Annotated in this window: 56 protein-coding genes and 5 tRNA genes (2 of these 61 only partly in view); 36 read left to right on the forward strand and 25 right to left on the reverse strand. The window is 70.7% G+C overall.

The window, feature by feature from the left end; all coding sequences use genetic code 11:
* The 3 genes from IEY69_RS11135 to IEY69_RS11145 all read left to right on the forward strand — a co-directional run.
* On the forward strand, positions 1-54 hold the 3' end of the coding sequence (locus IEY69_RS11135; protein WP_189073224.1) for a DUF3084 domain-containing protein. It extends 1,566 nt beyond the left edge of the window; only the last 54 of its 1,620 coding nucleotides appear in the window; the start codon falls outside the window, past its left edge; it ends in the stop codon at positions 52-54.
* A gap of 117 nt (positions 55-171) precedes the next feature.
* Positions 172-1,365 carry an ABC transporter substrate-binding protein gene (locus IEY69_RS11140; RefSeq protein ID WP_189073225.1) on the forward strand — a complete coding sequence of 398 codons (1,194 nt, stop codon included), beginning with the start codon at positions 172-174 and terminating at the stop codon, positions 1,363-1,365.
* A 137-nt stretch (positions 1,366-1,502) separates the two neighbouring features.
* Positions 1,503-1,658 (forward strand): hypothetical protein, encoded by a 156-nt coding sequence (locus tag IEY69_RS11145; protein ID WP_189073226.1) that lies wholly within the window; start codon positions 1,503-1,505, stop codon positions 1,656-1,658.
* Between the two features lie 267 nt (positions 1,659-1,925).
* On the opposite strand, the gene IEY69_RS11150 is transcribed toward IEY69_RS11145, so the two are convergent.
* From IEY69_RS11150 to pxpA, 3 genes are all read right to left on the reverse strand, one after another.
* The gene (locus IEY69_RS11150) at positions 1,926-2,585 is read right to left on the reverse strand and encodes a potassium channel family protein (protein ID WP_189073227.1); all 660 of its coding nucleotides are present in this window, start codon (positions 2,583-2,585) and stop codon (positions 1,926-1,928) included.
* Between the two features lie 81 nt (positions 2,586-2,666).
* Positions 2,667-3,794 carry a diguanylate cyclase domain-containing protein gene (locus IEY69_RS11155; RefSeq protein ID WP_189073228.1) on the reverse strand — a complete coding sequence of 376 codons (1,128 nt, stop codon included), beginning with the start codon at positions 3,792-3,794 and terminating at the stop codon, positions 2,667-2,669.
* Between the two features lie 107 nt (positions 3,795-3,901).
* Entirely contained in the window at positions 3,902-4,648 is a 747-nt protein-coding gene (pxpA, locus tag IEY69_RS11160; protein WP_189073229.1) for a 5-oxoprolinase subunit PxpA, read from the reverse strand.
* Positions 4,649-4,689: 41 nt separating this feature from the next.
* Between pxpA and IEY69_RS11165 the strand changes: the two genes are divergently transcribed.
* Positions 4,690-6,129, forward strand: coding sequence for a S41 family peptidase (locus IEY69_RS11165; RefSeq protein ID WP_189073230.1), 1,440 nt, complete (start codon positions 4,690-4,692; stop codon positions 6,127-6,129).
* A 46-nt stretch (positions 6,130-6,175) separates the two neighbouring features.
* Here IEY69_RS11165 and IEY69_RS11170 read toward each other — a convergent pair whose 3' ends face one another.
* Together IEY69_RS11170 and IEY69_RS11175 are read right to left on the reverse strand one after the other, a co-directional pair.
* Positions 6,176-7,147 carry a 5-oxoprolinase subunit C family protein gene (locus IEY69_RS11170; protein ID WP_229783879.1) on the reverse strand — a complete coding sequence of 324 codons (972 nt, stop codon included), beginning with the start codon at positions 7,145-7,147 and terminating at the stop codon, positions 6,176-6,178.
* Positions 7,144-7,776 (reverse strand): 5-oxoprolinase subunit B family protein, encoded by a 633-nt coding sequence (locus IEY69_RS11175; RefSeq protein WP_189073231.1) that lies wholly within the window; start codon positions 7,774-7,776, stop codon positions 7,144-7,146. The genes IEY69_RS11170 and IEY69_RS11175 overlap by 4 nt, the downstream gene beginning before the upstream one ends.
* A 111-nt stretch (positions 7,777-7,887) precedes the next feature.
* Between IEY69_RS11175 and IEY69_RS11180 the strand changes: the two genes are divergently transcribed.
* The 5 genes from IEY69_RS11180 to IEY69_RS11200 all read left to right on the forward strand — a co-directional run bounded on the left by IEY69_RS11180 (position 7,888) and on the right by IEY69_RS11200 (position 9,771).
* Positions 7,888-9,159, forward strand: a complete 1,272-nt coding sequence (locus tag IEY69_RS11180) for a nitrilase-related carbon-nitrogen hydrolase (protein ID WP_189073232.1) — start codon at positions 7,888-7,890, stop codon at positions 9,157-9,159.
* An 80-nt stretch (positions 9,160-9,239) separates the two neighbouring features.
* A tRNA-Ser gene (locus tag IEY69_RS11185) sits at positions 9,240-9,327 on the forward strand.
* Positions 9,328-9,345: 18 nt separating this feature from the next.
* Positions 9,346-9,433 (forward strand) — tRNA-Ser (locus tag IEY69_RS11190).
* A gap of 39 nt (positions 9,434-9,472) precedes the next feature.
* Positions 9,473-9,549 (forward strand) — tRNA-Arg (locus IEY69_RS11195).
* 145 nt (positions 9,550-9,694) lie between these two features.
* Positions 9,695-9,771, forward strand: a tRNA-Arg gene (locus IEY69_RS11200).
* Positions 9,772-9,815: 44 nt separating this feature from the next.
* Here IEY69_RS11200 and IEY69_RS11205 read toward each other — a convergent pair.
* Together IEY69_RS11205 and IEY69_RS11210 are read right to left on the reverse strand one after the other, a co-directional pair.
* Complete coding sequence (locus IEY69_RS11205) at positions 9,816-9,986, reverse strand: hypothetical protein (protein ID WP_189073233.1); 171 nt, start codon at positions 9,984-9,986, stop codon at positions 9,816-9,818.
* 76 nt (positions 9,987-10,062) lie between these two features.
* Entirely contained in the window at positions 10,063-11,256 is a 1,194-nt protein-coding gene (locus IEY69_RS11210) for a S8 family serine peptidase (RefSeq protein WP_189073234.1), read from the reverse strand.
* Positions 11,257-11,367: 111 nt separating this feature from the next.
* Here IEY69_RS11210 and IEY69_RS11215 point away from each other — a divergent pair, with 111 nt between their 5' ends.
* On the forward strand, positions 11,368-12,171 hold the full coding sequence (locus IEY69_RS11215) for an SDR family NAD(P)-dependent oxidoreductase (protein ID WP_189073235.1): 804 nt from the start codon (positions 11,368-11,370) through the stop codon (positions 12,169-12,171).
* A gap of 9 nt (positions 12,172-12,180) precedes the next feature.
* Here IEY69_RS11215 and IEY69_RS11220 read toward each other — a convergent pair whose 3' ends face one another.
* The 4 genes from IEY69_RS11220 to IEY69_RS11235 form a co-directional block, all read right to left on the reverse strand.
* Positions 12,181-13,209: a DUF4357 domain-containing protein gene (locus IEY69_RS11220; RefSeq protein ID WP_189073236.1), complete on the reverse strand. Its 1,029-nt coding sequence runs from the start codon at positions 13,207-13,209 to the stop codon at positions 12,181-12,183.
* A gap of 91 nt (positions 13,210-13,300) precedes the next feature.
* The gene (locus IEY69_RS11225) at positions 13,301-13,891 is read right to left on the reverse strand and encodes a DUF4384 domain-containing protein (RefSeq protein WP_189073237.1); all 591 of its coding nucleotides are present in this window, start codon (positions 13,889-13,891) and stop codon (positions 13,301-13,303) included.
* Between the two features lie 258 nt (positions 13,892-14,149).
* Positions 14,150-14,223: transfer RNA gene (locus IEY69_RS11230), tRNA-Gln, on the reverse strand.
* Positions 14,224-14,436: 213 nt separating this feature from the next.
* Positions 14,437-17,106 carry a DEAD/DEAH box helicase gene (locus IEY69_RS11235; RefSeq protein WP_189073238.1) on the reverse strand — a complete coding sequence of 890 codons (2,670 nt, stop codon included), beginning with the start codon at positions 17,104-17,106 and terminating at the stop codon, positions 14,437-14,439.
* Between the two features lie 87 nt (positions 17,107-17,193).
* Between IEY69_RS11235 and IEY69_RS11240 the strand changes: the two genes are divergently transcribed.
* Positions 17,194-18,342 carry a sensor histidine kinase gene (locus IEY69_RS11240; RefSeq protein WP_189073239.1) on the forward strand — a complete coding sequence of 383 codons (1,149 nt, stop codon included), beginning with the start codon at positions 17,194-17,196 and terminating at the stop codon, positions 18,340-18,342.
* Between the two features lie 30 nt (positions 18,343-18,372).
* Here IEY69_RS11240 and IEY69_RS11245 read toward each other — a convergent pair whose 3' ends face one another.
* Entirely contained in the window at positions 18,373-19,029 is a 657-nt protein-coding gene (locus tag IEY69_RS11245) for a DUF4279 domain-containing protein (RefSeq protein ID WP_189073240.1), read from the reverse strand.
* Here IEY69_RS11245 and IEY69_RS11250 point away from each other — a divergent pair.
* The 15 genes from IEY69_RS11250 to IEY69_RS11320 all read left to right on the forward strand — a co-directional run bounded on the left by IEY69_RS11250 (position 19,024) and on the right by IEY69_RS11320 (position 34,344).
* The gene (locus IEY69_RS11250) at positions 19,024-19,227 is read left to right on the forward strand and encodes a hypothetical protein (protein WP_189073241.1); all 204 of its coding nucleotides are present in this window, start codon (positions 19,024-19,026) and stop codon (positions 19,225-19,227) included. The two genes, IEY69_RS11245 and IEY69_RS11250, sit on opposite strands and share 6 nt — an antisense overlap.
* 313 nt (positions 19,228-19,540) lie before the next feature.
* Positions 19,541-19,876 (forward strand): NADH-quinone oxidoreductase subunit A, encoded by a 336-nt coding sequence (locus tag IEY69_RS11255; protein ID WP_058975141.1) that lies wholly within the window; start codon positions 19,541-19,543, stop codon positions 19,874-19,876.
* Positions 19,877-19,973: 97 nt separating this feature from the next.
* Positions 19,974-20,510: a NuoB/complex I 20 kDa subunit family protein gene (locus IEY69_RS11260; RefSeq protein WP_046843307.1), complete on the forward strand. Its 537-nt coding sequence runs from the start codon at positions 19,974-19,976 to the stop codon at positions 20,508-20,510.
* Positions 20,498-21,211 carry an NADH-quinone oxidoreductase subunit C gene (locus IEY69_RS11265; RefSeq protein ID WP_268243865.1) on the forward strand — a complete coding sequence of 238 codons (714 nt, stop codon included), beginning with the start codon at positions 20,498-20,500 and terminating at the stop codon, positions 21,209-21,211. Before IEY69_RS11260 ends, IEY69_RS11265 begins: the two co-directional genes overlap by 13 nt.
* Positions 21,212-21,366: 155 nt before the next feature.
* On the forward strand, positions 21,367-22,536 hold the full coding sequence (gene nuoD, locus IEY69_RS11270) for an NADH dehydrogenase (quinone) subunit D (protein ID WP_229783900.1): 1,170 nt from the start codon (positions 21,367-21,369) through the stop codon (positions 22,534-22,536).
* A 42-nt stretch (positions 22,537-22,578) separates the two neighbouring features.
* Positions 22,579-23,202, forward strand: coding sequence for an NADH-quinone oxidoreductase subunit NuoE (gene nuoE / locus IEY69_RS11275; protein ID WP_189073242.1), 624 nt, complete (start codon positions 22,579-22,581; stop codon positions 23,200-23,202).
* Positions 23,199-24,542 (forward strand): NADH-quinone oxidoreductase subunit NuoF, encoded by a 1,344-nt coding sequence (nuoF, locus tag IEY69_RS11280; RefSeq protein ID WP_189073243.1) that lies wholly within the window; start codon positions 23,199-23,201, stop codon positions 24,540-24,542. Before nuoE ends, nuoF begins: the two co-directional genes overlap by 4 nt.
* Positions 24,543-24,579: 37 nt before the next feature.
* Entirely contained in the window at positions 24,580-26,751 is a 2,172-nt protein-coding gene (gene nuoG / locus IEY69_RS11285; protein WP_189073244.1) for an NADH-quinone oxidoreductase subunit NuoG, read from the forward strand.
* Positions 26,751-27,908 carry an NADH-quinone oxidoreductase subunit NuoH gene (nuoH, locus tag IEY69_RS11290; protein WP_189073245.1) on the forward strand — a complete coding sequence of 386 codons (1,158 nt, stop codon included), beginning with the start codon at positions 26,751-26,753 and terminating at the stop codon, positions 27,906-27,908. Before nuoG ends, nuoH begins: the two co-directional genes overlap by 1 nt.
* A 33-nt stretch (positions 27,909-27,941) precedes the next feature.
* Positions 27,942-28,478 (forward strand): NADH-quinone oxidoreductase subunit NuoI, encoded by a 537-nt coding sequence (gene nuoI, locus IEY69_RS11295; protein ID WP_189073246.1) that lies wholly within the window; start codon positions 27,942-27,944, stop codon positions 28,476-28,478.
* 115 nt (positions 28,479-28,593) lie between these two features.
* Positions 28,594-29,214 carry an NADH-quinone oxidoreductase subunit J gene (locus tag IEY69_RS11300; protein WP_189073247.1) on the forward strand — a complete coding sequence of 207 codons (621 nt, stop codon included), beginning with the start codon at positions 28,594-28,596 and terminating at the stop codon, positions 29,212-29,214.
* Positions 29,214-29,516: an NADH-quinone oxidoreductase subunit NuoK gene (gene nuoK, locus IEY69_RS11305; RefSeq protein ID WP_046843300.1), complete on the forward strand. Its 303-nt coding sequence runs from the start codon at positions 29,214-29,216 to the stop codon at positions 29,514-29,516. Before IEY69_RS11300 ends, nuoK begins: the two co-directional genes overlap by 1 nt.
* A 10-nt stretch (positions 29,517-29,526) precedes the next feature.
* Entirely contained in the window at positions 29,527-31,452 is a 1,926-nt protein-coding gene (nuoL, locus tag IEY69_RS11310; protein WP_268243866.1) for an NADH-quinone oxidoreductase subunit L, read from the forward strand.
* Positions 31,449-32,894, forward strand: a complete 1,446-nt coding sequence (locus IEY69_RS11315; RefSeq protein WP_189073248.1) for an NADH-quinone oxidoreductase subunit M — start codon at positions 31,449-31,451, stop codon at positions 32,892-32,894. Before nuoL ends, IEY69_RS11315 begins: the two co-directional genes overlap by 4 nt.
* A gap of 1 nt (position 32,895) precedes the next feature.
* A complete protein-coding gene (locus IEY69_RS11320; protein WP_189073249.1) occupies positions 32,896-34,344 on the forward strand; it encodes an NADH-quinone oxidoreductase subunit N in 1,449 nt (482 codons plus the stop codon).
* A 62-nt stretch (positions 34,345-34,406) separates the two neighbouring features.
* Here IEY69_RS11320 and IEY69_RS11325 read toward each other — a convergent pair whose 3' ends face one another.
* From IEY69_RS11325 to IEY69_RS11340, 4 genes are all read right to left on the reverse strand, one after another.
* A complete protein-coding gene (locus IEY69_RS11325) occupies positions 34,407-34,970 on the reverse strand; it encodes a cysteine hydrolase family protein (protein ID WP_189073250.1) in 564 nt (187 codons plus the stop codon).
* 19 nt (positions 34,971-34,989) lie between these two features.
* Positions 34,990-35,184, reverse strand: a complete 195-nt coding sequence (locus tag IEY69_RS11330) for a hypothetical protein (RefSeq protein WP_189073251.1) — start codon at positions 35,182-35,184, stop codon at positions 34,990-34,992.
* 227 nt (positions 35,185-35,411) lie between these two features.
* A complete protein-coding gene (locus IEY69_RS11335) occupies positions 35,412-35,750 on the reverse strand; it encodes an ArsR/SmtB family transcription factor (protein ID WP_189073252.1) in 339 nt (112 codons plus the stop codon).
* Positions 35,751-36,111: 361 nt separating this feature from the next.
* Positions 36,112-37,566 (reverse strand): GGDEF domain-containing protein, encoded by a 1,455-nt coding sequence (locus IEY69_RS11340; RefSeq protein ID WP_189073253.1) that lies wholly within the window; start codon positions 37,564-37,566, stop codon positions 36,112-36,114.
* Between the two features lie 168 nt (positions 37,567-37,734).
* Between IEY69_RS11340 and IEY69_RS11345 the strand changes: the two genes are divergently transcribed.
* The 3 genes from IEY69_RS11345 to IEY69_RS11355 all read left to right on the forward strand — a co-directional run bounded on the left by IEY69_RS11345 (position 37,735) and on the right by IEY69_RS11355 (position 40,606).
* Positions 37,735-39,627, forward strand: a complete 1,893-nt coding sequence (locus tag IEY69_RS11345; RefSeq protein WP_189073254.1) for an ABC-F family ATP-binding cassette domain-containing protein — start codon at positions 37,735-37,737, stop codon at positions 39,625-39,627.
* A 93-nt stretch (positions 39,628-39,720) separates the two neighbouring features.
* Complete coding sequence (locus tag IEY69_RS11350) at positions 39,721-40,227, forward strand: hypothetical protein (protein WP_189073255.1); 507 nt, start codon at positions 39,721-39,723, stop codon at positions 40,225-40,227.
* A 196-nt stretch (positions 40,228-40,423) separates the two neighbouring features.
* On the forward strand, positions 40,424-40,606 hold the full coding sequence (locus IEY69_RS11355) for a DUF1540 domain-containing protein (protein ID WP_189073256.1): 183 nt from the start codon (positions 40,424-40,426) through the stop codon (positions 40,604-40,606).
* A gap of 49 nt (positions 40,607-40,655) precedes the next feature.
* On the opposite strand, the gene IEY69_RS11360 is transcribed toward IEY69_RS11355, so the two are convergent.
* Positions 40,656-41,300 (reverse strand): nucleoside/nucleotide kinase family protein, encoded by a 645-nt coding sequence (locus tag IEY69_RS11360; protein WP_189073257.1) that lies wholly within the window; start codon positions 41,298-41,300, stop codon positions 40,656-40,658.
* A 29-nt stretch (positions 41,301-41,329) separates the two neighbouring features.
* Complete coding sequence (locus tag IEY69_RS11365; RefSeq protein WP_189073258.1) at positions 41,330-42,550, reverse strand: toxic anion resistance protein; 1,221 nt, start codon at positions 42,548-42,550, stop codon at positions 41,330-41,332.
* 88 nt (positions 42,551-42,638) lie between these two features.
* Between IEY69_RS11365 and IEY69_RS11370 the strand changes: the two genes are divergently transcribed.
* On the forward strand, positions 42,639-43,175 hold the full coding sequence (locus tag IEY69_RS11370; protein ID WP_189073259.1) for a GNAT family N-acetyltransferase: 537 nt from the start codon (positions 42,639-42,641) through the stop codon (positions 43,173-43,175).
* Between the two features lie 52 nt (positions 43,176-43,227).
* Here IEY69_RS11370 and IEY69_RS11375 read toward each other — a convergent pair whose 3' ends face one another.
* Positions 43,228-43,797 (reverse strand): FlgD immunoglobulin-like domain containing protein, encoded by a 570-nt coding sequence (locus IEY69_RS11375; RefSeq protein WP_189073260.1) that lies wholly within the window; start codon positions 43,795-43,797, stop codon positions 43,228-43,230.
* A gap of 109 nt (positions 43,798-43,906) precedes the next feature.
* Between IEY69_RS11375 and IEY69_RS11380 the strand changes: the two genes are divergently transcribed.
* The 5 genes from IEY69_RS11380 (at position 43,907) to rplT (ending at position 46,351) form a co-directional block, all read left to right on the forward strand.
* Positions 43,907-44,359, forward strand: coding sequence for a DinB family protein (locus IEY69_RS11380; protein ID WP_229783881.1), 453 nt, complete (start codon positions 43,907-43,909; stop codon positions 44,357-44,359).
* Positions 44,360-44,364: 5 nt separating this feature from the next.
* On the forward strand, positions 44,365-44,646 hold the full coding sequence (locus tag IEY69_RS11385) for a hypothetical protein (RefSeq protein ID WP_189073262.1): 282 nt from the start codon (positions 44,365-44,367) through the stop codon (positions 44,644-44,646).
* A gap of 183 nt (positions 44,647-44,829) precedes the next feature.
* Positions 44,830-45,636: a GNAT family N-acetyltransferase gene (locus IEY69_RS11390; RefSeq protein WP_189073263.1), complete on the forward strand. Its 807-nt coding sequence runs from the start codon at positions 44,830-44,832 to the stop codon at positions 45,634-45,636.
* 155 nt (positions 45,637-45,791) lie between these two features.
* Positions 45,792-45,992: a 50S ribosomal protein L35 gene (gene rpmI, locus IEY69_RS11395; protein WP_046843284.1), complete on the forward strand. Its 201-nt coding sequence runs from the start codon at positions 45,792-45,794 to the stop codon at positions 45,990-45,992.
* A 5-nt stretch (positions 45,993-45,997) separates the two neighbouring features.
* Positions 45,998-46,351: a 50S ribosomal protein L20 gene (rplT, locus tag IEY69_RS11400; protein ID WP_189068455.1), complete on the forward strand. Its 354-nt coding sequence runs from the start codon at positions 45,998-46,000 to the stop codon at positions 46,349-46,351.
* Between the two features lie 106 nt (positions 46,352-46,457).
* On the opposite strand, the gene IEY69_RS11405 is transcribed toward rplT, so the two are convergent.
* Together IEY69_RS11405 and moaA are read right to left on the reverse strand one after the other, a co-directional pair.
* Entirely contained in the window at positions 46,458-47,150 is a 693-nt protein-coding gene (locus IEY69_RS11405; protein ID WP_189073264.1) for a GntR family transcriptional regulator, read from the reverse strand.
* Between the two features lie 152 nt (positions 47,151-47,302).
* Positions 47,303-48,307: a GTP 3',8-cyclase MoaA gene (gene moaA / locus IEY69_RS11410; protein ID WP_189073265.1), complete on the reverse strand. Its 1,005-nt coding sequence runs from the start codon at positions 48,305-48,307 to the stop codon at positions 47,303-47,305.
* 216 nt (positions 48,308-48,523) lie between these two features.
* Here moaA and IEY69_RS11415 point away from each other — a divergent pair, with 216 nt between their 5' ends.
* Positions 48,524-49,726: an MFS transporter gene (locus IEY69_RS11415; RefSeq protein ID WP_189073266.1), complete on the forward strand. Its 1,203-nt coding sequence runs from the start codon at positions 48,524-48,526 to the stop codon at positions 49,724-49,726.
* Here IEY69_RS11415 and IEY69_RS21955 read toward each other — a convergent pair.
* The 4 genes from IEY69_RS21955 to IEY69_RS11435 form a co-directional block, all read right to left on the reverse strand.
* Positions 49,723-51,516, reverse strand: a complete 1,794-nt coding sequence (locus IEY69_RS21955; RefSeq protein WP_189073267.1) for a GGDEF domain-containing protein — start codon at positions 51,514-51,516, stop codon at positions 49,723-49,725. The genes IEY69_RS11415 and IEY69_RS21955 overlap by 4 nt on opposite strands.
* 97 nt (positions 51,517-51,613) lie before the next feature.
* Entirely contained in the window at positions 51,614-53,377 is a 1,764-nt protein-coding gene (locus tag IEY69_RS11425; protein WP_189073268.1) for a tetratricopeptide repeat-containing diguanylate cyclase, read from the reverse strand.
* 171 nt (positions 53,378-53,548) lie between these two features.
* Positions 53,549-54,067 carry a GNAT family N-acetyltransferase gene (locus IEY69_RS11430; protein ID WP_189073269.1) on the reverse strand — a complete coding sequence of 173 codons (519 nt, stop codon included), beginning with the start codon at positions 54,065-54,067 and terminating at the stop codon, positions 53,549-53,551.
* A 4-nt stretch (positions 54,068-54,071) separates the two neighbouring features.
* Positions 54,072-54,509: the 3' portion of a helix-turn-helix domain-containing protein gene (locus IEY69_RS11435; RefSeq protein WP_189073270.1), read on the reverse strand. 174 nt of this gene lie beyond the right edge of the window; the window shows 438 of its 612 coding nt (coding positions 175-612); its start codon lies off the right edge, out of view — the gene reads right to left on this strand; the stop codon is at positions 54,072-54,074.

Raw genomic sequence — 54,509 nt, forward strand, 5'->3', positions numbered from 1 at the left:
CGCGCCGACGTACGCCCCGGCAGCCGCGTGGACCTGTACCCCGTGCTGCCCTGACAACCGAATTCAGAGGCGCGGAGGGTGTCCGCCACCATCTCTGAATCGAGCGGACTCGCGCAGTTGCGCTGCCCGGCTGAAGAATCCCGTCAGACCTGCCCGCTATCCTGAGCCCTGATGCGCGCCCTGCCCCTGACCCTGCTCCTCGCCTTATCGACCGCCTGGGCCGCGCCCGTCCGCGTGGAGTTCTGGCACGCCATGGGCGGCGTACAGGGGACCGTGCAGGCCTACGCGCGGGACTTCAACGCCAGCCAGACCGCGTACGAGATCGTGCCCGTCAGCCAGGGCAACTACCGCGAACTGCTGCCCAAACTGCAGGCCGCGCTGCGCAGCGGGTCGGCCCCGGCGCTCGTGCAGCTGGAATTCACGCAGTTCCCCGCCCTGGCCAGCGCCGGGCAGCTGACCGACCTGAGCGGCCGCGTGGACGACCTGCCCGACGCCCTGCGCGGCGACATCTACCCGGCCGTGTGGAAGACCGGGCAGCTGGGCGGCTGCACGTACGGCCTGCCGTGGAACGTCAGCGTGCCGGTCCTGATGTACAACGCCGGGCTGCTGAAGAAGGCGGGCCTGAGCGCCCCGGACACCTGGACGCAGCTGGAGGGAGCGAGCCGCGCCCTGGCCACCGGCGGCCGCCGCCCGCTGGTCGCCGCTGCCGACGCCTGGACCTTCGAGGCGAACGTCCTGTCGCGCGGCGGCACGCTGACCAGCGGCGACCGCCCGCGCCTGGACAGCCCGGACGCCGTGGACGCCCTGACGCAGCTGGCCCGCATGAGCGCCGCCGGTCAGGCCCAGCCCCGCACGCTGAACGAGGCGACCCGCGCCGCGTTCGACTTCGCGCGCGGGCAGAACGTGTTCGTGCTGGCCAGCGTCGCCAACTGGACCGACGCGCGCAAGCTGCCGTTCTTCAACCTGGGCATCGCGCCGTTCCCCTGCGAGAAGGAGGGCGCCTGCACCGTCCCCCTGGGCGGCGCGACCCTGACCGTCCCGAAGGGCACACCCGCTGCCGAGCAGGCGGGCGCCGTCGCGTTCTGGCAGTACCTGATGCAGCCCGCCCGGCTGGCCGACTGGGTGAAGACCACCGCGTACGTCCCCCCGCGCCGCGCCGCCGCGCCCCTGCTGGACGACTGGTACGCGAAGAACCCGCAGATCCGGGCCGCACACGCCCAGATCGCCCGGGCTGTGCCGCGCCCCACCACGCCCGAGTACGCCGCGTGGACCGCGCTGATCGAGGACGCCATCACGCAGGCCACCACCGGCAAACTGGGCGCGAAGGCCGCGCTGGACGCCGCCCAGACCCGCGCCGAACGCTGACGGAACACAGCAGCGGAATTCGGAGGTGTCGCGGGCGTCCCTCCACACCTCTGGATTGAGGGGACCCGCAGGGCGTCCCTTTCAACCGCTGTGCCGCCTCCGGGATGACCGTGAAGCCCGGCAGTATCCTGACGGGCATGGGTTCCCTGTACCTGATCGGCACGCTGGCCTTCGCGGCGCTGCTGCTGCTGTTCCTGCTGCGCCCCGGCGCGGCTCGCCCTATGGTCGTGTGGGGGATCAGTGCGCTGCTGCCCCTGCTGGCCGCGATGGTCGTGGCGCTGAACCAGCGCTGACCAGGGCAGTGGCCAGCAAGAGCAAGGTCCGTTCTGACAGCAGAGTTCAGAGGGATTGAAGGGCTTCTTCAGTATCTCTGAATCGAGCGGACTCGAAGAGCTGCGCCGCAGAGCGAGCACCTGAGAAGGACAGCGGTTGGACGTGGAGCCCTGGGGCGTGCCCTTGGCCCCTGGGTGGAACTGGACACCGCTGGGCACGGACGAGCAGGGCGAAGAATGGAGGCATCAGGACTATGGTTTGCAGATGCCGACATCAGGTAAGCGGCGTTATTCGCCCAGGAAGCGGCGCAGGTCGTCGATGTTGTGACTCGTGCCGATCACGACCAGCTTGTCGTGCGGGCGCAGCTCGTCCTCCGCGCGGGGCGTCACCTCGATCTTCCCGGACCGGCTGATCGCGATCACCTGCACGTTGAAGCGCCCCGTGAGGTTCAGGTCCCGCAGGGAACCCTTCAGGCGCTCGTTCGCCTCGATCTCCACGATGGCGTAGTCGCCGCCCAGGTCCAGGGTGTCCACGATGTTCGGCGTGGCGATCTGCCGTGCCAGGCGCACGCCCATGTCATGCTCGGGCCGGATCACGAGGTCCGCGCCGATGCGTTCCAGCACCCGGCGGGCCATCTCGTCGATGGCCTTGCTGACCACGTACGGCGCGCCGAGACTCTTGGCGTTCATGGTCGCCAGGATGTTCGCCTGCACGTCCGTGCCGATCGCGACGACCACCACGTCGAAATCCCCGACGCCCAGCGCCCGCAGCGCCCGCTCGTCACTGGCGTCCACGATCGCGGCGTGCGTCACGAGGTTCATGACCCGCTCGACGTTCTCCTCGTTCTGATCGATCGCGACGACCTCATGACCCATCTCGTAGAGGGTGGTGGCCACGGCCGTACCGAAGCGGCCCAGGCCGATCACCAGACACTGTTTGCTTTTCATCGGAGGTCCTTTCTGCCACACGCGACGCGTACAGGGCAAGCGCTCCCGATTGTGCCGCAAAAGACGACCCCTGTGGGACGCTCAGGCGGGCAGTGCGCCCAGCAGGCCCGGCTCAGCCGCCGGTTCCGGCCGGACCGGACCCAGCAGCACGCGGTTGGCGCCGTCCCGCTGCACGGCCGCCAGGGTGTCCTCGGCGGCGCGCAGCAGACCCAGCGCGTCCAGCTGACCGTCCGCGTACACCAGGCCGATCGTCACGGTGGGGTTCACGCCGTCCAGCGGGCGCGACGCCACCCTCACCCGCAGCCGCTCGCAGGCCGCGCGGGCCGAGCGGGCGTCCGGGGCGCGCATGACCAGCGCCATCTGATCGTCGCCCAGGCAGCCCAGCAGATCCTGATCTCGCACGGTGTTCATCAGCGTGCGCGTCACGTGCGCGGTCAGGCGCGCCGCGAAGGCGTCCGGCAGATCGGCCGGCCGGTCCACGCTGATCGCCGCGACCACCAGATGCTCCGGCAGGCGGCGGTGCGCGGCGATCAGCTGCTGTTCCAGCAGGTGCCGCTCCGGCAGGCCGGTCAGGGCGTCGCGGCCCGGCTGGTCCTCGCCCAGCACGGCGCGGCGCACGTCTCCGGTCAGGCGGAGCGCGGCGCTGCGCTGACCGACCAGCATCACGCCGCCCGCGATCAGCATCTGCAGCAGGGTGCCCATGACGTTCCCCTGCACGCTCGCGGGGTCCTGCGCGAACCGGACCAGCATCAGGGCGCCCAGTCCGCTCAGCGCCGCGAGGTTCAGCGGCGCGCTGGCCCGCACGCCCAGCGTCCACAGGTGCGACGCGAGCATCACGGCCATCCAGGGGGCCAGGCCCATCAGCATGCGCAGGCCGGTATCGTCCGGCAGGGCGAACAGCACGTACCCGATCTTGCCCAGCAGATAGATCCACCCGCCGATCAGGCCCATCACCTGCACCTGCACCAGCGGCAGGCGCGTGAAGGTCAGGACCGCCAGCAGGGTGCCCACCAGGAGCGCCATGCCGGGCAGCGCCACCTGCTCGAACGGATCACTCTGGTGGTACACGGCGGCCAGCAGCGTGGCCGCCAGGATACCGCCCAGCACCCGCTGGTTCAGCATCCGACGGTCCAGCGTGGTGCGGAACACCCCGCCACGCGCCTCGCGTGCGGATGGACTGAGGGAACTGGGGCGGAAGTCCGGCATCATCGCTCGACCGATTGCACCACAGGCACTCTCACCAACTCCTGACAGAGGCGCGCCGGGGCGTGGAGCCCGGAGGGCATGCCCCCGGGGGTCCGCGCGTCGCCGCCGGGTCAGGGCGCGCCGACGCGCAGCCCCCCGGTCTCCAGCGCGGCCCGCAGCGCCGCGGCCAGTTCGGCGGCCTCGGCGCCGTCGCCGTGCAGGCACAGCGTCCGGGCGGGCACGGCGACCTCCTCGCCGGTCACGGCGGTCGTCACGCCCTCTCGGGCGATCCGCACGCCCTGCGTGACCGCCGCGTCGAAGGGCAGCAGCGCGCCCGCCTGCCCGCGCGGCCACAGGCTCCCGTCGGGCGCGTAGCCCCGGTCGGCGAACCCCTCGCCGATCTCGTGCAGTCCGGCGGCGCGGGCCTCGCGCAGCATCACGCTGCCCGGCCCGGCCAGCCCGAAGTACAGCGGCAGGCCACTCCCGGCCGCGGCCTGCGCGACGGCGCGGGCGAGCGCCTCGTCGCGGACGGCCATGTTGTACAGCATGCCGTGCGGTTTGACGTGCCGCAGCGGCACGCCCTCGCGCGCCGCGACGGTCTTCAGGTGCTCGATCTGTTCACGCACGAACGCGCGGACCTCGTCCGGTGGGAAGTGCAGTTCGCGCCGCCCGAAGCCCTCGCGGTCCGGGAAACCCGGATGCGCGCCCGCCGCCACCCCGAACCGCGCGGCGAGCCGCAGCGAATCGCGCATACTGCTCACGTCCCCGGCGTGGCCGCCGCAGGCGATGTTCGCGCTGCTCACGGCGGCCATGATGGTCTCCTCGTGCGTGCTGCCCTCCCCCAGGTCGGCGTTCAGGTCGATGCTCGGCAGGGTCATACCGGCCAGTGTACCCACCGGGCGCGCGGCACAATACAGGCGTGACCCGCGCCCACCTCCTGCTGCTGCCCCTGCTGCTGGCGGCCTGCACCCCGACCCCCACCCCGCAGGACGACGACGTGCCCACCGTCGCGCGCCCCACCCGCCCCGCGGAAGCGCCGTGCGTCCTGGCGCCCGCGTGGCTGTCCTCGCTGGGCGGACCGGCCGGGCTGATGGGCGTGAACCTGCGGCCCGCGCCGCTCCGCACCCAGCTGAGCCCCGCCCCCACCCTGTTCGATCAGCTGCTTGACGTGCGCGAGGCCATCAACCTGAACTACTGGGGCGAGTCGCGGGTGGACCTGCAGGCGCTGCACGAGCAGGCCGAAACGGGCGCCCGCACGACTTTCGGGAACCTGCGCGCCGCCGACCTGACCGCGCAGACCGACGCGTTCATGAACGACTACGTGGACGGCGTGCGTGACGGCCACACCTACTTCCTGGACGCCGCCGGGTACCGGGCGTCCCTGGACACCCGCAACGCCGCGCCCACGCCCACGCCCCGCATGGGCATCCGCTGGGCGGCGGTGCCGGGCGAGGACGGCGCGGTGCTGCTCGACGCGTTCCCCGGCTGGCCCGCCGCGCAGGCCGGACTGCGGCGCGGCGACACGCTGCTGGCCGTGGGTGGGCAGCCCCTGACCCGCCAGCCGGGCGACAGTGACGAGGCGCACGCCGCGCGCATGAACGCCCTTCTGGGTCAGGCCAGCGCCGCCGGGGCGCCCGTGACCGTCACGTACCGCCGCGCGCAGGCGGGCACCGAGACCACGCAGGCCACCACGGTCACGCCCCGCGTCCTCAGCAGCGCGCCGATGCCTTACGCGCAGACCGTCGCGCCCGGCACGGTGCTGCTGCGCCTGCCGACCTTCGCCACGTCCGGCGTGGCCGAACAGGTCCACGCCCTGCTGTCCGGCGCCCGGCAGAGCGGCGCGACCCACGCGATTCTCGACCTGCGCGGCAACGGCGGCGGCCTGCTGTCCGAGGCGATCGGCGTGGCGGGCGCCCTGGTCGGCGACCGCGCCGGGGAGACCATCGAGACGCTGAGCGGGCAGGACCTCACCTTCGCTTACCGGGGCGGGCAGGTGCTCGCGGGCGTGAACTGCGCCCCGACCAGCCCGGTCCTGACCGTGACCACCCCCACCCGCTGGACCGGGCGACTGACCATTCTCGTGAACGCGGGGTCCGCCAGCGCCTCCGAGATCGTCGCGCAGCTCGCCGCGCACTCGGGCGCGACCCTGACCGGCGAGCGCACCTATGGCGTCGGGAACACCGTCACCGTCATCGGCGGGGTCAGCGGCGGCCGGGGCCTGAGCGTCACCATCGGCGTCGCGAACGACCTGCGCGGCCAGCCCCTCACGCCCGACGTGACCCCCACACCCACCACCCCGGACGACCTGCGTGCCCTCGCCCACGGGCACGACCTGCCCCTGGAAGCCGCGCTGAAGTAAAGAAGGTAGTGAGGAGGGGGAAGTGGGACAGATGCCGTTCCACTCCCTACTTCCCCCTCTCCACTGCCTGTCTCAGCATCCACTCCGCCTGCCGCAGCGCCCGTTCCTGCGTGAGGTGCGCGGCGTGGGCGTCCTCGCGGGTCACCTCGCGCAGGGTCAGGGTGTCGCCGGGGCGCAGCTGACCCAGGCGAGGCAGGTCCGCCGTGATCACGACCAGGGGCGTCGGGTATCCGCCGTGCGTGCCCGCGTCGGGCAGCAGCAGGATCGGGCGGCCGTCGGGTGGCAGTTGCAGCAGGCCCGGCACGTTCGGCACGCTGGGCCGCGCCGGGTCACGCGGGGCCGCGACGGACTCGGTCAGGCGGGCGCCCATGCGGTCCGCCTGCGCGCTGACCGTGAAGGGCCGTGCCAGCAGCGAATCGCGCAGGTCGGGCGTCAGGTCGCCCGTGCCGAGCACCCGCACCTCGTGCTGCGGCCCGGTGGGCGTGCGGAGGTCCGGCGCGATGAACGCCCGCCGCGCGGCCTGCGCGGGCAGGGGAGACCACGTCAGGTGATCGCCGGGCCGCAGCGCCCGCCCCTGCACCCCGCCGAACCCCGCGCGCAGGTCCGTGGCGCGACTGCCGAACACTTCATGACCGTTGAGGCCGCCGCGCACCGCCAGGAACGCCCGCAGGCCCCGCGCGGTCCCGCCGACCGTCAGGGTCTGCCCGGCCTGCACCGGAACGGCCCGCCACAGCGGCAGCGGCGTGCCATCCAGCGTCGCGTCGAACGGCGGGCCGCACAGACTGACGAGCGCCTCCTCGTGAAAGAGGATCGTCGGGCCGCCCAGCGTGACCTCCAGGCCCGCCGCGCCCGCCGCGTTCCCCACCAGGGCGTTCGCGAGTCGCCGCGCGACCGGGTCCGCCGCGCCGCCCGCCGGGACGCCCAGCGCCCGCACGCGCCGCCCGGCGTCCTGCACGCTGCTCTGCACGCCGGGCCGGAGCACGGTCGCCCCGACGGCGCCGCCCCGCGAGGGGCTCACGCGCGGGCCTCGAAGCGCACGCGGTCCCCGGCCCGCCACGGGACCGGGGCCGCGCGGGACAGGTCGAAGAAGTTCATGGGCGTGCGGCCCACCAGCCGCCAGCCGCCCGGCGTCTCACGCGGGTACACGCCCGCCCAGGGGCCGCCCAGCGCCACGCTGCCCGGCGGGACCCGCTCGCGCGGGGCGTCCAGGCGCGGCATGCGCAGCGGCCCGGGCAGGCCGGTCAGGAACGCGAAGCCCGGCGTGAAGCCCAGGAACGCCACCTCCAGCTGCGCCGCGCACAGCGCCGCCACGAACCCCGCGCGGTCCAGGTTCGCGTGCGCCGCGCACCAGTCCAGGTCCGGACCGTCGAAGGTCACGGGCACCACCAGCGTCCGCCCCGATCCGCCCGGCGCCGGGGTCAGGGTCGTCAGCCGCGCCGCTACCGCCTCCTGCACCGCCCCGTCCCCCGTGGGGGCGTCCAGCAGCAGGGTCAGCAGGTCCAGCGCGGGCACCGCCTCCAGCACGCCGCTCAGCGGCTGGGCGCGCAGGCTGGCGTACAGTTCGCGTGCCAGGGGCGTGCGGACGTTCAGCGCGGCGTCCCCCAGCCACTCGAAGGTCGGCAGGTCCGGGCCGGAGGGTGTGGGCATGCCCCAGCATACGGACCCGCGCGAGGCCGCGCCGGACCGCTGTGCAGCTCTCCCTGGCCCCTCACGGATTCGCGGCCCCCGCCCCCTGCCTCACCCGCTACGCTGCGGGGCATGACCGCCCCCACTCCGCAGACCCCGAGGCACGTCCGCGTGGTCGCCGTGCAACCCCACTGGAGTGCGCGCGACTTCACGACCGCGGACGCGTTCCGCCGCTGGATGCGCGCCCAGCTGGACATGGCCCGCCCGCACCTGAAGCCGGGCGGCGTGAACCTCGTCGTGCTGACCGAACTGAACGGCCTGCCGCTCGTGCTGCGCGGCGGCGGATGGGCGCTGCGCCTGCGGACCTTCGAGCGGGTCGCGCTGGCGCTGTTCCTCGCGCGGCTGCCGCGCGCCCTGCCGGTCCTGCTGCGCGAGCGGGTATCACCCATCCGCGCGCTGCAACTGGCGGGCATCGACGCGAACACCGAACTGTACCTGCACACCTGCCGCGAGCTGGCCCGCGAGTATGGCGTGTATCTCTGCTGCGGCAGCGCGCCCATGCCCCGCTATACGCGCCACGGGGCAGTGCTGCGCCGCGCATCCGGCATCCTGACGAACCAGACCGTCCTGCTCGACCCGAGCGGCGACCTGATCGGCGTGACCGACAAGGTGCACCTCACCCCCGCCGAGGAGGCTGGAGGGGTCGACCTCACCCCCGGCGACCTCAATGAACTGCGGGTGTTCCCCACGCCCGCCGGGGACCTGGGCGTTGCCATCAGCCTCGACGCGTTCCGCCCGGACGTCATCGGGTCGCTGGCCGCGCAGGGCTGCACCGTCCTGCTGCAACCCGACGCGAACGGCGCCCCCTGGACCAGCAAGGAGGGCCTCCCACCCGACCCCGCCCACCTGCGCGACCAGCCCGTCGCGTGGCTGGAGAGCAGCTGGCAGGTCACCTCGCATCGCCAGATCCCGTACGCCGTGAACCCCATGGTCGTCGGGAACCTCCTGGACCTGACCTTCGACGGGCAGAGCGCCATCACCGGCCCCGCCGAGGAGGCCCCCGGCCAGCGCAGCTACGTTCTGACCGACCCACGCCCCGGCTTCCTGGCCCTGACGCCCTGGGTCACGGACGGCCCACCGGACGCGCTGCGGCAGGCCGGACAGGACCGCGCCGCGCACAGCGGCCACCCCACGGAAAACCACTACCGCGAGGACACCCTGCACGCCGACCTGACCCTCCCACCCGCCACGCGCCCGGCCCCGCCCCGCACCGCGCACGAGGACGCCCTGCACGCCCTGCTGCGCAGCGAGGCCCGCGCGCCCCGCCCCAGCCCCTGGGCACTGGCCGCGCTGCCCCTGCTGGCCCTGCCTCTCCTCGCACTGCTCCGCCGCCGCCGCCCCTGACCGGCATTTGACAGGACGCGCCCCCCCTCTTATACTTCCCCTCGCGCCTGAGTTCAGCGACGGCGCGCCCCGCCAAGCAGGGGGGGTTGGCCGAGTGGTTGAAGGCAACGGTCTTGAAAACCGTAGTAGGGCAACCTACCGGGGGTTCGAATCCCTCACCCCTCGCCAAAACATGACAACCGGACTGGAGAGGTGGGTGAGTGGCTGAAACCGCACCCCTGCTAAGGGTGTATACCGCAAGGTATCGAGGGTTCGAATCCCTCCCTCTTCGCCACCATTCAACGCGCCACACGTTGAATGCAGCTAACAGGATGTGCCCGTAGCTCAGCTGGATAGAGCGTCTGACTACGGATCAGAAGGCCAGGGGTTCGAATCCCTTCGGGCACACCACCAAAGAATCCCCGCCCCGCGCGGGGATTTGCTGTTTCATCCCCCGGGTGCATTCCCGCCCACCTCCTTTCACGGCCACTTGCAATATCCGCCCGGACCCTGTAATCTCTTTCGGCTGAGCAACAAGCTCCGCACCACACCGGATGTGCCCGTAGCTCAGCTGGATAGAGCGTCTGACTACGGATCAGAAGGCCAGGGGTTCGAATCCCTTCGGGCACACCACACAGCAAAGCCCCCGCCACGCGCGGGGGTTTCTGCTTTCACCTTTACTTGCCGTTCTTCGTGAGGCGGTACAGGGTGATGCCGTTGCTGACGAGCAGGACGACGCACAGCAGGGCCATGGGCCACTCCTGCTTGGTGGCGAAACGGATGGTCAGGATGCCCCACCCGATCACCAGGGCGGTCACGAGCCAGATGCGCCACGCGGGCGCGTTCATCGCAGGAACCTCATGACACACAGGGTAGGGGGTGGGTGGGGGGCCGGTGGTCCCGCAGCCCTTCTCACTGCCCGTTTCACTTCCCGAGGCTGGACGCCAGGGCGCGTTTCAGGGCTGCCTCGGCGTTCAGGGTGCCGGCGCCGCAGGTGCGTTCGGGTTGCGGGTCGCAGCGGCGGCCGGGGAAGGGCGTGGCGCTGCCCGTCAGGTACAGCTTCAGCAGGGACGGGCTGAGTCGGGGGCGCGCGCCGAGCAGCAGGCTGGCGACGCCGGTCGCGTGCGGCGCGGCGAAACTGGTGCCGTTCGGGGTGCGCTGACCGGCGGGGCCGCTGACGCTCAGGCTGAGGATGCCGCGCGCCGTATCGCCGCCGGGCGCGGCCAGCGCGACGCTGCGGCCCCAGTTGGCGTACCCGGGCCGCTGACCGTCCTCGGTGACGCTGGTGACCGTCAGGACGTTGCGGCACCCGGCGGGTGAATACCCGCTGGCGTCCTTCCCGTCGTTCGCGGCGCCCGCGATCACCAGGGCGCCCCGGGCGGTGACGGCGTCCACGGCCGCCTGTACGCGCGCGTCGCAACCCGTCAGGGGAATGAAGTCCGCGTACAGGCTGAGGTTCAACAGCTTCGCCGGGTTGGGGTTGACGGGCGTGCCCGGCACGGGAATCCCGGCGGCCCACTTCAGGCCGTCCACGAGGTCGGGGACGGTGATGGTCCCGTCGGTGTCGGCCACGCGAACGTGCACGATCTTCACCCCGGGGTTGATGCCTGCCATGCCGCGCCCGTCGTGCGCCGCGCCGATCAGGTTCGCGATCACCTCGCCGTGGTACGCGAAGGCGCCGACGGCACTGGCGTCCGCGTCCCGCCCGGAGCCGTCCCCGGCGCGGCGCACGTCAGTGACGAAGTCGTAGCCGTTCACGGCGCGCGTCCCCAGTTCCGCGCTGCGCACGAACCCGGTGTCCAGCACCGCCACGGTCACGGGCGCACTCCTCTGCAGCGCCCAGGCCTGAGGCATGCGGATCGCCTGGAGGTTCCACTGCGCCGTGAAGAGCGGGTCGCTGGGCGTCACGGCCTGGGTCGCGCCGCCGCTCGAGGGGGCCGCGGGCAGGACCGGGCGGGGCGCCGTGGCAGGTGCAGAGATAGGAGGGATCTCCTCCAGCGGCTCCGGGGAGACGGGGACAGGAACGCTCATGGGCACGCTGGGGATGGGCGTGGCGGACAGCGCGGAGCCCAACAGCAGGCCGCCGAGCAGGGCGCAGGTCAGGGAACGGGGGATCATCCACCCAGTGTCGTCCGAGCGGCTGACGCCCGCCTGAGCCCTCCTTGACTGTTCCTGCGGACTGCGTGGGTGCCCTTCCGGGCGGAGGCTCCGGAAGCTACCATCACCCCCATGACCCAGCCGACGCCCGCAGTCCCCACGCACCCCACCGCGCGGCCCGTCGTGCTCCTGACCGGGGCGTCCAGCGGGATCGGGCGGGCCACCGCGACGGAACTCGCGGGCCTGGGGTACGCGCTGGTCCTCGCCGCCCGCCGCGCCGACGAACTGCACGCGCTGGCGCGGCAACTCGACCCCAGCGGAGCCCGCGTGCTGGCCGTCCCCACCGACGTCACCGACGACGCCTCGCGCCGCGCACTGATCGCGGCGGCCCACGCGCACTTCGGGCACATCGACGTCCTGATCAACAACGCGGGCGTCACCATCGAGAAGGGCTGGTGGTGGGACGACACCGACCCCCTGCGCGTCCTGCGCGTGAACGTGGAGGCCCCCATCGAACTCACGCGGCTGGTCCTGCCGGAATTCCAGGCGCGCGGCAGCGGCCACATCCTGAACATCGGCTCCGTCGCCGGACGCGCCGCGACGAACGGCATGTACTCCGCCAGCAAATTCGGCATCCGCGGCTTCAGCCTCGCGCTGCGGCGCGAACTGCTCGGCACCGGCGTGCACGTCAGCCTGATCGCGCCCGGCTTCGTGAAAAGCGAGATGACCGCCAGCGCCCGCCTCCCCATGCCCGGCCCCGAGATCGTCGCCCGCGCCGTGGCCCGCGTCCTGCTGCAACCCAGGGCCGAGACCATCGTCCCGCGCCTGTACCGGCCCCTCGTGTGGCTGGAAGGTCTGTTCCCCGCGCTGGGCGACGCGGTCGTGCAGAAACTGATCTACCGCCGCTACGACCACAGCAGCGACACGAAACGCTGAGGGTCAGCGTCAGCGCCAGTGCTGCGCCGGGCGGCCCTGTGCGTCCTTCCAGGCGTCCCAGCCGTTCACGGGCCGCACGCAGACCATCGCGGCGGCCTCTGACGCGGACTTCAGGTCCAGGTCGCGGGTGAGTTCCAGCCGGGCGTCGTCCAGGGGACGCAGCGTTCCGTCGGCCACCCAGGCGTCCCGCCGCGCCATGAACTTCTGCCAGCCCGGTTCGTCCCGGCGGCGCGCCGCACACTGACTGCCTGCCAGCAGCCGCCACGTCCCGCCCGGCAGGTAGAGGGCCTGCGCCGCGCAGCCCAGCGCGCGGAACGAGAAGCGCACACCCCCGGCTGGCTCTGCGCTGTCCGCAGGCGTCTGTGCGCCCAGCAGCACGTCCCGTTCCTGCTGCGTGACGCGGTTCATCTCGGCGGCCGCCTGCGCCGCCAGCGTGAAGGACGCGATCCCGAACTGCCGCTGCACGTCCTCCACGACCGGGGTCTTCTCGCGCAGAATACGCGCCTCGTCCAGACGGCGCTGCTGCTGCGCCTGCACGCGCGCCACCGCCGCCCGCGCCCCGTCTGCGCGCCACACGGCCGGGTCGAACAGCAGCGCGAAATCATCCGCGAACGGCTGCGGCTCGCGGCCCAGTTCCAGCCGCAGCACCTCGTGTTCCTCGAAGGTCCCGCCCGGCTGGTGCAGGCGGTCCAGCACGGCCCACACCCGCCCATTCGTGAGGACCGCCCAGGGCGTCTTCTCGCTGGCGGCGTACGTGACGACCTGCTGGTAGTCCCGCGCGCTCAGCGTGACGTTCATGCCCTTGAGTTCCAGCGCGAACGTGCCGCCCGCCCGGATCAGGAAGTCCGCGCGGTGCCCGGCGCCGTTCGTTTCCTCCGGTACGACCTCCGCCGGGTTCCAGATGTCGAAACCCGCCGCGTGCAGCAGCCGCAGCACGATCGCCTGACGCACGATCGCCTCGCCCGGCACGGGAGCGTCGGCCAGCCACGCCTGGATGTGCGTGACGGCCTCCTGAACGGCTTCGGTGCGGCTGGGCATGTGCGCCGAGTGTACCAGCGCCTCCGCGCCCGCACGGACGGAAACGCGCCTCCCCGGTCCACGTCGGGGGGCGCGTTGCTGGGTGCTTCTCTTAGCGGCCGACGCTGTAGCGGACGGTGTCGCTGGTCCAGTTCTGCTGCGGGACGGGCTGCTCGACGGGGTTCACGACGATGCTCAGCGCCTGCGCGAAGCCCGCCTGGGTCTTGGGCTGCACGGTGGCGAAGGTTTCGCCCTGCTGATAGCTGCTGAGCTGGTCGAGGTTCAGAGGCGTGCGGCTGGCGATCACGAGGACCTTGTTGATGCCGCGCGGGCCGCTGATGTTGAACACGAAGTTGTCGCCCCGGTCGGGGAAGGTGCGGACCTGTCCGGCGCGGACGTAGGCGCTGCTGCTCAGGCGGTTGGGGAGGATCTGGTCGGTGGTGCCGTCGGGGTTGATGTTGAAGAGGTACACGTACGCGTCCTCGTTGACGGTGGTGCTGATGCGGATGCGGTCGCCGACGCGGTACACGGGGGTGCGGTCGCCGCTGGTGTCGCGGTCCACCCAGACCTTCACGCTCAGGTCGGTGGGGACGGGGTTGACGATGATGCTCTGGGCGCTGAGTTTGGGCGCGGCCAGGGCGGGGGCGGCCAGCGTGCCGAGGAGGGTGGCGGTGAGGGCGATCAGCAGGGCAGGCTTCTTCATGGGGTGCTCCAGGGGACGGGCCGCGCCCGGCCGCGCGGTGATTGTCGCCGTGCGGGGCTTGGTCGGGGTGGCGTGTTGTCCTGCCCTGAATGGTAAGCAAGGTCACCTGACGCCCGGTGAAGGCAGGCTGACTCAACATGAGCTGGAACGTGATCTGGCTCATGATCGGCCGATCAGAAATGGGAATGCGGGGTCAGGGACGGCAGCAGGGGGGACAGCAGAAGCGGCCCGCCGGATCGCTCCGGGGGCCGCTGGGTCTGGCAGGGATACTAGGATTCGAACCTAGACAAACAGATCCAAAATCTGTTGTGCTGCCATTACACCATATCCCTGTACTGCTCACCCGAACGGTGTGTTTCAGGCGGGTACGAGTATAGGGGCGGGCGGCGCCGCAGGTCAAGACATGCCCGTCATACGGATTCCGTTTGTTTCGCTGACAATCCGGAACCTCACCGGATTGCCAGCTCCACGTCCGGAACCCGTTTCGCTCCTGCTCGCTCTGCTCGAGTTGAAAAGTTTTGCAAACCTTTCAACCCGAGTCCATATCAGGCCGTGGGTGCAGGGGCGGGCGGCTCGATGACGGTCAGGCCCGCGAACTTCAGCAGCAGCCGCTTCTGGCCCACGCCGGGGAAGTACAGCAGCACCTCGCGCCGCTCGCCCTGATGGAAGCCCTGCATGAACACGCCCTCGCCGAACTTCGGGTGCCGCAGCCGCAGCGGCTGGGTGGTGCTCACGGCGCGTTGCAGTTCGCGGCTGGGGATGCCCAGGCGGGCGCTGACCTCCGGCAGGGACAGGCCGTGCAGGTCCAGCAGTTCCCGCGCCTGCGTGGGCCAGCTGGGCGGCAGCGCCGGAACGTCCGGCAGCGGCGCGCTGTCCGGCAGGGTGGGCGGGAGGTCGTCCGTGTCGTGCACCGGCACCTCGGCGGGGCGGACGGTCAGGCCGGGAATGCCCTGCAGGAACGCGCGCGTGGCGAGCTTGTCGGTGGGGCGCCGCTCGCCGCTGGGCAGGGTGGGCGAGAAGCAGCGGCTGACCGCGATGCACTCGAAACACCCCTGCGCCTGCTGACAGCACGCCTTGCTGGTGAGGTCCAGCGCCCGCTGCAGCAGGTCGTCCATGTGCTCGAACGCGCGCCGGGCGACGCCCAGGCCGCCCAGCCAGTCGTCGTACAGGAAGAAGTACGTGTCGCGCCCCTCGCGGAACGCGCCCGCCAGGTCGTTCTCGTCGCAGGCCACGCGTTCGGGCGTGACCTTCTGCAGCAGGTGCTTGAGGGTGTGCGCCACGGCGGTGGGCCGCTCGGTGGCGCGCGGGTCCACGCCGACTTCCAAGGCACTCGTGCGGAAGGGCGGCAGTTCGGTGGGCTGCTCGTACAGGTGCTCGGAGAGCTTGTGGTCCTGCATGCGGTCCTGGATGCGGCCCCCGCAGCGGGCGCAGCTGCGCTCGGTCTCGCCCGGCTCGCGGTCGCAGCCGACGCACACCCGCTCGAACACCTGCCGGAGCATCTGGTACCCGGTGTACCGCCTGCGGATGACGACCTCGCCGTGCCGGAAGGCCAGCGGGCCGCGCCGCTCCCACTCGCCCATGCGGGCCGGGGTGACCTCGATGGCGTACAGGCCGCGCGTGAACAGGTTCGCGGCGTCGTGCTTCTCGACCAGGATCGCGGTCCCCGCCGGGTGCTCCTCCCAGCGCAGCACCTTGTAGCCCTGCCCGTCCAGGGTGAACACCGCGCCCTCGTGCTTCTCGGTCAGGGCGTAGTGCTGGCTGGGGCTCTCCAGCGGCAGGTCCAGCGCCCGCACGCCCAGCCGTTCCCACTCGGCGGCCTCGACCACCGCGAACTTCAGGCTGCCCTCGCCGCGCAGGTTCCAGTAGCGCGGGCTGGGTTGCGCCTCGTGCGGGGCGAGCAGCCCGGCCGCTGTGAACTCGTCGTTCGCGCGGGCCGCGTGCCGGGGCGACAGGTACGGGTTGTGCGCCTCCACGACCGCCTTCTCGATCGGGCCGGTCAGCAACTCCAGGAAGTTCCCCGCGTTGCTGTAGAACGCGTCCGCCGGTTGCGGCACACCCTGCTCGTTCAGCGCCGGGAGGTACAGCACCAGCCCCGGCGCGATCCGCCCCGCCCGCCCCGCCATCTGCCGGAACGCCATGCGCGACCCGGGGTACCCGTCGATGATCACGACCTCCAGATCCCCGATGTCCACCCCGGCCTCCAGCGCGTTCGTGGCGAACATCACCCCGCTCCTCGCGCGGCGGAACTCGGACAGGCGGCCCTCGCGGTCACTGGTGCCCGCCATGTACAGGTGCGCCCGGCGCGCGTACTGCGGCTGCGCCCGGTACGTGGAGTACAGCCGCGCCGCCCGCGACCGCCCCCGGAAGAACGCCAGCACCTTCAGGTCGTACCGCTCGCTGGCGTCCATCACCGCGTTCCAGAACCGCCTCGGCTGCCCCCTGTGGTCCGCCAGCACGAAACGCTTGCCGTGCCGCGCCGCACCCGACTCGCTGACCTCCACGGCGTCCACGCCCGTCAGTTCCCGCGCGAACTCCGCCGGGTTCCCGATGGTCGCGGTGCTCAGGATCACCTGCGGGTCCGCGCCCAGCGCCCGCGCCAGGGTCAGCAGGCGGCGCAGCATGCCCGCCACCTCGCTCCCGAACCCACCGCGGTACGTGTGCGCCTCGTCCAGCACCAGAAACGAGAGGTTCCGCAGGAACTCCCGCACGCCCGGCTGCGTCAGCGACCAGTGCAGCTTGTCCGGCGTGGCCGTCACCATCCGCACGCCGGGCCGGAACACCGCCGACCCCTGCGCGCTGCCCTGGAACGCCGCCACCTCCCACGGGAAGCCGCCCCGCTCCCGGAACGTCAGCAGTTTGTCCCGCTGATCCTGCCCCAGCGCCACCAGCGGGTACACGAACAGCGCCGTCGCGCGCGGGTCCCGTTCCAGACGGTCGAACACGCCGGGGAAGAACGCGCCGGTCTTGCCGCTCGCGGTGGGCGTCGTGATGATCACGTGCTTCCCGTCCCGCATCAGTTCGTACGTGCGCGCCTGATGCGCGAACACCTGCGGGAACCCGAAGCCCCGCGTGACCGCCTCACTCCAGCCCAGCCCCGCCGCGTCCACCGTCCGCGCGTCCTGCGGCAACTCCTCATATAGGCGCGTCGCCCCGCCCCCCAGCGTGTCCCGCAGGAACCCCTCCAGACGGGCAAACGGAGAGCGGGCGGGCAGCATCCGCACAGTCTAGAGCCGCGCGCACACACGCAAGAGGGAAGCACGTCACGGTCCGCCGCCCGCGCAGGGTAGACTGAACGGCAGTTCATGACGACCCCCGAAACGCCCACCGTGTTTGTCGTGACGACCCAGGAAGCCCGCGCGCAGGCGCTGGCGCCACTGCTGCCGCGCGTGAACGTCATCCACGCCCCCAGCGCCGAGTTCCTGATGCGCGAGGCGCACGTCACCATCCCCGACGTTGCCCTGCTGTACACCGACACGCCCGGCGTGCCCCTGCACCAGGTGCTGCCCATGCTGCGCCAGCGCGCCGAACTGGGCGGCACCCACTGGCTCGCGGTGGGCTCCCAGGGGCTGGGCGAGATGCTGGCCGCCGGGGTCGACGCCCTGATCAGCGACGCCACCCCCCCCGAGGCGCTGGCGCTCCAGGTCCGCGCGCTGCTGGGCCGCGCGCATCAGTTCCGGGACACGCTGGGCCGCGTCGCCACCCTGCAGCGCCGCATGGACAACTGGGAGCACGAGGAACGCGTCCGCGACCAGCTGGTGCACATGCTGGTCCACGACCTGAAAAACCCCATCGCGGCCGTCATGGGCCTCCTGGAGATCGTTCAGGAGGACCCCCGCGTTCCCGAGGACAACCGCGAACTCCTGAAAGTCGCCCGGGACGAGACCCAGCACCTGCTGCACCTGACCGTGAACATGCTCGACGTCCGCAAGATCCAGGCGGGCAAGATGAACCTGCGGCGCGAACTGATGTTCACCCCCATGTTCCGCGAGGTCGTCGAACTCGCCCGGGGCGACGTCGGCAGCGGCCTGCGCGACCGCCACGTCCGGGTGGACGTCGAACCCGACCTGAGCCCCGCCAGCGTCGACCCGGAAATCCTGCGCCGCGTCCTGGCCAACCTGATCAGCAACGCCCTGAAACACACCAGCATGGGCGGCGTGATCACCCTGAGCGTCCGGAGCGTCGCGGACGCCGTGCAGGTCATGGTCAGCGACGACGGCGAGGGCATCCCCGCCGACGACATCCCCAACCTGTTCGCCGCGTTCGAGCAGTCCCGCCTGACCCTGCACGGCCGCTTCGACACCGGCATGGGCCTCGCGTTCTGCAAACTGGCGGTCGAGGAACACGGCGGGACCATCTGGGTGGAATCCGAACGGGGCAAGGGCGCCGCGTTCTACTTCACGCTGCCGCTGGCGCAGGACGCCGACGACGACGACTTCGTCGAACTGGTGTAAGCAGGCTGGTGTAGGCGGGGAGGCGGCCGCTCAGGGCACCTCGGCCAGGGCTGGACCACCCGCGTACAGGTCGATGTCCAGGCCCGCGCCGAGCGCCACCAGTCGGCTGAGGTCGCCCCGCCCGATCGGCACGCCCCACATCTGTTCCGCGTCACCGCAGTACCCGACCGTCACGCTGACGTCGCAGGTATCAGCCAGTGTCCGGATGCGCGGCGCGGCCTCATACGGACTTCGGTTGAAAGGTTTGCAAAAACTTTCAACCCGAGCGGAGCGAGCAGGAGGGAAACGGGTTCCGGGCGTGGAGTTGGCAACCCGGTGTGGTTCCGGGTTGTTAACGAAACAGACGGAATCCGTATCATGCGTCAGGTCCAGCAGTCGCGTCAGTTTGTCCTCGAACTCGCCGGGGTGGTGACCTTCGGGGCAGAGGGTCCAGCGGGTGAACGTCCGGCGTGATGGGCTGAAGCCGGGTCGTGTCCATTCGTCCCCGACACTGGAGGCGTCCGTGGGGTCCAGCCCGGTGGCACGGGTGATGTCTTCGGCGCTGAGGGTCTGGCTGACGATGGACAATGCCACCCGGGCGCGTGCTGACGCTCGCGCGCCCAGGATGTCCCAGCCGTCCGGTGTGGCGCGCACCATGACCACGAGGAAATAGTCCTCGCCCTGCGGCCTGAAGTGCACCTGATGCACGTCACCATCCAGCAGGACGCCGTGGACGCGCGGTTCACCGTCAGTGGATTCGAGAACGTGCGCGGCGAAGAACTGCAGCGTTTTCCAGTTTCATTGAAGGGCCAACAGCACGCCCTTCAACTCCACTTCCAATCGCTGATGTCGGCGGGGACTCGCGCTGCTCGTTTCAGGAAGACTGAGAAACCCCAGTCTCCCTGAAAACCGCAGTGGGTGGTGGTGGCGCAGGTCGGTGAGCGGAGTTCTGCAAGGGCGGCCTGCTCGGCGGTCGGGCGGGGTGTGGGCATGTGTGCTGACCATACCCGCGCCTGACGTGGGCGGGGTTGGCTGTGTGTGGCTGCATGTCGTGTGAACCGTGATAAAACAGGGGCGTACCAACAGTTTGGAAGTGCAGTTCGTTTCAGGACTTCTCTTTTTTTCCAGATCCTAGTGCCGTTTTTCACGAGCAGGTGGTGTGGAGATCGGCGCAGACCCAGAAAGGAGACCGACCATCGAATACGCCAACTTCGTCATCATGCTGCTCGTCGCGCTCGGCATCGGCATCGTCGCCGTCCTCGCCAGCGCCCTCCTCGGCCCCAAGAAGGCCAGCCGCACCAAACTCATGGCCTACGAGAGCGGGAACGACCCCGAACGCGGCGGCGTCGGCACCGGCCAGCGCTTCCCCGTGCACTTCTACCTCGTGGCCATGCTGTTCATCATCTTCGACATCGAAACCGCTTTCTTCTACCCCCTGGCCGTCGCCTACCAGAAACTCATCCCCTTCGCCTTCTTCGAAGCCGTCACCTTCGTGCTGCTGCTGCTCGTCGGGTACGTCTACATCCTCAAGAAGAAGGTCTTGGAATGGGCCTGAGAGCTGTTGATAGGAGAAAGTTGACAGTTGATGGAGAGACGCACGTTTTCTATCAACCATCGACCATCAACCATCTCCACGCACCGGAGGTGCGCCCATGCCGCTAAAAGAACTGTTCGAGAAGGACTGGCAGGAGCTGGAGTCCGAGGGGATCCTGTTTTCCAGCCTGGAGAAGCTGGTCGCGTGGGGGCGGAGTAACAGTCTGTGGCCCGCGACGTTCGGGCTGGCGTGCTGCGCGATCGAGATGATGAGCAGCACGGATGGCCGCAACGACCTGGCGCGGTTCGGCAGTGAGGTGTTCCGCGCGTCTCCGCGGCAGGCGGACGTGATGATCGTCGCGGGGCGCCTGAGCAAGAAGATGGCGCCGGTCATGCGGCGCGTGTACGACCAGATGCCCGACCCGAAGTGGGTGATCAGCATGGGGGCCTGCGCGAGCAGTGGCGGGATGTTCAACAACTACGCGATCGTGCAGAACGTGGACAGCGTGGTCCCGGTGGATATCTTCGTGCCCGGCTGCCCCCCGCGCCCGGAGGCGCTGATCTACGCCGTGATGCAGCTCCAGAAGAAGGTGCGCGGCGAGGCGTTCGACGGGCTGGGGCAGCAGCTGCCGATGGTGGACGCATGGACCCGCTGAAACCAGGGGACGCGAAACCCATGGGCCGTGAGGGGGTGGCGCAGTCCAGCACCAGCGTCGCGCCGGTCGTCACGCCCGCCGCCGCACCTGCACCTGCTCCGGCCGCGCCCAGCCGCGACGTCACCCCACTGATCGCCGAGCTGGGCCTGACCGAGGACCACGCCGCCGAACCCACCGCCCTGGTCACGCCCGGCGACCTGCTGCGCGCCGCGCAGGCCCTCAAGGACCACGGGTTCATGCTCATGGACACCGTCGGCATCGACTACAGCACGTACACCGAAGCGCGACCGAAACGCTTCGCGGTGCTGCACAACATCTACCACCCGCGCGACCACCGCAGGGTGTTCCTGCGCGTGTGGCTGGACGACGGCGAGGTCCTGCCCAGCCTGTACCCCATCTGGCGCGCCGCGAACTACCTGGAACGCGAGGTGTACGACCTGATGGGCGTCACCTTCACCGGGCATCCCGACCTGCGCAAGGTCCTCACGCCCGACGACCTCGAAGGGCACCCGCTGCGCAAGGACTTCCCGCTGGGCGAGACGCCCACCCTGTTCCGCGACGGCCGCCACCTCGACCCGGCCGCGTTCCGCGCGGGCCTCACCGGACGTGACGCGGGCCTCACCGGGTACCGCGGCGAACTCCGCCGGGGACGCGGCGAGGACCGCCTGCCGCCCGTCATGCCGGAAGGAGGGCCCAAGTGACCACCACCGACAAGACCAGCACCGACCAGCCCAGCCGTCCGGCCCCCACTCACGGCGCGCAGGCGCCCGGCGGGACGCTGGCCCCCGAGCAGATGCAGCCCGACCATCAGGAATCCACGAGCGCCGAGCGCCTGCACGGCCAGACCGAAGGGCAGATGCACACGCAGATCATGAGCCTGAACGTCGGCCCGCAGCACCCCAGTACGCACGGCGTGCTGCGGCTCGTGGTGGACATGGACGGCGAGTACGTCGTGAAGGTCACCCCGCACATGGGGTACCTGCACACCGGCTTCGAGAAGACCTTCGAGAACCGCACGTACCAGCAGGGCGTCACCTACGCGCCCCGCACCGACTACCTGCACTCCTTCGGGCATGAACTCGCGTACGTCCTCAGCGTCGAGAAGCTGCTGCAGGCGGACGTGCCCGAGCGGGCCACCACCGTGCGCGTCATCCTTCATGAACTGGGGCGCATCCACAGTCACCTCGTGTTCGTCGGGACCGGACTGCTCGACCTGGGCGCCCTGACGCCCTTCTTCTACGCCTTCCGCGAGAAGGAAGCCCTGCAGGACCTGTTCGAGGCCGTGTGCGGGTACCGCATGAACCAGGGGTACTTCCGCGTGGGCGGCCTGTACCGCGACATCCCGGACGACTGGGCGCCCCGCGTGGAGAAGTTCCTCGACCAGATGGAACGCGGCGTCACCGAGTACACCACGCTGTTCGCGCAGAACCCCATCTTCCTCGACCGCGCCAAGGGGGTGGGCGTCATCCCGCCCGAGGTCGCCCTCGACCTGGGCCTCACCGGACCCAACCTGCGCGCCAGCGGCGTGCCCCTCGACCACCGCAAGGACAACCCCTACTGCGGCTACGAGACCTACGACTTCAACGTCATCACCAGCACCGACGGCGACTCCCTGGCGCGGTTCAACATGCGCCTCCTCGAATTCGGCGAGAGCATCAAGATCGTCCGGCAGGCCCTGAAACGCCTCAAACCCGGCCCGGTCAAGGACCCCAACCGCAAGATCAGCCTCCCGCCCCGCCACGAACTCGAGACGAGCATGGAAGCGGTCATCCACCACTTCAAACTCGTCACGGAAGGCTTTCACCCGCCCACCGGCGAGGTGTACGTCCCCGTCGAGAGTGCGCGCGGCGAGGTCGGGTACTACATCGTCAGCGACGGCGGCAGCATGCCGTACCGCGTGAAGATCCGCGCCCCCAGCTTCGTGAACCTCCAGGCGCTCGAGTACGCCTGCGTCGGCGCGCAGTTCGCGGACCTCATCACCATTCTCGCCACCATCGACCCCGTGCTGGGCGACGTGGACCGCTGAGCGCGGCGCCCGACGTCCTCTCAATCAAGGAGTGCAGCCAATTTGAGTTACTTCGCTGAGAAACAACCACTGGTGGCGGATATCTTCAGCCGTTACCCGGATTCACCGCAGGGGCGGCGCAGCGCGTTGATGCCGCTGCTGCGCGAGGTGCAGGACGCGGAAGGTTTCGTGTCCGAATCTCGCATGGCGGAGATCGCCGCGCTGTGCGGGACGACGGCGACCGAGGTGCGGTCCGTGATGAGCTTCTACTCGACGTACCACACGCTCCCCACGGGGAAGTATCACCTGCAGGTGTGCAGCACGCTGATGTGCGCGCTGGCCGGGTCGGACGAGCTGTGGGATCACCTCGTGGAGACGCTGGACGTGCAGCCGGGCGAGGTCAGCGCGGACGGGCGGTTCAGCGTGCAGAAGGTCGAGTGCCTGGGCTCGTGCGGGACCGCGCCGATGATGCAGATCAACGACGACGGGTACTACGAGAACGTGGGGCCGGGTAAGTGCGCGCGGATTCTGGCGTCGCTGCGAAGCGACCTGCAGCCGCTGCCGGACAACCCGGTGCCGGTGACGGTGGGCGCGGACGGACGGCAGGTGCTGGCGACCGGGCAGGCGATCGGGTCGAGCGTGACCGGCCTGCACCGCCTGCCGGAACAGGCCGGGGGTGACGCATGACCGCCACGGCCCCCACCCCCCCGAAGCCGATCACGAGTGCGAAGGACCCGCGTTTCGCGCCGACGCTGTACGCGCACGTCGGTCAGGCAGAGAGCTGGACGCTCGACTACTACCGCCGGAACGGCGGGTACGAACCGGTGAAACGCGCGTTCGCGATGGGGCCGGACGCCGTGATCGAGGAAGTGAAGAAGTCCGGTCTGCGCGGGCGCGGCGGGGCGGGCTTCGCGACCGGCCTGAAGTGGTCGTTCATGCCCCTGAAGGACGGCAAACCGCACTACATCATCTGCAACGCGGACGAGTCCGAACCCGGCAGCTTCAAGGACCGCTACCTGCTCTCCGAGGACCCGCATCAGCTGATCGAGGGCATGATCATCGCCGCCTTTGCCATGCGCGCCTCGGTGGGGTACATCTACATCCGCGGGGAGTACGTGCACGCCGCCGAACGCATGTGGGCCGCGATTCACGAGGCGCGCGAGGCCGGACTGCTGGGCCAGAACATCCTCGGCAGCGGCTTCGACTTCCAGCTGTTCGTGCACCGGGGCGCCGGGGCGTACATCTGCGGTGAGGAAACCGCACTGATGAACTCGCTGGAGGGGCTGCGCGCCAACCCGCGCCTGAAGCCCCCGTTCCCGGCGGCGGCGGGCCTGTACGGCCTGCCGACCACCATCAACAACGTCGAGACGTTCTGCGCCGCCACGCAGATCCTCCGCTACGGCGCGGACTGGCACGCGGGCATGGGCACCGAGAAGAGCAAGGGCATGAAACTCTTCCAGATCTCCGGTCCCGTCGCGCGGCCCGGCGTGTACGAACTGCCGCTGGGCACCACCTTCCGCGAACTCATCTACGACTGGGCCGGCGGCCCCCTGGAAGAGATGAAGGCCATCATTCCGGGCGGGAGCAGCTGCCCCATGCTGCCCTGGACGGACGCGATCCTGGATACGCCCATGGACTACGAGTCCGTCGCGGCCGCCGGGAGCATGCTCGGCACCGCCGGGGTCACGCTGATCCCTAAGGCGGACTGCATCGTGAACGCCACCTGGAACCTCGTGCGCTTCTACGGGCACGAGAGCTGCGGCAAGTGCACCCCCTGCCGCGAGGGCATCAGCTCCTGGATGACCCGCATGTACCAGAAACTCGTCACCGGACGCGGGCAGCCCGGCGACGTGCAGCTCATCCTGGACATGAGTGACAACATCGGCGGCCGCAGCTTCTGCGCGCTGGCCGACGCCTGCCTCGGCCCTGTCCTGAGCAGTATCAAGCTGTTCCGCGAGGAATACGACGCGCTGGCTGGCACCCAGCAGCCCCTGTACCCCGCGCGCAAACGCTGGAAGGACGCGTGAGGCGGGTGCCGGGCCGGACCCGCCGTGAGGTGCGGAAATGAAAGTTCATGTGGATGGAATCGAAGTCGAACTCCCGGCGGGCACCAGCGCGATCGACGCGGTGTTCTCGGCGGGGGGGGACGTGCCGTACTTCTGCGCGCACAAGTACCTGAGCCCGGTGGGGGCGTGCCGGATGTGCCTCGTGGAGTCCGGGTCGCCCCGCAAGAACCCGGACGGGTCGTTCGTGATGGAAGGGGAGGGGGACGCGGCGACGCCGAAGATCTTCTGGTTCCCCAAGCCCATGGCATCCTGCACGATGCAGGCCACTGAGGGGATGCACATCCGCACCGCGAAGACGAGCGAGGTCGTGGCGAAGGCGCAGGCGGGCATGATGGAGTTCACGCTCCTGAACCACCCGCTGGACTGCCCCACCTGCGACAAGGGTGGCGCGTGCGAGCTCCAGGACCGAGCGTTCGAGTACGGGTACGGCGCGAGCCGCTTCGGCTTCGACCGCCGCCACGCGGAGAAACACTACCCGCTGTCGGACTTCGTGATCCTGGATCAGGAGCGCTGCATTCACTGCAAACGCTGCGTGCGGTACTTCGAGGAGGTGCCGGGCCAGGAGGTGCTGGACTTCATCGAGCGCGGCGGGCACACCTTCATCGACACGCAGGAGGGCGGGCTGCCCACGGGCTTCAGCGGGAACATCACGGACATCTGCCCGGTGGGGGCGCTGCTGGACAACGTGGCGCGCTTCCGGGGCCGCAACTGGGAGTACGACCACACGCCGACCACCTGCACGCTGTGCCCGGTCGGGTGCTCGATCACGGTGGACGCCCGCAACGGCCGCCTGGAACGCATCGTGGCGGGCGAGAACCGCGACGTGAACGAGGCGTGGATCTGCGACGCGGGCCGCTTCGGGCACCCGTTCGCCAGCGAGGAACGCCTGACCACCCCCCTCATCCGCAACGAGGACGGCGTGCTGGTCCCCGCCACGTGGGACGAGGCGATCACCGTGATCAACCGTGGGCTGCTGGGCCTGCCGCTGGCGGACCTGGGCCTGTTCGTCGGCGCGGACGCCACGCTGGAGGAGGGCGCTGCGCTGGCGGCGCTGGCGGACGCGCTGAACGCCCGGCACGTGGATCACTTCCCGCGTCACTCGGTGTTCATCGCGCCGACCGCCACCCTGACGGACGTGGCGACCGCCGACGCCGTCGTCGTGCTGGGCGCGGACCTAGGCGAGGAAGCGCCGGTGCTGGAACTGCGCATCCTGGAGATGCTGCGCGGCGGCCTGCTGCCCGCCGAGTTCGCGCACGGCACCGCGATTGCCGACCTGCGCCTCGTGGAGCGCCCCGCCCGGAAGCCCGAGCGGCTGGCCGTGATCGGCGGCGAGTCGCGTCTGTGGGGGCACGCCGGGCACCGCGTCAGCGCGAACGGCGAGAACGCCCTGACCCGCTTGGTGCACCCGGACACTGACGACCTGAAGGCCGTGCGCGCCCTGCTGGACAGCGCCGAACGGCCCGTGCTGATCCTGGGCGCGGACGCCCTGCGCGGCGCGAGCGGCTCGGCGGCGGCGCTGCTGGCCGACCTCGCCTCGCGCACCGGGGCGAAGGTCATCGCGATTCCCGCCGGGCCGAACAGCAATGGTCTGGCCGCGCTGAACCTCGTGCCCCGCACCGGCGGGATGGGCATCGAACGCCTGGGCGAGGTGCCCGCCGCGTTCATCAGCCGCCTCGATCCCGGCACGCGCGCGGCGGGCTTCACGGTGGTGCACGACACGCACCTGACCACCACCGCCCAGCAGGCCGACGTGGTCCTGCCCGCCGTCACCAACTACGAGAAGCGCGGCACCGTCCAGAACCTGGAAGGTCGCCTGCTGCCCCTGAACCCCGCCGCGATCCAGAGTGGCGAGGCCGCCGACCTGATCCGCACCCTGACCGCCCTGGCCGAGGCGCTGGGCGTGAAGGCCCCCGCGCGCGGGCAGCGCGGCGCGCAGACGCTGCTGACCGAACGGGTCGGCGTGAACACCGCCACGGTCCAGGCGGGCGGCGCGCTGCACACCTTCGCCCGCACGTTCGTGGCCCCCGCCGCGCCCCACTCGCCGAAACTCTGGACCGAGCGCATGCGTTCCCGTGACCGCGACTGGGTGGAGCGCATCCACGACCTCGTGGAGGGCGGCTGGACGCTGCCGGTCGCACCGGCGGCACCTCAACCCGGAGGGGACGACTGATGCCCGACTGGCTTGCCACCCTGCTCATCTCGCTGCTCAAGGCCGTGCTCGTCGTCCTGGGCCTGCTGACCACCTTCGCGTACATGACCCTGATCGAGCGCCGCCTGCTGGGCCGCATGCAGCTGCGCCCCGGCCCGAACCGCGTGGGGCCCATGGGCCTGCTGCAACCCGCTGCGGACGCCATCAAGAGCATCTTCAAGGAGGACGTCACCGTCACCCTGGCTGACAAGCTCGTGTACACCCTCGCGCCCATCGTCGCGATCGGCATGGCCCTGACCGCCTTCGGCGGCCTGCCAGCCGGGCCCGCCGGGAGCCTCTTCGGGGAGAACCCCTGGGTGTACAACCTCGACACCGGCATCCTCGCGCTGCTGGCCCTGACCAGCATGGGCGTGTACGGCATCTTCCTGGGCGGCTGGGCGTCCGGCAGCAAGTACCCGATCCTGGGCGGCCTGCGGTCAAGCGCGCAGATGATCAGCTACGAACTCGGCATGGGCCTGAGCTTGCTGGGCCTGCTGATGATCGTCGGCACCACCTCCTTCCACGGCATCGTCGGCTGGCAGGCGCAGAACGGCTGGATGATCCTCTTCCAGTCGCTGGGCTTCGTGCTGTTCCTGATCTCGTCCTTCGCGGAGACGAACCGCACGCCGTTCGACCTGCCGGAAGCCGAGCAGGAGATCGTCGCCGGGTACCTCACCGAGTACAGCGCGATCAAGTGGGCGCTGTTCCAGATGGCCGAGTACGTGAACATGATCACCGCGTCCGCCGTCATGGCCACCCTGTTCTTCGGCGGCTGGAAAGGCCCGCAGTTCCTCAACGCCCTGATTCCCGGCATCAGCGACTGGCCGCTCATCTGGCTGATCGTGAAGATCGCGTTCTTCCTGTTCCTGTTCATCTGGGTGCGCGCCACCCTCCCGCGCCTGCGCTACGACCAGCTGATGCGCTTCGGCTGGAAACTCGTCCTCCCGCTGGCGCTGGCCAACACCGTCATGACCGCCGCGTTCCTCGCGTTCCGCGGCTCCGGCGGCCTGTGGTTCCTCGGCGTCCTCAGCCTCGCGGGCGTGCTCGCGCTGCTCGTCATGAGCGACCGCGTGCGCGTCCTGTGGAACCAGCCCAGCATCCGCCCCGAAGGCGACATCGTCCGCGCCGGAGGCGACTGATGCCCGCCACCCACCCCACCAAAGGAGCCAACCATGGGCGTTCTTGAGATTGCCAAGGGCATGGGCGTCACGCTGGGGAAACTGTTCCAGAAACCCGTGACCGTCAGTTACCCCGAACAGCGCGCCACGCTGCAACCCCGTTTCCGTGGGCGGCACGTCCTGACCCGCCACCCCGGCACCGGACTGGAGAAGTGCATCGGCTGCAGCCTGTGCGCCGCCGCGTGCCCCGCCTACGCCATCTACGTGGAAGCCGCCGAGAACGACCCGGCCGCGCCCGTGTCGCCCGGCGAGCGCTACGCGAAGGTGTACGAGATCAACATGCTGCGCTGCATCTTCTGCGGCATGTGCGAAGAAGCGTGCCCCACCGGCGCGGTCGTCATGGGCAACGAGTTCGAGATGGCCGACTACCGCTACCGCGACTTCGTGTACGCCAAGGAAGACATGCTCGTCGGCGTGACCGGCAGCGTCCCGCAGCGCCGCGAGGCTGAACGCAAGGGCAAACCCGTCCGCCTGGGCTTCCAGCTCGAAGGGCAGCCCCGCGCGGAACTGGAAGGAGTGAAGTACCCGTGAGAGTCGATGGTCGATGGTTGAAAGTTGATGGTTGTCCTGCGCCCCGCGCCCCGCGCCCGGTGTGCCTCCCACTGCCCACTTCCCACATCCCACACCCCGTGGCCGGAGGCCGCCCATGATGCTCGCGTTCATCCTGCTGGGCGCGCTGGCGATCGTGGGGGGCGTGATCACGATCGCGGCGCGGAACGCGGTGCATGCGGCGCTGGGGCTGGTGGGCACGCTTCTGTGCGTGGCGGGCCTGTTCGCCACGTTGAACGCGTCGTTCCTGGCGGCGACGCAGGTGATCGTGTACGCGGGCGCGGTGATGGTGCTGTTCCTGTTCGTGATCATGCTCCTGAACGCGAACCAGCCGGTCACGTCGCGTGACCCGGTGCCGTACGTGCGGGAACTCGCCGGGATCGGCGGGACGCTGCTGGCCGGGGCGTTCGTGGTGCTGGCCTTCACGTACAAGGACCCGCGTCCGCTGGCCGAGGGCGCCGAGGCGCTGCGGGGCGGGTCCGCGCTGGTGATGGGGGAGACCCTCCTGACCCGCTTCCTGCTGCCGTTCGAGGCGGTGAGCATCCTGCTGCTCGTGGCGATCGTGGGCGCGGTGGCGCTCGTGCAGCGCCCGGCCGCGCAGCCGGACGGCGTGCCGGACGAACTGGAGGAACCGGTGGGGGCCGCGCGTGAGGAGCGGGTCGCCGCGCCGCGCGGGGCCGCCCCGGCCCTCATGAACGAAGGGGAGGTGCGTGCCTGATGGTGCCCACCACCTTCTACCTGGGCCTGTCCGGGATTCTGTTCGCGCTGGGCATGATCGGCGTGCTGACGCGCCGCACGGCGATCATGGTGTTCCTGTCGGTGGAACTGATGCTGAACGCCGCGAACCTCGCGCTGGTGGCGTTCGCGCGGTCCTGGGGCGACCCGACCGGGCAGACGGCCGTGTTCATCGTAATGACGCTGGCCGCCGCCGAGGTGGCGATCGGGCTGGCGATCATCGTCGCGATCTTCCGTAAACGCGAGACCACGAACGTGGACGACCTCGCGGCATTGAAAGGCTGAGTGGCAACCTGTGGATAGTCTTCCTGCTCTGTACCTGCTGCCCCTGCTGCCGCTGCTGGGCTTCACGGCCCTGATGGTGCTGCCCCGCCTGTTCCCCGGAAAGACCGGGGGCTGGCTGGCGACCGGGATGGTCGGCGCGGCGTTCATCGTCGCCGTCATCCGCTACCTGAACCAGGGCGCGCCCGCCCATGAAGTGCTGTGGGCATGGCTGCCGAACATGGCGCTGAACGCCAACCTGTCGGTGGGCTTCTGGCTCGACCAGCTCTCGGCGCTGATGGCGCTGATCATCACGGGCGTGGGCTTCCTGATTCACCTGTACTCGATCTCGTACATGGGGCACGACCCGAAGTTCACGCGCTTCTTCGCGTTCCTGAACTTCTTCGTGGCGATGATGCTGATCCTGGTGCTGGCCGACTCCTACCCGCTGATGTTCGTCGGCTGGGAGGGGGTGGGCATGGCGTCGTACCTGCTGATCGGCTTCTGGTTCAACGGCCGGAACAGCGAGGCGAGCGACGCGCAGGTGCGTGCCGCCAGCGACGCCGAGGGCGTCAGCAACAGCAACGCGGCGCGCAAGGCGTTCATCATGAACCGCATCGGGGACCTGGGCTTCATGCTCGGCATGTTCCTGCTGTTCAAGCTGTACGGCACCCTCAGCATCCCCGAACTCGCCGAGCGGGTCGAGGGCGCGCAGGTGGCGCAGGCGGGCATCGAACTCGCGTGCCTGTTCCTGCTGGTCGGCGCGGTCGGCAAGAGCGGCCAGCTGCCCCTGACGACCTGGCTGCCGGACGCCATGGCGGGCCCCACGCCCGTCTCCGCGCTGATCCACGCGGCGACCATGGTCACGGCCGGCGTATACCTCGTGGCGCGCAGTCACTTCCTGTACGACCTCGCCCCGAACGCCAGCCTGTGGGTGGCGTGGGTGGGCGGCCTGACCGCGCTGTACGGCGCGCTGTCCGCGCTGAACCAGTCGGACATCAAGAAGATCCTGGCGTACTCCACCGTGTCGCAGCTGGGCTACATGTTCCTCGCGGTGGGCCTGCACGCGTACTCGGCGGGCGTGTTCCACCTGCTCACGCACGCGTTCTTCAAGGCGCTGCTGTTCCTCGCGGCGGGCGCGGTGATCCACGCCCTCCACGAGGAGCAGGACGTGCGGAAGATGGGCGGCCTGCACAAGTTCATGCCGTTCACGCACCTCGTGTCCGTGGCGGGCGTGCTGGCGATCGCCGGGATTCCCATCTGGAGCGGCTTCTTCAGCAAGGACGCGATCCTGGCCGCCGCGTACGAACAGAGCCTCCCGCTGTACCTGATCGGGCTGGGCGTGGCGCTGCTCACCGCGTTCTACATGGGCCGCTGGTACTTCCTGGTGTGGCGCGGCGCGTACCGCGGGCACGGCCACCCGCACGAGGCGGACACCCTCACGAAGATCCCGCTGGGCGTGCTGGCCGCGCTGGCGACCCTGGCCGGGTTCCTGAACATTCCCAAGTTCCTCCCATTCGGCAGTCACGCCTTCGACAACTACATCGGCCGCGCGGTCCCGCTGCACGCGCACGAGATTCCCGTCGCGACCGAGTGGATGCTGACCGTCTTCGCCGTCCTCGCGGGCGTGCTGGGGCTGGGCTGGGCGTTCCTCGCACACCGCCGCGGCGCGCTGGCGACCGGGCCGCTGGGTGAACTCAGCCGCAACAGCCTGTACCTCGACGCGCTGTACGACAACGTCGTGTCCGCCCCCAGCCGCGCCATCGCGGGCGCGCTGGACTCCGTGGACCGCGGCACCGACGACGCCCTGAACGGCGTCGCCCGCAACGCCAGCGGCCCCGGCGGACTGTTCACGCTGTGGCAGAGCGGCTTCGTGCGCGCCTACGCCGTCAGCATGCTGCTCGGCACCGCCGCCATCATCGGCTACTGGGCCCTCAAGACCATCGGGAGCGGCGCATGAACTCCTTCACCGACTGGCTTCCCACCCTCATGATCTTCCTGCCCCTCCTGGGTAGCCTGCTGCTGCTCGTCACGCCGAAAACCTTCCGGGACGAGGTCGCGGGCTTCATCGCCGCCCTGACGCTCGGCGCGGGCCTCGCCATCTGGCGCGGCGGCGGCTCGGACCTGTTCCGCTGGGACTGGATTCCCCCGCTGGGCATCACGTACTCCGTGCAGCTGGGCGGCGTGAGCCTCGCGCTGGCGCTCGTCACGGCGCTGATGTCGTTCATCGCGATCCTGTACGCCGCGCGCCGCATCCCCAACCCCGGCCCGATGCTGTCGCTGATCCTCGCCATGGAGACGGGCCTGATCGGCATCTTCGCCGCGCAGGATCTGATGCTGTTCTACGTGTTCTTCGAGGACGCCCTGATTCCCGCGCTCCTGATGCTCGCCATGTACGGCAAGAGCGGACGCATGGCCGCCCTGGTGAAATTCGCCGCGTACACGCTGTTCGGCAGCCTGCTGATGCTCGTCAGCATCATCGGCGTGCGCTACCTGGGCGGCAGCCCCAGCTTCGCCATGACCGACCTGAAACAGAACCTCGTGCAGGGCAGCGCGCAGACGTGGCTGTACCTGGGCTTCCTGGCCGCCATGGCCGTCAAGCTGCCGCTGTGGCCGCTGCACGCGTGGCTGCCGGACTTCCACGAGCAGAACCACGACAGCGGCGTGCCCGACGTCATGGGCACCCTGTACAAGGTCGGCGGGTACGGCATCTTCACCTTCGCCATCCCGCTGTTCCCGGACGCCAGCCTGGAACTGCGCCCCATCCTGATGGGCCTCGCCGCGTTCACGGCGCTGTACGCCGCGTGGATCGCGTTCCGGCAGACCGACTGGAAACGCCTGCTCGCCTACGCGGGCCTCAGCCACATGGGCTTCGTCGCGCTGGGCGTGTTCTCCCTGAACGAGACGGCCGTGATCGGCGCGATGTACCTCCTGGCCTTCCAGAACCTCTACACCGGCGCGCTGTTCCTCTCGGTGGGCATGCTGCAGGAACGCATCGGCAGCCTGGACACCCGCGTGGGCGGCGTCATGACCCAGGCGGGCGCCCTGAGCGGCCTGACCATGGCCCTGTGGTTCGCCAGCATCGCCGTGCCGGGTCTGGCGGGCTTCATCGGCGAGTTCAGCATCCTGCTCGGCGCGTACCAGGTCTCCCCGTGGCTGACGTTCATTGCGGGCATCACGACCATCGCCGCCGCCGCGTACGCCCTGACCGCCTTCCAGCACACCTTCTGGCAGGCGCGGCCCGCCGGGTCCGTCACCGTGCGTGACCTCGTGCACACCGAGTGGCTGATCCTGGGCATCCCGCTGGGGCTGCTGGTTCTCTTCGGCGTGTACTCCACCCCCGCCCTGAACCTCATGCAGCCCGCCGTGCGCGCCGTCCTGAGCGCCCTGGGAGGCAACTGACATGCTGCAAGTCCCCGAAGCGTCCCTCACGCCCCTGCTGCCCATCCTGCTCGTCCTCGCAGGCGCGATCAGCAGCACACTGCTGGGCTTCTGGCTCAGCCGCCGCACCCTGACCCTCATCAACATCGGCACCGTGGTCGCGTCGGCGGTCAGCCTCGGCTGGCTGTGGAACCGCGACCTGTCCTCCTTCGGCGGCGGACTGCGCGCCGACCACGCCGCGCTGCTGCTGGGCTTCGTGATCCTCGCCGGGACCCTCATGACGCTGCTCGTCACGCTGGACACCGCGTGGCGCGCCCGCGTGTCCTTCCCCGAATTCGACGCGATGCTCATGTACGCCGTCACCGGCTGCCTGCTGATCGCCTTCAGTGGCGACCTGATCGTCATGCTGATCGGCCTGGAGATCATGAGCCTCAGCTCCTACGTCCTGGCCACGTTGCAGGGCTCGCGCCGCGCGGAGGAAAGCGGGCTGAAGTACTTCCTGCTGGGCGCCGCCGGGAGCGCCGTGCTGATCTACGGCCTGGCGTTCGTGTACGGCGCGACCGGCAGCCTGAACTACGCCGCCATCGCCGAGAAGACCAGCACCCTGAACCCCGACAACGTCGGCATCCTGGTCGGCGGGGCGCTGCTGATGCTCTGCGGGTTCGGCTTCAAGGTCGCGCTGGCACCCTTCCACCAGTGGACGCCCGACGTGTACGGCGGCGCGCCCACCAGCGTCAGCCTGTTCCTGAGCACCGTCGTGAAGGTCGCCGCGTTCGCCGGGATGCTCCGCGTGTTCTCCGGCGCGCTGGAGAACGTCCCCGGCTGGCACTCCGTCCTGGCGGTCCTGATCGCCGCGACGCTGATCATCGGGAACCTCGCCGCACTGCGCCAGACGAACTTCAAACGCATGCTGGCGTACTCGGCGGTCGCGCACACGGGCTTCCTGGGCATGGCCCTGCTCGGCACGCCCGCCGCGGGCGGCGCGGCCCTCGGGTACTACCTGCTCGTGTACACCCTTATGACCGCCGCCGCGCTCGCCATCGTCGCCGCCCTCCAGCGCAGCGAGGAGGGCTTCAGCATCACCGACATGCGCGGCCTGTACTACCGCCACCCCGGCTACGCCGTCGCGCTGGCCGTGTGCCTCGCCTCGCTGGCGGGCCTGCCGCCCTTCGCGGGCTTCTTCGGGAAGTACCTGGTGTTCCAGGCGGCCTTCCAGAACGGGTACGCGTGGATCAGCATCCTCGCCGCGCTCACCAGCGTCGCCGCGCTGGTGTACTACCTGCGCCCCGCCATGCTGATGTTCATGCCCGACCGCACCCCCGCGCGTGAGTACGGCCTCGGCCAGCGGCCCCCCACCACCCTGGCCGTCGCGCTGGGCGTGGCGGGCGTCACGGTGCTGGGCCTGCTCCCGAACCTCTGGTACGCGTTCGTGGCGCACCCCGACATCTGGGCGATGCTCGCCGGACGCTGACCGGAAGCACCAGACGAGGAGGCCCGACCGGGATCAGGTCGGGCCTCCTTCTGTGGCCCCCGTCAGGCAGGAGCGGGCAGGTCGTCCAGCAGTCCGGCGGTCGTGACGACCGTGGCGAACTCGCCGTGCAGGCTTGCGAGGTGCGCGGCGTGCAGCTGCGCCGCCGGGTGGTGGGTGCCGTCTGGGCCGACCCGGTCAAAGGTGCCGGTGGCGTCCCCGACCAGCTGCACGCGGTAGCCGAGGTTCCCGGCCATGCGGGTGGTCGTGGACACGCAGTGGTCGGTGGTCAGGCCCGCGATCACGAGGTCCTGCACCCGCAGCGCCTGCAATCGTGCGTGCAGGTCGGTGCCGATGAACGCGCTGTTCACGTGCTTCTGCACGGTCGCCTCGCCGGGTCGAGGGGCGGTGGCGGGCATGAAGTCCACGCCGGTCTGCCCAGGCCGCAGGGGCGAATTCGCGTCCTGCGAGACGTGCTGCACGTGAATCACGGGCCAGCCCCGGTCGCGCCACGCGCCGAGCAGCCGCGCGGCGTTCGCCTCCGCGTGCGGGTTGTTGCGCGGGCCCCAGCGGGGATCGGTGAACCCCTGTTGCAGGTCGATGAGCAGCAGCGTGGGCGGGGTGGACATGGGGTTCCTCCGGTGGACTTCAGCAGCAGGCGGGCGCGGCGGGCCGGTCGAGCTGATCGGCGAGGCGGCGCAGGCGGGCGGCCAGCGTGGCGCGCAGCGCGGTGCGGTGCGGCTGGGTGGCGCGCAGCTGCCGTTCCAGGGCCAGCTGTTCGCGGACCTGTTCATACTGGGCGGTGCGGGTGTCGACGACTTCTTTCAGGTGCAGGTCGTGCATGTGGTCCTCCAAAGGGTGAGAGGGACTCCGATGGAATGGTTTATGAAGCCGTTCAATCCGAGCGGATGCGACTCGTAGAGCTGCGCAGCAGAGGGGGAGAAAAACGGTTTCCGGGCGTGGAGTGGACGGATCGGTGGTGTTCCGATCTGTTCGGGAAACAGACGGAATCCGTGTGAGAGAGGCCTGCTGCGCGCTGGGTGGCGGGCAGATCATGGGAGTGGGGCGCTTCAGTCGTCTTTGCAGGGCTGGGCGAGCGGTTCGAAGAAGGTGGTCAGGTCGCGGAATCCGTCGGGGTTCAGGCTGTAGTAGACCTTGGTGCCCTTCTTCTCGGAGGTGACCAGTCCGGCTTCAAGCAGCACTTTCATGTGGTGGCTGATGGTGGGCTGGGTCAGGCCGAGGGTGGCGGAGATGCTGACGGGTGCGGGGTGCTCGCCGCTGTCGCGTGCCTGTTCGTTCTTCTGGCTGGCTTCTCCGATGAGCTGCACGATCCTGAGCCGGGTGGGGTCCCCGAGGGCGCGCAGGCGGGTGAGGAGCAGGTCGAACGGACTGACATCAGGCACATCCATAGATTGCCATCTATATAGGCGGCTGTCAATATCGACCGCCATCTAAGTCATCTGGACGATGCGACCTCCCCCAGGTCTAGTCCACCACCAGGCCCGGCGGCCGCGTCCGGCACAACCCACCGCAGGTCCCGGTGAGACCGCACCGTGTCCTCGGCCAATCTCACAGCAGAATTCAGGAGTCTTGAAGGGCACTTCAATACTCCTCAACGAGCGGGGCGAGCACCTGACACCACCAGCGGTTGGAAGTGGAATTGAAGGGCGTGGTGTTGGCCCTTCAATGGAACTGGAAACCGCTGTCAGACGAGCGGCGCAGCAGAGCACCCTCCCAGAACTGCGCAGGGGGTGGACCGGGCAGCAGCCTTCAGCTGCGCTGCTCCCGCTGGTACTTCACGCGGTAGCGGGCGCGGCTGGCGGCCTCCACCAGATCCACCGGCGTCTCGATCTCGCTCCCCGTGCGGGCCGCGCCGACACTGGCGCGCAGGGGCAGGTCGCGGTACGTCAGGCGGTCCAGGGACTCCTGCACGCGCTGCGCGATCTCCGCGATGTCCTGCGCGCTCGCCTGATCCAGCAGCACCGCGAACTCGTCCGGCCCCCAGCGGAAGAACAGGTCCCCGCGCCGCTTCTGCCGCATGATGCGGCCCGACAGGTCCCGGAGCAGTTCATCCCCGGCGTGCGCTCCGTACAGTTCGTTCACCTTACGGAAGCCACTCAGGTCCACCAGCAGCAGGCCCAGCGGCCGCGCCGCCCGGCTGGCCCAGCGCTGCTCCAGGGCCCGCGTGAACGCCACGCGGTTCCCGAACCCGGTCAGGGGGTCACGCAGGGTCAGGGTCCGCAGGTTCCACCAGCGTTCCAGCGCCACCAGGGCCGTCCCGATGATCGCTGCGAACGACAGGGTCACGCCGGGCAGCAGTACGCTCAGCAGCCACAGCGGCCCGGCGGCCAGCAGCGCCAGGAACGCCAGCCCGAACCCCCACAGGCCGCGGGTCAGGACTGCCGTGACGGCCAGCGCCGCCGCGAGCAGCGCGACCAGCCAAGCGGGCAGTGTCCGGAACGGGGGGCTGAGCAGGCTGGACACGGCGCGCACCTGCATCTCCGGCGCGGCGACCGTCTGCCCCGTGAGGTCCCGTACAGCCGTCTGGCCTGCCCGGCTGTCGGTCCGGCCGATCACCACGATGCGGCCCTGCACGTCGGCATACCGGACGTTGCCGCGCACGACGTCCCGGAACGGAATGACCGGCAGCCGGTCCCGGTCCGGCGAGGTGGACCGCAGCACCTGGGGGCGGTCGCTCAGCGGCACGGGCCGTCCGGCGGCGACGGCCAGCTGCCGCGCGAAACTGGGTCGCAGCGTACCGGCCGCGTCCGGGTAGGCGGTCTGGAAGGTCCGCACGATGCCGTCGGTACTGACGTTCAGGGCGCTGACGCCACTGGGTTCGCGGCCGCCGGGTGCGGCGCTGCCGGGGTCGGTGCCCAGCACCACGTTCGACCCGCTGAACGCCTCGCGCAGCCGCACGTCGTTCTGCGCCGGGTCGTTCAGCAGGACGTCCACCCCGACGGCCGCCGCGCCTGCCTGCTCCAGGGTGTCCAGCGCCTGCCGGTACAGGTCCCGCGGCCAGCTGGCCAGGGGACCGTAGTCACGCAGGGACGCGTCGTCAATGCCGACCAACACCACCCGGTGTTCGGGCGGGGCGGGCAGGGCGCGGTTCAGTGCGTCCTGCAACCGGGGGTTGTCCGGCATGGCCAGGGCCAGCAGCGCGGCCAGGATCGCCGCGACGGGGGCGGTGATCGCGGCCAGCGAGCGTTCAGCAGAGCGTGGCATCTCGACCGGGTGCGGGCCAGTGCGGGCACGGGCGGCACCGTCCCGTCTGGCCGGGAGAAGGGGAGGCTGCGCGCCGCGTCATCCCCTTCAGTGTAAGAGAGAAATCTGACAGTTTCCCTCAGCCTGCACGTCCCGCGTGTGTTCACGCCGCGCCCTATACTGCGGGGCGTGCTTGTTGCCGCCGTGGACGCCAGTAAGGAATATGGACCGCTGACCGTCCTGCAGGACGTGACCTTCGCCGTGCAGCCCGGCGACCGGGTGGGCCTCGTGGGGCGCAACGGGGCGGGGAAGAGCACGCTGCTGAAACTCCTGACCGGGCAGCTGCTGCCGGACGGGGGCGTCGTGAAGCGCGCGCCGGGCGTGCGGGTGCGTTCCCTGCAGCAGGACCCGGTGTTCCCGCCGGGCGCGACGGTGGACAGCGTGCTGGACGCCGCATTCCACGACCTGGATCAGCTGGAGGCGGAACTGAGCGAGGCGGCCGACGCCATGAGCAGCGGCACGCCCGAGAGCATCCTGCACCACGAGGCCGTGCTGGAGCACTACCAGCGCCGCGGGGGTTTCGAGCGGCGCAGCCGCAAGGACGCCGTGACGCTGGCGTTCGGCTTCCGGGGCCGCGAGGCCGATCTGGCGGCCAGCCTCAGCGGCGGCGAGCGCACGCGGCTGGGGCTGGCCGCGCTGCTCGTGGAGAACCCGGACGTGCTGCTGCTGGACGAGCCGACCAACCACCTGGACATCGTGATGGTCGAGTGGCTGGAAGGCTTCCTGGGCCGCTACCCCGGCGCGGTGCTGGTCATCAGCCACGACCGTGCGTTCCTGGACACCGTCACCCGCGAGACCGCGTACCTGCGCGGCGGGACCATGAAGGTGTACGCCGGGAACTACACGACGTTCCGCGAGACGCTGGCCGCCGAACTGGAACAGCAGGCGGCGCGCTTCGCGGTGGAAAGCCGCCAGATCGCGTCCCTGCAGGCCAGTGCGGACCGCATGAAGATCTGGGGTCTGGGCATGAGCAAGCTCGCCCGGCGGGCCAAGGCCATGCAGGCCCGCGTGGACCGCATGCAGGCCCGCGCCACCAATGCCCCGCCGCCCGAGCAGCGCACGACCCGCATCACCTTCCACGCGCCCGAGAGCGGCGAGGTCGTGCTGGACGCCCGGCACGTCACGCGCGTGCTGCCCGGCGGACGGCAGCTGTTCCGGGACGTGAACGTGCAGATCCGTCAGGGGGAACGCGTGGCGATCATCGGCCGCAACGGCGCGGGGAAGACCACCTTCCTGCGCACCCTGCTGGGCCTGGAACCCAGCGACGATCCGCGCGCCCGCATCCTGACCGGGGCGCGCGTCACCGTCGGGTACTACGATCAGGCGCTGCGCGGCGTGGAACCCAGCGAGACGCTGTACGACGTGGCCCGCGCGTACACCCAGAAGGACCCGGAAGCGCACGACCTGCTGGGCACGTTCATGTTCCCGTACGACCAGCACGACAAGCAGGCGCGCATCCTCTCGGGCGGCGAGCGGGCGCGGCTGGCGCTGCTGAAACTCGCGCAGGAGGACCACAACCTCCTGATCATGGACGAGCCCACCAACCACCTCGACATGGAGATGGTCGAGGCGCTGGAAGCCGCGCTGGACGACTTCACGGGCACGCTGGTGATGGTCAGCCACGACCGCGCGTTCATCGAGGGCCTCGCGGACCGCATCTGGCTGATCGAGGACGGGCAGTTCTTCGAGTACCCCGGCTGGGAGGACTACAAGGCCAAGCACCGCACGGCCGCCGAACTGGAGGCCGAGGCGCTGGCCGCCGCACCGAAGGTCAGCGCGAAACCCGCCGCGCCGAAGGGCAAGGGCCTGTGGCACCTCAAGCGCGAGGTGGAGGCCATCGAGGCCGATATCGCCCGCCTGGAGGGCGAACTGGAGGCCGCGCAGGCCGCACTGGGCGCCGCCGCTGCCGACGCGGATTTCGTGGCGCTGGGGCAGGCCGCGCACGACCTGGAAGTGCAGCTGGAAGCGAAGATGGAAGCCTGGGGCGCCAAGCAGGCCGAGGTGGAGGCGAAGGGCGGCTGACCCCGGGCGCCTGATGGCGGAGTCCCACTGTTCTGGACAGCGGGTCATGCGTCTCACGTCCCCCGCCCTATCCTGAGTCCGGAAGTCAGGATTATGACCAGCCCCCACCTCACCCCCCACGCGCCCGACGCCACCCCCGACGCCGGGACCGCCGCGCTGACCTGGGCCGCCGAGGCCTACCTGGCGCACACCCACCCCCGCGCCCCGCTGCGCCTGGAACGCGTCACCCTGAGCGGCGTCACGTACACCTGCGCGCCCGACCCCGCCGCGCTGCGCCTGAACCGCGCGCTGGCCGAGGACGTCGTCATGGTCGCCCTGGCCGCCCGCGAGGCCGCCACCCTGACCGGCACGCCCGCCCCCACCACCGGACGCGACGCGCGCATGCTGCTGGACTGCGCCCTGACCGACCCCGACGAACGCGAGACCCTCGACGCGTACCTGAGCGTCCTGCAGGGCCGCGCCCGATCCAGACTGCGCCGCGCCTGGAGCGAGGTGCAGGTCATCGCCGCCGGACTGCGTGAACACGGCGAACTGGACGCCGCGCAGGTCGCGTGGCGCGTCGCCTGCGCCCAGGGCATCCGCGCCACCCTGCTCAACTGAGTGAGGGACGGCTGAGGATCGTCACTCCAGGTGCCGCTTCCTGTGCGGGACTGAACCACGATCAGCACAGCCTCTGCGCCCTGATACCGCGCAACCGGAGCGGCGCACTCCGGTTTTAAAGCTTCCCTTCACCTTGCAGCGCGTCTCACGGTCCCCCCGGACTGCAGCGCGCACGCTGGGCGGCACGGAGGCCCACATGAACGACGACAAGAGCATGGTCAGCCGCTGCGACGCCACCACCTGCCGCTTCAACGACGACCACAACTGCACCGCCGGGCAGGTCGAGATCAGCATGAGCGGCCAGACCGCCCAGTGCATGACCTTCATCCCCGCCGAGGGCATGAGCGACACCCAGAGCGTCCGCGCCGACCACCACTGAACACCCACGAGCAGGGGCCGCCTTCAACTGGAGGCGGCCCTGACTGTATTTACCGGACCGTGACGACCCTGGGGGCATTCAGGTCGGTGTAGTCCAGCACGACGCCCGCCCGCGCTTCGGGGTCCGCCTCGCGGAAGTACAGTTCGTTGCCTGCCACGTAGCGGCGGTTGCTGTCCGCCGCCGGGTCGGGCGAGCCGTAGCCCGGCCCGCGCGCCGCGCCACGCGGCACCGACACCGCGAACGGCACGCGCAGGAACACCGAGTCGTGCCACCAGTCGCGCAGGTCCGGGCGGTGCAGGAACAGCCCGTCCACGATCAGGAGACTGCCTGGCTCGGCCAACAGTGCAGGGCCGGGCACGGGTTCGTCGCGGGTCACGTCGAACACCTGCGGGCGATAGCGCAGGGTCCCGCCGGGCGACAGGGGAGAGAGCACCTCGCGCACCAGCGCCGCCAGGTCGTACGAGTCGCGGTAGAACCCCTCCGGCGACGTGCGCCCCCGCGCGTACCGGGCCGCGCGGGGCTGGTGAAAGCCGTCCATGCTCACGCGGATGACGGGCCGCCCCAGCGCCCGCACCCGCCCGGCCAGTTCGTCGGCCAGGGTGGTTTTGCCCGCCCCGTCCACGCCGTCCACCGCGACCCGCACGACCGGGTGCGCTGGGAGGGCCGCCCAGCGAGCCGCGAGCCACGCCAACACCCCCTCCCGGTCCGGTCCCTGCGGCGCGTTCAGAGTTTCAGGTCGCCTTTCTCGGTGACGTTCAGGCCCTGCGCGACTTCACGCGCGGCGTTCTGGCGTTCACGGTCCAGGTACGTCTGCGCCTGCGCGACCTCCTTGTCCAGCACGGTCATCGTCTCGCGGAAGCGGTCCAGCGCCTGCGTGCGGTAGGCGCTGATGGCGTCCAGCGCGCCGTACACGTCCCGGAACGCCGCCTGGATGATCTGCGGGTCCACGGTGGCGCTGCCCGCCTGCCGCTGGATCTCGGTGCTCTGCTGCTTCAGGAGTTGCGCGGTCGAGCCGATCATGCGCCCCGTCGTGTCGTTCAGTGCCGTGACCTGCCCCAGTACCGCCTGCTGCGTCCCGAGCGCCTGCGAGACCATCAGCGCGGTCTTCAGGGCGCTGACGGTGGTGGTCGTGGCGCGGTCCACGCCCTTGATGAGCTCCATGTTGTTGCGCCGCACGAGATCCAGCGCGAGGTACCCCTGGATGCTCACGGCCAGCTGAGTCAGGAGGTCCGTGACGCGCTGCCGCACGGCGAACAGCAGTTCCTCGCTGACCATGCGGGCCTTCTCTGGGTCGGTGACCTGCAACTCGGTCAGGCGGCGGGTCAGGGCCTCGTCCACGGCCTTGCCGACGTGCGCGTACTGCCGGAGTTTCTGCATGGTGTCCCACAGGTGGACCTTCTCGGTCTCGATGGTGGCGTTGTCGCGCCGCAGTTCGTCCTGCCCGCGGTACAGCGCCTCCAGGATGCCGTTCAGGTGCGACTGCGCGCTCTGGTAGCGGTCGAGGTGGTTCTGCACCTTCTTCCCGCCGGGCAGCTTCCCGAACAGGCGGCGGGGGGTGGGCGCGCGGCTGGGGTCGAGGTCCTCGACGGTGCGGCGCAGGTCGGTCAGGCCGCGCAGGATGTCGCTGCCCTCCGCGAGCGCCCCGGCCCGCGTGGCGCGCAGCGGGCGGTCCAGCATGCGGTTGCTGCTCTGCGCGGCGGCGCGCTGCTCGGGCAGGCCCAGTTCATGCACGGCGTCCAGTTTGCGTTTGAACTCCGGGCTGTGCGCGCCCGCACTCAGGACGTCCTGCGCAAACGCCTGCGCCATGGTTTCCAGCCGCGCGCGGTCCTCGGGGGACAGCGGCACCATCTCGGGCGCCTGCCCCGCCTGCACGCTCGGAACGGCCTCCGGGGCTTTCAGCATCGAATCGGGCGGCGTCAGCGGTCCGGGGGTTCCATCACTCATGCCCCCCATTACGCGCCGGTGGCGGGCCGGGTTGCATCCGGCAAAAGGCGCATCCCACGGATCAGGGCGGGCCGCTACGCTGGGACCGATGCCCGGCACCCCCGACCTGACCCTGCGTGAACGTCATCCCGACGATCTGCCGATCCTCTGGCGCTGGACGCACGCTGAACCCGACCCTGAGTGGCAGCGCTGGGACGCCCCGTACTTCCACGCCGTTCGCAAGGAAGCAGAGGTGCTCCCATTCGAGACCTACCGCGATCAGACCCTGGACCGCCCGGTCAGTCGGAACGTGCGCGTGATCGCGCTGGACGGCGTGTGCATCGGGCAGGTCAGCCGCGCCGAGGAAGCCCCGGCGGGCGGCGGGTGGTGGGACCTGGGCCTCCTGATCTTCGACCCGGGGCACTGGGGCGCCGGGCTGGGGACGCGGGCACTGGACCTGTGGGCAGCAGCGACGTTCGCGGAGACGGACGCGCACGTCCTGACGCTGACCACCTGGGGCGGCAACGAACGCATGATCCGCGCGGCGGCCCGCGTGGGCTTCCACGAGTGCGCCCGCATCCCTCAGGCGCGGGCGTGGGCAGGCCAGCGCTGGGACAGCGTGAAACTCGCCCGGCTGCGCGGCTGAAACAGGGAAGGGGCGCGGCGTGATGTCAGCGCCGCGCCCCTCCTGTTCAGGTTCAGTTCTCGATGGTGACCGGGAACTCCTCAGCCATGATTCGCACGCCCGCCCCGCTGAACACCGCGCGGATGGTGTACTCCCCGGCGGGCAGGGCGCGTCCGGCGCTGTCACGGCCGTCCCAGCGGATGTCCTGCACGTCCATCGTCTCGCCCGGCGCGACGTCCGTCATGACCAGCTGCATGGTGCACACGGTGTTCGTGGGGTTGGCGCGCACGACCTTCCCGGCGGCGTCAAGCACCTCGAAGCGCACGTCGCACGCCCCGTGCTGCAGGTTGATGGGCTGCTCGCCCAGGTTCGACAGCGTGAACGTCCAGGTGGTCGCCTGCCCGACTCGCAGGCTGCCGGGACCGTTGAGGTTCGCGCTGTGCTCGGTCCTCAGCACAGGATTGGTCATGGGGAGGGTGCTGGCGGCGGGCGCAGGGGTGCTCGGGGCCGGGGTAACCGGGGCTGGGGTCGTGGGGGCGGCGCTGCTGCGGGGCGGCAGAGCAGGAATGTTGAAGACGCTCGTCTGCGCCTGGGCCAGTGAGGACGTCAGGACGGCAGCGGTCAGCAGGAGGCGCAGAGTCATGCCTTCACTGTTCGCCACGGCACCTGACGCTGCGTGAGGACCACTGAAGCAAACGTGAGGGTTCACCCCCCGGTGCAGCACTCCCGCGCGGCTGGGTATGCTGCCGGGCATGAACCGCAGCGCCATCCTTGCCCGCACCTTCCAGGCCCACCGTTCCGCCCTGCTCGACCTGCTCGAGCAGCTGCCCGAGGATCAGGGCACGTTCGCCGCGTGGGACGGCGGCATGAGCTTCATCGGGCTGTCCGACCACCTGTCCGCCAGCGCCGACCGGTTCCTGAACATGGTGCAGGGCCAGGCGCCCGACGCGATGCCCGAGCCGAGCGCCACGCTGACCGAGGCGCGCGGCCGCCTGTGGGACTCGCGGGAACGCGCCCTGAACGCCATCAGCGCCCTGAGTGACGAGGACCTGTCGCGCCGCGTGCCGGCCTTCGGGGGGCGCGAGATGCCGGTCGCGGCGCTGATCGACACGATCATCACGCACGAGGCTCACCACAAGGGGCAGGTGTGGCTCATGGCCCGCATGATCGGCTTGAAGCCCCCCATGTTCATCAAGATGGGCTGAGGTCCATGGACGCGCTGCTGCTGATCCTGCTGCTGGCTGCGTTCGTGTGGGCGCTGCTGCACTTCACGCGGGACCTGCGCCGGGTCGGCCCCCGGTCGGGCCGGGCGCAGGGCAGCGGCACGCGGGCCGAACGGGCGCTGGAGGAGGAACTCCTGCGCCTGACGCGCGGCAACCGTGGGGCCATCGAGCGGGGCGTGACCGCGCAGCGCCGCCGCCACCCGGAGGCCAGCCGCGCCGAACTGCTGCGCCACCTGCGCGACGGGTACCTGCGCGACCGCAGCCGCTAGGCCCTCTGGCGTACCTGGGCATCTGCGGCACCCCGGCTGGCGTGGGGGTGCTAGCGTGCCGTATTCCAGTTGCACCCCGGAGGTCCCATGAAACGAATCCTGACTGCTGCACTGATCGTTCCCACCGGGGCCCACGCCTGATCCTGTCCGGCGGACGCCCCGGCCCCCGCCGAGGTTTCCCACGTGAACACCTACACCCTTGAAGCGGCCACGCACGACACGCTGGCCGATGTCGTCGCCCTGATTCCAGATCCCGCCGAGGCCGGGCGGCGCCTGACCTTCACCCGCTCGCGGGTCGAGGCCGGGGCGCTGCGCCCGGAGCAGTTCCTCATTCTGCGTTCGCCCCGCGGGGTGGAGGGCGTCTGCCTGCGTCCCGCCAGCCCACAGATTCCGCTGCTCCCACGGCTGCGCGAGGACGTCCCTGCCGGGGCGCTGATCTCCTTCCTGCGTGAACTGCGCGCGGCGGGCCCGCGCCTGATCCTCGTGTCCACCCAGGCGCCCCTTCGCCGTGAAGAGGCCGAGGCCGCCGGGTGGGATCTTCAGGAGGCGAACGTCGTGTACGAGACGACCGACCTCCGCGCCCGGTCGTACCCGGCTGACCCGCACGTTCAGCCCGTAACCGCAAATGATCCTGGCGTGGCGGCGGCCCTGACGGCGCTGGGCCGCGAGGCCTGGACGCCGGGCGAGGACTGGACGCTGTACGCCCTGACCCACGCGGGCGAGGTGGTGGCCCTGGCGGCCCTGGGGGCCAGTGGGCCGCCCGACACGGCCGGGATCGACCTGATCGGCGTTCTGCCCCAGCGGCGCGGCCAGGGCTTGGGGGCTCGGCTGCACGCGCACCTGCTGCATCTGGCCGCGCAGACCTTCGGAACGCACGTGGGCGGCACGGAAGCCGACAACCGCGCTATGCGCCGCCTGTTCGAGCGGCACGGCGCGCGGCTGGTGTCCACGCAGCTGGACTTCCATACCCCGGCCGTCCCTGCGCCTTGACCAGCCGTGGCGGGCTCGCGTAGAATTCTCTCTTGGTCAAGCGGGGCAGGGCGACCAACAGCCTATCGCGGCGCGTCATGCGCCCGCCCAGGCGGCCCGAACCCCAGACGGAAGCCGTCCCAGACGAGCGACCGGACTACGAAGGAGGCACTCACATGCCCAAGATGAAGACACTGAAAGCGGCCAGCCGCCGGGTGAAGATCACCGGGACCGGCAAGGTCATGGCGTTCAAGAGTGGCAAGCGCCACCAGAACACCGGCAAGAGCGGCAACGAAATCCGCGGCAAGGGCAAGGGCTTCGTCCTCGCCAAGAGTGAATGGGCCCGCATGAAACTCATGCTGCCGAAGGGGAAGTGAAGTAGATGCCTCGCGCCAAAACCGGTATCATCCGTCGCCGCCGTCACAAGAAGGTCCTGAAGCGCGCCAAGGGCTTCTGGGGCTCCCGCAGCAAGCAGTACCGCAACGCGTTCCAGACCCTGCTGAACGCCGCGACCTACGAGTACCGCGACCGCCGCAACAAGAAGCGTGACTTCCGCCGCCTGTGGATCCAGCGTATCAACGCCGGCGCCCGCCTGCACGGCATGAACTACAGCACCTTCATCGGTGGCCTGAAGAAGGCGAACATCGACCTGAACCGCAAGGTCCTGGCCGATATCGCCGCGCGCGAACCCGAGGCCTTCAAGGCCCTCGTGGACGCCGCCAAGAACGGCAAGTAAGACCCCCGTTCAGGAGGCCCGCGCTCCCCGTGAGTGCGGGCCTCCTGCTTTGGGTGCAAAGAGAGTGGGCCGGGTATCAGCGCCCGGCCCACTCCTCTGACTGGATTCAGGGTTCGAAGGTGTCCTGGAAGGCGTAGCGGTCGCCGCGCACCCAGTAGTTCACGTAACTGGCGCGTTTCTGGCCGCTGTAGGTGGTGCGGCGCAGCAGGAACGCGGCGGTGCCCAGTGGCACGCGCAGCAGGTCGGCTTCCTCTTGGCGGAGGTTGACGGCCTCGAGGTTCTGCTCGACGCGCTGCAGGGGCACGCCCAGGCTGATCATGATCTCGTGGATGCTCTCGGCGCCCAGGTTGTGATCCAGCAGGTTCGGGACGAGGGTGCCGTTGATGTAGCGCTTCTCGATGACCAGGGCTTCGTCCCCGGCGGTGCGCAGGCGGTGCACGAAGATGACGGGGTCGCCGGGCTGGATCTGCAGCACGATGGCGATCTCGGGGGTGGCCTCGATCTGCATGGCGCGCAGGACCGTGGTGCGGTGGTCGGGGTGGCGGGCCCATTCCTTGAAGGGCCGGACGCGGAACATGCCCTGCCGGAAGCGTTTCCCGGTGGGGAAGGTGCCGGCGCCCTGGACGCGGTAGACGTAGCCTTCGCGTTCCAGTTCGTCGATGGCGCGGCGGGCGGTCATGCGGGAGACTTCGAATTCGCGGGCGAGCTGCGGTTCGCTGGGCAGGGGGAGCCCCTCGGCGTAGTGGCCGCCGAGCAGGCGGTCTTTCAGGGTCGTCTTGATGAGCGGGTACTTCGCCATGCATCCCTCCGGGCAGTCCGCTGGCGGGCGGTGCCTGCTTTCATCTTAAGTTTAGTGTACAGGGTACACAAGCTTGTCTAGCTGTCACGCCCCCCGAGACAACGAGCGTTAGGCACACCAGACCGCCCCGCCACCTCTCAAACGACAGGCCATCAGCCCCCGATATGCGACATCTCCACCTTCGGGCGCAGGGCCGCCGTCGCCTCGCCCCGCTCCTCACTGTACCGGTCCCCCCGGCCCGCCCACACGCCCGCGATCAGGTCCCGCAGCGCCCCGTCCGACGCGCCCCCCCGCAGCGCCGCACGCAGGTCCGTGCCACCCGACGCGAACAGACAGGTGTACAGCACCCCCACCGCCGAGATCCGTGCCCGCGAGCAGTCCCCGCAGAACGGCGCCGTCACCGAACTGATCAGTCCCACCTCACGCCCCGCCGGGTCTGCGTAGCGCGACGCCACCTCACCCCGGTAGTCCGCCCGGACCGGCCGGAAATGACCGCCCCCAGCCTCGCCGCCCAGCCGGGCCAGCACCTCCCGGCTGGGTACCACGCTGTCCAGGTTCCAGCCGTTGTGATTCCCCACGTCCATGAACTCGATGAACCGCACCGGGGCCAGTTCACGCAGCGCCAGCCACAACTCGCGCAGGCCCGCGTCGTTCACGCCGCGCTGCACCACCGTGTTCACCTTCACGCCCAGTCCCACCGTCAGCGCCGCCTCGATCCCGTCCAGCACCTTCTGCGGATGCGTGCCCAGGCCATTCATCCGCCCGAACACCTCGGGGTCCAGGCTGTCGATGCTGACCGTCACCCGCCGCAACCCCGCTGCCCGCAGGTCCGCCGCCACACGCGGCAGCAGCAGGCCGTTCGTGGTCATCGCCACGTCCTCCACGTCCGGAATCGCCGCCAGCGCCGCGATCAGGGTCGGCAGGTCCCGCCGCAGGGTCGGCTCGCCGCCCGTGATCCGCAGCTTGCGCACCCCCAGCGACACGAACGCGCGGGCCAGCCGCTCGATCTCCTCGAAACTCAGCAGCTCCGCACGCGGCAGGAAGGCGTACTCCGGCCCGAACACCTCGGCCGGCATGCAGTACGTGCAGCGCAGATTGCAGCGGTCCGTCACGCTGATACGCAGGTCACGCAGAGGTCTTCCCAGCAGATCGAGCATTGCCCCGCAGGATAGCGGGCGCCGGGTGGGAACTTGGCGGGACGACTCGCAATCCAGCCCGGACCGCCCCGGACGGGCTTCTCAGGACCAGGCGGCGGCCCAGGGGCGCTGCGCTGCCAGTCGTGCAGACCGCTCACCGGCGTGGGCAGCGCCACCCACCCCCGACCTGCCGGGTGCGCAGTGCTGCCGATGCACCCACACGCGACGTGGCCTAGCATGGCGCGCGTGACTGCCCTGACCCGCGCCGCCTCTGCCTACCCGACCGGGTTCTGGGTCCTGTGGTGGGGCACCCTGATCAACCGCCTGGGCGAGTTCGTGGTGCCGCTGCTGGGCTTCTACCTGACCGCGCACGCGCACCTGACCATCACGCAGGTCAGCGTGATCCTGGCGATGCTGGGCCTGGGCCGCTTCGTGTCCGAGGGCCTCAGCGGCCCGCTGACCGACCGGCGCGGCCCGGCCTTCACCATGATCCTCGCGCTGACCGGCGGGGCGGTCATGATCCTGGCACTGTCATTCGCGCAGGGGTTCTGGTGGACGGCGGCGGGCGTGCTGGGCTTCTCGCTGCTGTCCGCGCTGTACAAACCCGCCGCGAGCACCGCCGTCGCGGACCTCACGCAGGGCGCGCAGCGGACCCGCGCGTACACCCTGCTGTACTGGGCGATCAACGTCGGCGCCGCCACCGCCCCCCTGCTGGGCGGCTGGCTGGCCGGGCGATCCCTGCGGCTGCTGTTCTGGCTGGACGCCGCGACCATGGCCGCGTACGCGCTGCTGCTCACGGTGCTGTACCCCCGCGCCGCCCGGCCCACCCGGAGTGCCGCGGCACGCGCCCGCTCATTCCTGCCGCGCGACCCGCTGCTGTGGCAGTTCTGCCTCGCGTCCCTGCTGTTCGGCCTGACGTACCAGAGTTACAAGCTGCTGGCCGTGGTGTTCGCGCAGCAGGGCTTCACGCCCCTGCAGTACGGGCAGGTGCTGGCCGTGAACGGCGCGCTGGTCGTCCTGCTGGGTCTGCCCCTGGGGCACCTGATCGCCCGCAGCAACCACCCCCGCTGGCAGGCGCTGGGCGCCGCACTGCTCGGCGTAGGCTTCCTGGGCCACGCCCTGGCGCACACCCTGGGGGCGCACATGCTGGCCGTGGCCGTCTGGACGGTGGGGGAGATCGTCGCGTACAGCATCAGCAAGACCATCATCAGCGAATTGGGCCCGCCCGCGCAGCGCGGGACGTACATCGGACTGGTGGGCAGCATGGCGGGCCTCGCGACCCTGCTGGCCCCACTGCTGGGCGGCGCGATGCTGCAGACACTGGGGGCGGCAGGCATGTGGGTCGTGATCGCCGGACTGGCCCTCCTGGCCGCGCTGCTGCTGCTGGCCCTCGAAGGGCGCGTGCGGGCGCGGCTGGCGCTACACAGCTCGGTGGACTAACAGGCGACACTCAGGGTATCCGGCCCCTGCCGCCGCGCCCGGTACTGCTCGGCGTCCGCCACGTCAATCATCTGCTCCACGCCCTGAATGAATCCCCGCGCGGCCAGCCCCACCGCCAGGGTCGCCGGGGACGTCAGGCCCTGCGCGGCCCAGTCCTCCTGCGTCACGCCCAGCAGCACCCGCTCCATCGCCACGCGCGCCCCGGCCACGTCCGTGTCGGGCAGCACCACCATGAACTTGAACTGATCGAAGCGCGCCACCGTATCCGTGTCCCGCACGCTCCGCTGCAGCAGCCGCGCCACGGCCGTCATCACGTTGCTTTCCAGCAGCGTGTCCTTCACGTCACTGTGCGCGCCGGGAAATTCCACGGCCACCACCGCCAGCGACAGTGGCGCGCGAGTCCGCTCGCTGCGCCGGAAGTGCTGCCGCAGCAGGTCCACGCCGTACTCCCGCGACCGCGCGCCACTGTCCGGGTCCAGCATGGACGTCCCCCGCCAGCGCGAGACAAGCTGCTGCAACTCCTGCAGCTGCGCGCTCGCCTGATCCATGGCGCTGTCCAGCGTGTCCCGCGCCTCGCGACGCTCGCGCCGCAACGCCAGCCCATGCTGCGCGTCCCGCAGCGCGTCCTGCACGCGCCGCTGCGCGCCCAGCTGCGCCTCGCGCGCGCTGGCCTGCAGTTCACCCCAGCGGCGCAGGGCAGGGACGGCCGCCTCCGCGTTGCCCTGCGCCAGCGCCAGCGCCGCCAGTCCCGCGTGAGCTTCCGCCTCGTTGATCGCGTCGCCGCTGGCCTGCCCGACCGACGCGGCCTCCAGGAACGCCTCGCGCGCCTCACGCGTCTGCCCGTGCCCCTGCGCGTGCTGCCCCAGGCGCAGCAGCGTCTCGCCATGCAGGCGCGGCGCGTCGCCCGTCAGCGCCAGACTGCCCTTCAGGATCGGCGACACCCGCCCCGGATCGGTCTGCGCGGCTGCCAGTGCGTTGAGCAGCCGCGCGTGCAGGGCCGGGGCGTCCAGGTCGCGCGCCACCTCGGTCGCCTTCTCCAGGAACTTCCCGGCCCGCTCCAGGTCCCCCTGCGCGAGGTACGCGCGGCCCACGCCGCCCAGCGCCTCGGCCTGCTCCGCCGTGCCCTGCCCGTTCACGAGGTACGCCGCCGCCCGGAACGCCGCCAGGGCCTCCACCGCGTCACCGGCACGCAGGTGCAGGTCGCCCAGCAGCAGCAGCAGCGGCAGGGACGCGTGCTGCCGGGCCGCGTCCTCGCCTGCCAGGGCCAGGGCCGCGCGGGCCGCCCCCAGCGCCCCGGCGTGATCCTCCAGGTCCATCAGCAGGGCCGCGCTGCGCCGCAACGCCTGCTCCTCCAGCGCGCCGTCCAGCGCGTCCCGGGCCAACTCGGTCGCCTGCACGGCCGCCACCAGCGCCTCCCGCGGGTCCGGGGCCAGCTGCGCCACCCGGTACAGACTCTGCCGCTCGCGCTCCGGGTCCCGCAGGTGCTCATACTGCGAGGCGGCCAGCCGCGCCGCCGCCAGCCCCTCGGCCGAGTCCAGCAGGTGCGCCAGGTGAAAATTCGCGCCCGCCTGCCGCTCCGCGTCGTTCAGGAACGCCGCCAGGTCCCGCGCAGCCAGCGCCAGATCCACCCGGTCCTGCAGCGGGTGCGGTTCCGTCACCAGCTGCAGCAGGCCGTCCACCCGCGCCAGCGACCGCTCGGGGGACAGCCGCGCCTCGTACGGCTGCAGGGCCGGGGGGAGCAGCGCACTCCACTCCTCTGACGGCAGGGGAGCAGCGGCGGGCAGGGTCATGCCTCCAGCGTAGGCCGGCGGTCTGTCAAACGCCTTGCAGCCCACCGAGGACCGCTTTCTTAATCCGGCCTCCATGAGCAGCCGGAGGGTGCGGAATTCAGCGCATCACGGTCAGCTGATTGGGGCCCGCCCGGTGGGCGCGGTAGTGCTCGGAATCCGCCGCGTCCACCAGCATGTTCACGCCCTGCACGAAGCCCCGCTCGACGACCCCCACGGCGAGACTCACGGGGTCCGGCAGCTCCGGCACGCCCCAGTCGTACTGCCGGACCTGCTCGATCGCGCGGCGCAGCGGATGCGTGGCGCCGTCCGCGTCCGTCTCGGGGAAGATCACCATGAACTTGCCCTGATCGAAGCGGGCCACCGTGTCCATGGCGCGCACCTGACCCTCCAGCACGCGGGCCACGGTGCTCAGCACGGTGCTGACGAACAGATCGGCCGGGCCGAGGCCGGGCGGGGCCTGCACGTCCACCCCCACGATCGCCAGGGCCAGCGGGGCGCGCATCCGCACGCAGCGGTTGTGATGCAGGGCCAGCACCTCCAGACCGAACTGCCGTGAGTGGGCGCCACTCTCCGCGTCCAGCATCGAGGAACTGCGCCAGCGGTCCAGCATGATCTGCATGGCGGCCAGCCGGCCGCTGGCGTCCTGCACCGTGCCGTCCAGCAACTGAGTGGCGCGGCGGCGCTCGCGGCGGCCGGTCAGCCGTTCCTGCGCGTCGCGCAGCGCCGACTCGACCCGCAGCTCTGCCCGCTGCCGCTGCTGCCCGGCGCGGTCCTGCGCGTCCAGTCCGGCCCGCAGGTGCGCGGCCGCCTCTGCATGGTCCTCCTGCGCCTCCGCCAGGTCCGCCAGGGCCAGGTGAGCGCGCGCTGCCAGGTCAGGGCGGCCGCGGTCCAGCGCGAACGTGACGGTCCAGATCAGGTCCTGGCGGGCCTCGCTGGCGTGACCCTGCGCGCGGGCATGGTCGGCGAGGCGCAGCAGGGTCTCGCCGTGCTGGTCGGGCCAGCCGTGTTCAGTCAGCGCCAGGCTGCGCTTGAGAAGTCGCAGCGCCGCCGGAGCCTCGCCCTGGGCGTCATGCACGGCCGCGCGGGCGTCCAGCAGGGGCGCGAGCAGTTCCGCGTCCCCGTGCCGCTCGGCCAGCGTCAGCGCCGCGTCCAGGAAGCGGACGGCGCGGTCCTGATCGCCCTGCGCGGCGTACGTGCGGCCCAGGCCACCCAGCGCGCGGGCCTGCGCGGCCGTGCCCTCGCCGTGCGTGTAGTGGGCGGCGGCCCGCAGCGTCTCAAGCGCCGCGGCCGGATGGCCGGCGTCCAGGTGCAGTTCGCCGAGGCCCAGCATGGCGTCCACCGCCTCGGCGTGGTGATCATGGGCGTCCGCGAGTTCCAGCGCCCGCGTGAACGCCTCCCGGGCGTGCGCTCCGCTGCCCTGGCGCCGCAGCCACTGCCCCAGTTCGGTTCGCAGCGCCTGTTCCTCGCTGCGGGCGCCGAGTTCGTCCGCCAGGGCGGCCGCGCGGGCCAGAGCGGTGATCCGGGCGTGCGGCTCGGTCAGCAGGTGCGCCTCGCGGGCCGCGCAGTCGAGTTCCTCGGGGCCGAGCCCCAGGTACTCGAAGCGCTGCCCGGCCGACTGGACCAGCGCCAGGACCTCTGGACCGCCCTGCAGGTTCGCCAGGCGCAGCTCGGCCCGCGCGGTGCGTTCCGCGTCGTTCAGGCTGCTGGCCAGCCGCCGCGCCTGCTCGGCCAGGTCCACCTGTTCCGCCAGCGGGTGAGGCTGCCCGGACAGGCTGAGCAGGGCGTCCACCCGCTGCGGCCCAGGTTGAGGGGGCAGCAGCGCCTCGAAGGGGTGCAGGTGGGCGGGCAGGTGAAGGTCCATGCAGTACCTCCGCCGCAGCTGGCCGCGCGGCCCGGCCGAGAGCCCACGCGTCGGTGCCGGACCGGGTGGGAGGGTGAGACTCCACCTTACTCAGGCGGCGCACGCGCATCAACTGCGTGCCGACCCCTGGCGGTGGGGGTCGGCGGGGGGCCTGACCGGGCGCGACGCGGGTCAGAGGCGCCGGTAGTACAGGCGCGTGCCGGTCAGACCTCCGTGGGGTTTCAGGGCGTAGTCGGGGATCTCGCCGGCGAACACGTACCCGGCGCGTTCGTACAGGCCCGACGCGCCGCCTTCGCTGGCGGTGTCCAGCATCAGCAGGGTGCGCCCGTGCGCGCGGGCCAGGGCCTCGGCCTCGCGCAGCAGTGTCAGGGCCAGCCCGCGCCCGCGCGCGTCCGGGGCGGTCATCATCTTGGCGATCTCGGCGCGGTGCGGCTGGTTGGGGGGCGTGTCGAGGATCAGCGTGACGGTGGACAGGAGCTGCTGGCCCTGCCACGCGCCCAGCACGACGCGTTCTCCACGCGCGGCGGCGGCCAGGGAGTCCTCCCAGAACGTGCGGGCCTGCGCGGGGTCCAGAGGGTGCATGAAACTCACGGACCCCCCGGTGGCGACGGTGGCGATCAGCAGGTCGCTCAGGGCGGCCAGGGTCTCGGGAGTGGCGCTCAGCGGCTCGGTGCGGACGGCATCGGTCATGGGATTACCTCCGGGCGAGAAAGACGGCGTACGTGCAGGGGTGCGGGCCAGGATTCTCGAAGGTCACGTCGCAGGGCGTCCCGAAGCCCAGACAGTCGCCGGCTGCGAGGTCCCAGGTCAGGTCGGGCGCGCGGTGCTCGGTCAGGCGCAGTTCACCCGACTGCACCCACAGCAACTGCTGAATGTGCGCGTAGGAACGGGCGGGCAGCGTCACGCTCGCCCCGGCGGGCAGGGTGACCTGCACGGCCTCCAGCGGGTGGGTGGGCGCGGCGAACAGCTGGCGGCGGGTGTAGCCGGTCGCGGGGTCACGCCACTCGGGCTGCTGCGCGGCGCGCGACAGGCGCTCATGTTCGCGCTCCCCGGCGCCCCCCTCGGCGCGCAGGAGCAGGCCTGCCAGCGTCAGGTCGAACGCCCCGGCGAGGCGCAGCAGCGTGACCGCCGT

Origin of the sequence: Deinococcus sedimenti (assembly GCF_014648135.1) — a bacterium.
Lineage (GTDB): Bacteria > Deinococcota > Deinococci > Deinococcales > Deinococcaceae > Deinococcus > Deinococcus sedimenti.

Bases quoted from the DNA above. Each gene is read 5' to 3' on its own strand.
- IEY69_RS11430 (WP_189073269.1), bottom strand. From the start codon at position 54,067: ATGACCGATGCCGTCCGCACCGAGCCGCTGAGCGCCACTCCCGAGACC.
- IEY69_RS11250 (WP_189073241.1), top strand. From the start codon at position 19,024: ATGCACGTCACCATCCAGCAGGACGCCGTGGACGCGCGGTTCACCGTC.
- nuoI (WP_189073246.1), top strand. From the start codon at position 27,942: ATGGGCGTTCTTGAGATTGCCAAGGGCATGGGCGTCACGCTGGGGAAA.
- IEY69_RS11140 (WP_189073225.1), top strand. From the start codon at position 172: ATGCGCGCCCTGCCCCTGACCCTGCTCCTCGCCTTATCGACCGCCTGG.
- IEY69_RS11155 (WP_189073228.1), bottom strand. From the start codon at position 3,794: ATGATGCCGGACTTCCGCCCCAGTTCCCTCAGTCCATCCGCACGCGAG.
- IEY69_RS11240 (WP_189073239.1), top strand. From the start codon at position 17,194: ATGACGACCCCCGAAACGCCCACCGTGTTTGTCGTGACGACCCAGGAA.
- nuoF (WP_189073243.1), top strand. From the start codon at position 23,199: ATGACCGCCACGGCCCCCACCCCCCCGAAGCCGATCACGAGTGCGAAG.
- IEY69_RS11180 (WP_189073232.1), top strand. From the start codon at position 7,888: ATGACCGCCCCCACTCCGCAGACCCCGAGGCACGTCCGCGTGGTCGCC.
- nuoD (WP_229783900.1), top strand. From the start codon at position 21,367: ATGCACACGCAGATCATGAGCCTGAACGTCGGCCCGCAGCACCCCAGT.
- IEY69_RS11425 (WP_189073268.1), bottom strand. From the start codon at position 53,377: ATGGACCTTCACCTGCCCGCCCACCTGCACCCCTTCGAGGCGCTGCTG.
- IEY69_RS11175 (WP_189073231.1), bottom strand. From the start codon at position 7,776: ATGCCCACACCCTCCGGCCCGGACCTGCCGACCTTCGAGTGGCTGGGG.
- IEY69_RS11255 (WP_058975141.1), top strand. From the start codon at position 19,541: ATGCTGCTCGTCGCGCTCGGCATCGGCATCGTCGCCGTCCTCGCCAGC.
- IEY69_RS11330 (WP_189073251.1), bottom strand. From the start codon at position 35,184: ATGCACGACCTGCACCTGAAAGAAGTCGTCGACACCCGCACCGCCCAG.
- IEY69_RS11385 (WP_189073262.1), top strand. From the start codon at position 44,365: ATGGACGCGCTGCTGCTGATCCTGCTGCTGGCTGCGTTCGTGTGGGCG.
- IEY69_RS11215 (WP_189073235.1), top strand. From the start codon at position 11,368: ATGACCCAGCCGACGCCCGCAGTCCCCACGCACCCCACCGCGCGGCCC.
- IEY69_RS11300 (WP_189073247.1), top strand. From the start codon at position 28,594: ATGATGCTCGCGTTCATCCTGCTGGGCGCGCTGGCGATCGTGGGGGGC.
- IEY69_RS11150 (WP_189073227.1), bottom strand. From the start codon at position 2,585: ATGAAAAGCAAACAGTGTCTGGTGATCGGCCTGGGCCGCTTCGGTACG.
- IEY69_RS11350 (WP_189073255.1), top strand. From the start codon at position 39,721: ATGACCAGCCCCCACCTCACCCCCCACGCGCCCGACGCCACCCCCGAC.
- IEY69_RS11335 (WP_189073252.1), bottom strand. From the start codon at position 35,750: ATGGATGTGCCTGATGTCAGTCCGTTCGACCTGCTCCTCACCCGCCTG.
- IEY69_RS11370 (WP_189073259.1), top strand. From the start codon at position 42,639: ATGCCCGGCACCCCCGACCTGACCCTGCGTGAACGTCATCCCGACGAT.
- IEY69_RS11220 (WP_189073236.1), bottom strand. From the start codon at position 13,209: ATGCCCAGCCGCACCGAAGCCGTTCAGGAGGCCGTCACGCACATCCAG.
- IEY69_RS11260 (WP_046843307.1), top strand. From the start codon at position 19,974: ATGCCGCTAAAAGAACTGTTCGAGAAGGACTGGCAGGAGCTGGAGTCC.
- pxpA (WP_189073229.1), bottom strand. From the start codon at position 4,648: ATGACCCTGCCGAGCATCGACCTGAACGCCGACCTGGGGGAGGGCAGC.
- IEY69_RS11205 (WP_189073233.1), bottom strand. From the start codon at position 9,986: ATGAACGCGCCCGCGTGGCGCATCTGGCTCGTGACCGCCCTGGTGATC.
- IEY69_RS11325 (WP_189073250.1), bottom strand. From the start codon at position 34,970: ATGTCCACCCCGCCCACGCTGCTGCTCATCGACCTGCAACAGGGGTTC.
- IEY69_RS11415 (WP_189073266.1), top strand. From the start codon at position 48,524: ATGGCGCGCGTGACTGCCCTGACCCGCGCCGCCTCTGCCTACCCGACC.
- nuoG (WP_189073244.1), top strand. From the start codon at position 24,580: ATGAAAGTTCATGTGGATGGAATCGAAGTCGAACTCCCGGCGGGCACC.
- IEY69_RS11375 (WP_189073260.1), bottom strand. From the start codon at position 43,797: ATGACTCTGCGCCTCCTGCTGACCGCTGCCGTCCTGACGTCCTCACTG.
- nuoK (WP_046843300.1), top strand. From the start codon at position 29,214: ATGGTGCCCACCACCTTCTACCTGGGCCTGTCCGGGATTCTGTTCGCG.
- IEY69_RS11405 (WP_189073264.1), bottom strand. From the start codon at position 47,150: ATGGCGAAGTACCCGCTCATCAAGACGACCCTGAAAGACCGCCTGCTC.
- IEY69_RS11340 (WP_189073253.1), bottom strand. From the start codon at position 37,566: ATGCCACGCTCTGCTGAACGCTCGCTGGCCGCGATCACCGCCCCCGTC.
- IEY69_RS11225 (WP_189073237.1), bottom strand. From the start codon at position 13,891: ATGAAGAAGCCTGCCCTGCTGATCGCCCTCACCGCCACCCTCCTCGGC.
- IEY69_RS11355 (WP_189073256.1), top strand. From the start codon at position 40,424: ATGAACGACGACAAGAGCATGGTCAGCCGCTGCGACGCCACCACCTGC.
- IEY69_RS11265 (WP_268243865.1), top strand. From the start codon at position 20,498: ATGGACCCGCTGAAACCAGGGGACGCGAAACCCATGGGCCGTGAGGGG.
- moaA (WP_189073265.1), bottom strand. From the start codon at position 48,307: ATGCTCGATCTGCTGGGAAGACCTCTGCGTGACCTGCGTATCAGCGTG.
- IEY69_RS11145 (WP_189073226.1), top strand. From the start codon at position 1,503: ATGGGTTCCCTGTACCTGATCGGCACGCTGGCCTTCGCGGCGCTGCTG.
- IEY69_RS11210 (WP_189073234.1), bottom strand. From the start codon at position 11,256: ATGATCCCCCGTTCCCTGACCTGCGCCCTGCTCGGCGGCCTGCTGTTG.
- IEY69_RS11315 (WP_189073248.1), top strand. From the start codon at position 31,449: ATGAACTCCTTCACCGACTGGCTTCCCACCCTCATGATCTTCCTGCCC.
- IEY69_RS11235 (WP_189073238.1), bottom strand. From the start codon at position 17,106: ATGCTGCCCGCCCGCTCTCCGTTTGCCCGTCTGGAGGGGTTCCTGCGG.
- rpmI (WP_046843284.1), top strand. From the start codon at position 45,792: ATGCCCAAGATGAAGACACTGAAAGCGGCCAGCCGCCGGGTGAAGATC.
- IEY69_RS11380 (WP_229783881.1), top strand. From the start codon at position 43,907: ATGAACCGCAGCGCCATCCTTGCCCGCACCTTCCAGGCCCACCGTTCC.
- IEY69_RS11320 (WP_189073249.1), top strand. From the start codon at position 32,896: ATGCTGCAAGTCCCCGAAGCGTCCCTCACGCCCCTGCTGCCCATCCTG.
- IEY69_RS21955 (WP_189073267.1), bottom strand. From the start codon at position 51,516: ATGACCCTGCCCGCCGCTGCTCCCCTGCCGTCAGAGGAGTGGAGTGCG.
- rplT (WP_189068455.1), top strand. From the start codon at position 45,998: ATGCCTCGCGCCAAAACCGGTATCATCCGTCGCCGCCGTCACAAGAAG.
- IEY69_RS11365 (WP_189073258.1), bottom strand. From the start codon at position 42,550: ATGAGTGATGGAACCCCCGGACCGCTGACGCCGCCCGATTCGATGCTG.
- nuoH (WP_189073245.1), top strand. From the start codon at position 26,751: ATGCCCGACTGGCTTGCCACCCTGCTCATCTCGCTGCTCAAGGCCGTG.